This is a genomic window from Saccharopolyspora sp. NPDC049426 (genome assembly GCF_040676935.1).
GTDB lineage: Bacteria > Actinomycetota > Actinomycetes > Mycobacteriales > Pseudonocardiaceae > Saccharopolyspora.
This window is the reverse complement of the sequence record NZ_JBFAPZ010000008.1, coordinates 226565-283431: the sequence shown is the minus strand read 5'-3', so window position 1 is coordinate 283431 and position 56867 is coordinate 226565. Positions and strand designations below refer to the sequence as shown.

General features: G+C 69.4%; 52 protein-coding genes (1 of these 52 cut by a window edge). 22 read left to right on the top strand and 30 right to left on the bottom strand.

Features of this window, described 5'->3' with window-relative positions; translation table 11 throughout:
- Positions 1-29: 29 nt before the first annotated feature.
- Both AB0J78_RS19770 and AB0J78_RS19765 read right to left on the bottom strand, forming a co-directional pair.
- Positions 30-1478: an MFS transporter gene (locus AB0J78_RS19770; protein ID WP_363790970.1), complete on the bottom strand. Its 1449-nt coding sequence runs from the start codon at positions 1476-1478 to the stop codon at positions 30-32.
- A gap of 10 nt (positions 1479-1488) precedes the next feature.
- Positions 1489-2058: an NAD(P)H-dependent oxidoreductase gene (locus AB0J78_RS19765; protein WP_363790968.1), complete on the bottom strand. Its 570-nt coding sequence runs from the start codon at positions 2056-2058 to the stop codon at positions 1489-1491.
- A 102-nt stretch (positions 2059-2160) separates the two neighbouring features.
- Between AB0J78_RS19765 and AB0J78_RS19760 the strand changes: the two genes are divergently transcribed.
- The 3 genes from AB0J78_RS19760 (at position 2161) to AB0J78_RS19750 (ending at position 4812) form a co-directional block, all read left to right on the top strand.
- Positions 2161-2802 (top strand): TetR/AcrR family transcriptional regulator, encoded by a 642-nt coding sequence (locus AB0J78_RS19760; RefSeq protein WP_363790966.1) that lies wholly within the window; start codon positions 2161-2163, stop codon positions 2800-2802.
- Between the two features lie 125 nt (positions 2803-2927).
- Positions 2928-3707 (top strand): SDR family oxidoreductase, encoded by a 780-nt coding sequence (locus tag AB0J78_RS19755; protein ID WP_363790964.1) that lies wholly within the window; start codon positions 2928-2930, stop codon positions 3705-3707.
- A gap of 253 nt (positions 3708-3960) precedes the next feature.
- The gene (locus AB0J78_RS19750) at positions 3961-4812 is read left to right on the top strand and encodes an SAM-dependent methyltransferase (RefSeq protein ID WP_363790962.1); all 852 of its coding nucleotides are present in this window, start codon (positions 3961-3963) and stop codon (positions 4810-4812) included.
- Between the two features lie 112 nt (positions 4813-4924).
- On the opposite strand, the gene AB0J78_RS19745 is transcribed toward AB0J78_RS19750, so the two are convergent.
- Positions 4925-5686, bottom strand: a complete 762-nt coding sequence (locus AB0J78_RS19745; RefSeq protein ID WP_363790960.1) for an SGNH/GDSL hydrolase family protein — start codon at positions 5684-5686, stop codon at positions 4925-4927.
- 244 nt (positions 5687-5930) lie between these two features.
- Here AB0J78_RS19745 and AB0J78_RS19740 point away from each other — a divergent pair, with 244 nt between their 5' ends.
- On the top strand, positions 5931-6893 hold the full coding sequence (locus AB0J78_RS19740) for a hypothetical protein (RefSeq protein ID WP_363790958.1): 963 nt from the start codon (positions 5931-5933) through the stop codon (positions 6891-6893).
- 33 nt (positions 6894-6926) lie between these two features.
- Here AB0J78_RS19740 and AB0J78_RS19735 read toward each other — a convergent pair whose 3' ends face one another.
- Positions 6927-7733 carry an SAM-dependent methyltransferase gene (locus AB0J78_RS19735; RefSeq protein ID WP_363790955.1) on the bottom strand — a complete coding sequence of 269 codons (807 nt, stop codon included), beginning with the start codon at positions 7731-7733 and terminating at the stop codon, positions 6927-6929.
- Between the two features lie 326 nt (positions 7734-8059).
- On the opposite strand from AB0J78_RS19735, the gene AB0J78_RS19730 reads away from it, so the two are divergent.
- Positions 8060-8665, top strand: coding sequence for a glycoside hydrolase family 25 protein (locus AB0J78_RS19730; protein ID WP_363790953.1), 606 nt, complete (start codon positions 8060-8062; stop codon positions 8663-8665).
- Between the two features lie 86 nt (positions 8666-8751).
- On the opposite strand, the gene AB0J78_RS19725 is transcribed toward AB0J78_RS19730, so the two are convergent.
- Together AB0J78_RS19725 and AB0J78_RS19720 are read right to left on the bottom strand one after the other, a co-directional pair.
- Complete coding sequence (locus AB0J78_RS19725; RefSeq protein ID WP_363790951.1) at positions 8752-9816, bottom strand: hypothetical protein; 1065 nt, start codon at positions 9814-9816, stop codon at positions 8752-8754.
- A gap of 154 nt (positions 9817-9970) precedes the next feature.
- Entirely contained in the window at positions 9971-10636 is a 666-nt protein-coding gene (locus tag AB0J78_RS19720) for a C39 family peptidase (protein ID WP_363790949.1), read from the bottom strand.
- A gap of 1114 nt (positions 10637-11750) precedes the next feature.
- On the opposite strand from AB0J78_RS19720, the gene AB0J78_RS19715 reads away from it, so the two are divergent.
- Positions 11751-13097 carry an amino acid permease gene (locus AB0J78_RS19715; RefSeq protein WP_363791123.1) on the top strand — a complete coding sequence of 449 codons (1347 nt, stop codon included), beginning with the start codon at positions 11751-11753 and terminating at the stop codon, positions 13095-13097.
- 61 nt (positions 13098-13158) lie between these two features.
- On the opposite strand, the gene AB0J78_RS19710 is transcribed toward AB0J78_RS19715, so the two are convergent.
- Together AB0J78_RS19710 and AB0J78_RS19705 are read right to left on the bottom strand one after the other, a co-directional pair.
- On the bottom strand, positions 13159-13599 hold the full coding sequence (locus tag AB0J78_RS19710) for a nitroreductase family deazaflavin-dependent oxidoreductase (protein WP_363790947.1): 441 nt from the start codon (positions 13597-13599) through the stop codon (positions 13159-13161).
- A gap of 87 nt (positions 13600-13686) precedes the next feature.
- Positions 13687-14415 (bottom strand): LysR substrate-binding domain-containing protein, encoded by a 729-nt coding sequence (locus AB0J78_RS19705; RefSeq protein WP_363790945.1) that lies wholly within the window; start codon positions 14413-14415, stop codon positions 13687-13689.
- Positions 14416-14457: 42 nt separating this feature from the next.
- Between AB0J78_RS19705 and AB0J78_RS19700 the strand changes: the two genes are divergently transcribed.
- Together AB0J78_RS19700 and AB0J78_RS19695 are read left to right on the top strand one after the other, a co-directional pair.
- Positions 14458-14850, top strand: a complete 393-nt coding sequence (locus AB0J78_RS19700) for a DUF5997 family protein (RefSeq protein ID WP_363790943.1) — start codon at positions 14458-14460, stop codon at positions 14848-14850.
- A 102-nt stretch (positions 14851-14952) separates the two neighbouring features.
- Positions 14953-15843, top strand: a complete 891-nt coding sequence (locus tag AB0J78_RS19695; protein ID WP_363790941.1) for a diiron oxygenase — start codon at positions 14953-14955, stop codon at positions 15841-15843.
- Between the two features lie 198 nt (positions 15844-16041).
- On the opposite strand, the gene AB0J78_RS19690 is transcribed toward AB0J78_RS19695, so the two are convergent.
- The gene (locus tag AB0J78_RS19690) at positions 16042-16731 is read right to left on the bottom strand and encodes a TetR/AcrR family transcriptional regulator (RefSeq protein ID WP_363790939.1); all 690 of its coding nucleotides are present in this window, start codon (positions 16729-16731) and stop codon (positions 16042-16044) included.
- A gap of 103 nt (positions 16732-16834) precedes the next feature.
- Between AB0J78_RS19690 and AB0J78_RS19685 the strand changes: the two genes are divergently transcribed.
- Positions 16835-17737, top strand: coding sequence for a diiron oxygenase (locus AB0J78_RS19685; RefSeq protein WP_363790937.1), 903 nt, complete (start codon positions 16835-16837; stop codon positions 17735-17737).
- Between the two features lie 10 nt (positions 17738-17747).
- Positions 17748-19217 (top strand): FAD-dependent oxidoreductase, encoded by a 1470-nt coding sequence (locus AB0J78_RS19680; protein WP_363790935.1) that lies wholly within the window; start codon positions 17748-17750, stop codon positions 19215-19217.
- Positions 19218-19393: 176 nt separating this feature from the next.
- On the opposite strand, the gene AB0J78_RS19675 is transcribed toward AB0J78_RS19680, so the two are convergent.
- Positions 19394-20836: a DHA2 family efflux MFS transporter permease subunit gene (locus AB0J78_RS19675; protein ID WP_363790933.1), complete on the bottom strand. Its 1443-nt coding sequence runs from the start codon at positions 20834-20836 to the stop codon at positions 19394-19396.
- Positions 20837-21312: 476 nt separating this feature from the next.
- Positions 21313-22683 (bottom strand): PepSY domain-containing protein, encoded by a 1371-nt coding sequence (locus AB0J78_RS19670; protein WP_363790931.1) that lies wholly within the window; start codon positions 22681-22683, stop codon positions 21313-21315.
- A gap of 256 nt (positions 22684-22939) precedes the next feature.
- On the opposite strand from AB0J78_RS19670, the gene AB0J78_RS19665 reads away from it, so the two are divergent.
- Positions 22940-23737, top strand: coding sequence for a formylglycine-generating enzyme family protein (locus tag AB0J78_RS19665; protein WP_363790929.1), 798 nt, complete (start codon positions 22940-22942; stop codon positions 23735-23737).
- 72 nt (positions 23738-23809) lie between these two features.
- On the opposite strand, the gene AB0J78_RS19660 is transcribed toward AB0J78_RS19665, so the two are convergent.
- Positions 23810-24826: an LCP family protein gene (locus AB0J78_RS19660; RefSeq protein WP_363790927.1), complete on the bottom strand. Its 1017-nt coding sequence runs from the start codon at positions 24824-24826 to the stop codon at positions 23810-23812.
- 330 nt (positions 24827-25156) lie between these two features.
- Here AB0J78_RS19660 and AB0J78_RS19655 point away from each other — a divergent pair, with 330 nt between their 5' ends.
- Positions 25157-25594 (top strand): hypothetical protein, encoded by a 438-nt coding sequence (locus AB0J78_RS19655; protein WP_363790925.1) that lies wholly within the window; start codon positions 25157-25159, stop codon positions 25592-25594.
- Positions 25595-25724: 130 nt separating this feature from the next.
- Here the strand turns inward: AB0J78_RS19655 and AB0J78_RS19650 are convergent, their stop codons facing one another.
- Both AB0J78_RS19650 and AB0J78_RS19645 read right to left on the bottom strand, forming a co-directional pair.
- Positions 25725-26351: a TetR/AcrR family transcriptional regulator gene (locus AB0J78_RS19650; protein ID WP_363790923.1), complete on the bottom strand. Its 627-nt coding sequence runs from the start codon at positions 26349-26351 to the stop codon at positions 25725-25727.
- A gap of 33 nt (positions 26352-26384) precedes the next feature.
- Entirely contained in the window at positions 26385-27548 is a 1164-nt protein-coding gene (locus AB0J78_RS19645) for an LLM class flavin-dependent oxidoreductase (protein WP_363790921.1), read from the bottom strand.
- A gap of 419 nt (positions 27549-27967) precedes the next feature.
- Here AB0J78_RS19645 and AB0J78_RS19640 point away from each other — a divergent pair, with 419 nt between their 5' ends.
- Entirely contained in the window at positions 27968-29296 is a 1329-nt protein-coding gene (locus tag AB0J78_RS19640) for an MFS transporter (RefSeq protein ID WP_363790919.1), read from the top strand.
- 39 nt (positions 29297-29335) lie between these two features.
- A complete protein-coding gene (locus AB0J78_RS19635) occupies positions 29336-30181 on the top strand; it encodes a universal stress protein (RefSeq protein ID WP_363790917.1) in 846 nt (281 codons plus the stop codon).
- Position 30182: 1 nt separating this feature from the next.
- On the opposite strand, the gene AB0J78_RS19630 is transcribed toward AB0J78_RS19635, so the two are convergent.
- The 5 genes from AB0J78_RS19630 to AB0J78_RS19610 all read right to left on the bottom strand — a co-directional run bounded on the left by AB0J78_RS19630 (position 30183) and on the right by AB0J78_RS19610 (position 34891).
- Positions 30183-30461, bottom strand: coding sequence for an FHA domain-containing protein (locus AB0J78_RS19630; protein ID WP_363790915.1), 279 nt, complete (start codon positions 30459-30461; stop codon positions 30183-30185).
- Positions 30462-30797: 336 nt separating this feature from the next.
- Positions 30798-31619, bottom strand: coding sequence for a carbohydrate ABC transporter permease (locus tag AB0J78_RS19625; protein WP_363790913.1), 822 nt, complete (start codon positions 31617-31619; stop codon positions 30798-30800).
- A complete protein-coding gene (locus AB0J78_RS19620; RefSeq protein WP_363790911.1) occupies positions 31619-32542 on the bottom strand; it encodes a sugar ABC transporter permease in 924 nt (307 codons plus the stop codon). The genes AB0J78_RS19625 and AB0J78_RS19620 overlap by 1 nt, the downstream gene beginning before the upstream one ends.
- Positions 32539-33897 carry a sugar ABC transporter substrate-binding protein gene (locus AB0J78_RS19615; RefSeq protein ID WP_363790909.1) on the bottom strand — a complete coding sequence of 453 codons (1359 nt, stop codon included), beginning with the start codon at positions 33895-33897 and terminating at the stop codon, positions 32539-32541. The genes AB0J78_RS19620 and AB0J78_RS19615 overlap by 4 nt, the downstream gene beginning before the upstream one ends.
- Positions 33890-34891, bottom strand: coding sequence for a zinc-dependent alcohol dehydrogenase family protein (locus AB0J78_RS19610; protein ID WP_363790907.1), 1002 nt, complete (start codon positions 34889-34891; stop codon positions 33890-33892). Before AB0J78_RS19610 ends, AB0J78_RS19615 begins: the two co-directional genes overlap by 8 nt.
- Positions 34892-35021: 130 nt before the next feature.
- Between AB0J78_RS19610 and AB0J78_RS19605 the strand changes: the two genes are divergently transcribed.
- The 4 genes from AB0J78_RS19605 (at position 35022) to AB0J78_RS19590 (ending at position 39554) form a co-directional block, all read left to right on the top strand.
- Complete coding sequence (locus tag AB0J78_RS19605) at positions 35022-36002, top strand: sugar-binding domain-containing protein (RefSeq protein WP_363790905.1); 981 nt, start codon at positions 35022-35024, stop codon at positions 36000-36002.
- A 297-nt stretch (positions 36003-36299) separates the two neighbouring features.
- Positions 36300-36536, top strand: coding sequence for a hypothetical protein (locus AB0J78_RS19600; protein ID WP_363790903.1), 237 nt, complete (start codon positions 36300-36302; stop codon positions 36534-36536).
- Between the two features lie 192 nt (positions 36537-36728).
- Entirely contained in the window at positions 36729-39059 is a 2331-nt protein-coding gene (locus AB0J78_RS19595) for a molybdopterin cofactor-binding domain-containing protein (RefSeq protein WP_363790901.1), read from the top strand.
- Positions 39060-39077: 18 nt separating this feature from the next.
- Positions 39078-39554 (top strand): 2Fe-2S iron-sulfur cluster-binding protein, encoded by a 477-nt coding sequence (locus tag AB0J78_RS19590; RefSeq protein ID WP_363790899.1) that lies wholly within the window; start codon positions 39078-39080, stop codon positions 39552-39554.
- Positions 39555-39565: 11 nt separating this feature from the next.
- On the opposite strand, the gene AB0J78_RS19585 is transcribed toward AB0J78_RS19590, so the two are convergent.
- The gene (locus tag AB0J78_RS19585; RefSeq protein WP_363790897.1) at positions 39566-40522 is read right to left on the bottom strand and encodes an LCP family protein; all 957 of its coding nucleotides are present in this window, start codon (positions 40520-40522) and stop codon (positions 39566-39568) included.
- A gap of 144 nt (positions 40523-40666) precedes the next feature.
- On the opposite strand from AB0J78_RS19585, the gene AB0J78_RS19580 reads away from it, so the two are divergent.
- Together AB0J78_RS19580 and AB0J78_RS19575 are read left to right on the top strand one after the other, a co-directional pair.
- Entirely contained in the window at positions 40667-41011 is a 345-nt protein-coding gene (locus AB0J78_RS19580; RefSeq protein ID WP_363790895.1) for a hypothetical protein, read from the top strand.
- Between the two features lie 12 nt (positions 41012-41023).
- Complete coding sequence (locus tag AB0J78_RS19575) at positions 41024-43108, top strand: glycosyltransferase (RefSeq protein ID WP_363790893.1); 2085 nt, start codon at positions 41024-41026, stop codon at positions 43106-43108.
- A gap of 127 nt (positions 43109-43235) precedes the next feature.
- On the opposite strand, the gene AB0J78_RS19570 is transcribed toward AB0J78_RS19575, so the two are convergent.
- Together AB0J78_RS19570 and AB0J78_RS19565 are read right to left on the bottom strand one after the other, a co-directional pair.
- Positions 43236-44675: an Nramp family divalent metal transporter gene (locus tag AB0J78_RS19570; protein WP_363790891.1), complete on the bottom strand. Its 1440-nt coding sequence runs from the start codon at positions 44673-44675 to the stop codon at positions 43236-43238.
- Between the two features lie 246 nt (positions 44676-44921).
- On the bottom strand, positions 44922-45737 hold the full coding sequence (locus AB0J78_RS19565) for a hypothetical protein (RefSeq protein ID WP_363790889.1): 816 nt from the start codon (positions 45735-45737) through the stop codon (positions 44922-44924).
- Between the two features lie 79 nt (positions 45738-45816).
- On the opposite strand from AB0J78_RS19565, the gene AB0J78_RS19560 reads away from it, so the two are divergent.
- A complete protein-coding gene (locus AB0J78_RS19560; RefSeq protein WP_363790887.1) occupies positions 45817-45999 on the top strand; it encodes a PspC domain-containing protein in 183 nt (60 codons plus the stop codon).
- A gap of 52 nt (positions 46000-46051) precedes the next feature.
- Entirely contained in the window at positions 46052-47020 is a 969-nt protein-coding gene (locus tag AB0J78_RS19555; protein WP_363790885.1) for an LLM class flavin-dependent oxidoreductase, read from the top strand.
- 64 nt (positions 47021-47084) lie between these two features.
- Here the strand turns inward: AB0J78_RS19555 and AB0J78_RS19550 are convergent, their stop codons facing one another.
- The 8 genes from AB0J78_RS19550 to AB0J78_RS19515 all read right to left on the bottom strand — a co-directional run.
- Positions 47085-49064, bottom strand: a complete 1980-nt coding sequence (locus tag AB0J78_RS19550) for an APC family permease (protein ID WP_363790883.1) — start codon at positions 49062-49064, stop codon at positions 47085-47087.
- Positions 49065-49274: 210 nt separating this feature from the next.
- Positions 49275-50030 carry an ectoine/hydroxyectoine ABC transporter ATP-binding protein EhuA gene (gene ehuA / locus AB0J78_RS19545; RefSeq protein ID WP_363791121.1) on the bottom strand — a complete coding sequence of 252 codons (756 nt, stop codon included), beginning with the start codon at positions 50028-50030 and terminating at the stop codon, positions 49275-49277.
- A 4-nt stretch (positions 50031-50034) separates the two neighbouring features.
- A complete protein-coding gene (gene ehuD / locus AB0J78_RS19540; protein WP_363790881.1) occupies positions 50035-50691 on the bottom strand; it encodes an ectoine/hydroxyectoine ABC transporter permease subunit EhuD in 657 nt (218 codons plus the stop codon).
- Complete coding sequence (ehuC, locus tag AB0J78_RS19535) at positions 50688-51389, bottom strand: ectoine/hydroxyectoine ABC transporter permease subunit EhuC (protein WP_363790879.1); 702 nt, start codon at positions 51387-51389, stop codon at positions 50688-50690. The genes ehuD and ehuC overlap by 4 nt, the downstream gene beginning before the upstream one ends.
- A 7-nt stretch (positions 51390-51396) precedes the next feature.
- Positions 51397-52281, bottom strand: a complete 885-nt coding sequence (ehuB, locus tag AB0J78_RS19530; protein ID WP_363790877.1) for an ectoine/hydroxyectoine ABC transporter substrate-binding protein EhuB — start codon at positions 52279-52281, stop codon at positions 51397-51399.
- Between the two features lie 245 nt (positions 52282-52526).
- Positions 52527-53627, bottom strand: coding sequence for an acetate/propionate family kinase (locus AB0J78_RS19525; RefSeq protein ID WP_363790875.1), 1101 nt, complete (start codon positions 53625-53627; stop codon positions 52527-52529).
- Entirely contained in the window at positions 53612-55987 is a 2376-nt protein-coding gene (locus tag AB0J78_RS19520) for a phosphoketolase family protein (protein WP_363791119.1), read from the bottom strand. Before AB0J78_RS19520 ends, AB0J78_RS19525 begins: the two co-directional genes overlap by 16 nt.
- A gap of 294 nt (positions 55988-56281) precedes the next feature.
- Positions 56282-56867 carry the 3' portion of a Gfo/Idh/MocA family oxidoreductase gene (locus tag AB0J78_RS19515; RefSeq protein ID WP_363790873.1) on the bottom strand. Its footprint extends 476 nt past the window's final position, so the window shows 586 of its 1062 coding nt (coding positions 477-1062); its start codon lies off the right edge, out of view — the gene reads right to left on this strand; it ends in the stop codon at positions 56282-56284.

Below are 56867 nucleotides of genomic sequence, written 5' to 3'. Positions count from 1 at the left end.
CAGGAGACCCGCGCCCAGCGGCGATTCGTTCAGGCGGTCGCCGGGACCGCCGGGGAGGTCGGGACGGCATCGCGGGACGGGGTGAGCAGGGTGGCGACCGCCAGCGCCCCCAGTGCGGTCAGCGCAGCGATCCCCCAGAGCACGATCTGCCAGGCCTGCGTCAGCTGCGCGGCCTGCTCCGCTCCGGCGAGCTCGCCGGTGGCGATCCGGCCCGCCCGCTCCCCGCCGACCTGGCCGGTCAGCAGCGTGATCAGAACCGAGCCGAACAACGCCATCACCAGCGTTTGCGAGCCTCCTCGCACGGTGTTCAGCAGTCCGGCGGCCATCCCGGTGCGCGACCGGTCAACCTGGTTCATCGCCTGCGCGTCGATCAGGCCGGTGGCCAGACCGATGCCGAACCCGACGGTCAGCAGCGGGCCGAGCAGCTCCCAGCCGCCGATGCCGGGGTGCAGCCGGGTCAGCCAGGCGTTGCCCACCGCGATCAGCAGCAGACCACCGGTGATCAGCAACCTCGGGGAGACTCCCCGGTTGACCAGGCGGCTGGTGAGGATCGGCAGGGCCAGCGTCGGCGCCGTCGCCATGAGCATGACCAGGCCGGAGTCCCGCGCCGACATCGCGTTCGCGCCCTGCAGGTAGGTCGGCAGGTACGACATCATGCCGCCGAACCCGAGCACCATCACGACACCGGCCAGCAGCCAGCCCGCGAACCACCGGTTGCGCAGCAGCGCCAGGTCGAGCACCGGGTTCGGGCTGCGGCGCTCGGCGCGCGCGAAGACCAAGAGCAGCCCGGCCCCGGCGGCGAGCAGGCCCAGCACCAGCGGACTCGTCCATCCGGCGCGCGAGCTCTGGGTGATCGCGAACATGATCGAGGCGAGCCCGGCGATGAAGCTCACCGCGCCGGTCCAATCCACCCTCTCGCGGCGCTCGGCGCGGGACTCCCCCATCGCGAGAGTTCCTGCCAGCAGGAGCGCTCCGGTGGCGGCGAAGACCCCGAAGGTGGCCCGCCAGCCGAGGGCGCCGACCAGCCAGCCCGCCAGCGTCGGGCCGATCGCCATGCCCACGCCGGCGATGGTGCCCATCGCGGCGAAGGCCTTGGTCCGCTCGCTCCCGGTGAACGTGGAGGCCAAGATCGCGCCGCCGCCGGCCATCACCCCGGCCGCGCCGACGCCGGTGACCGTGCGCGCCACGTCCAGCAGCAGGACGCTCGGTGCGAGCGCGGCGACGAGGCCGCCGAGCGCGTACGTCGCCGCGCCGATGCGGTAGATCCGCCGCCTGCCGAACAGGTCGCCGGTCGACCCGGCGACCAGCATGAACGACGACGCGGTGAGGAAGTAGCCGGTCACCACCCACTGCAGGGGGCCGCCGGAGGCGTTCAGGGCGGCCCCGATCTGCGGCAGGGCGACCGTCGTACCGGACATCGACATCGGCAACGCCAGGTACCCGAGCAGCACGACGGTCAGCGTCAGCTTGTTCTTCACGGTTCGGCCCTCAGACGTCGTACGGTTCGGCGGTTTTGGCGTTGCGCAACGCGCGTGCCCACCAGGTGAGCTGGTGGAGCATCCCCTTGGCGGCGCCGTTGCAGGCCTCGTCGACCGGGCGGCCGCTGTCGTCGAAGCGGTCCCAGGCGTTGTGGAAGCTGACGCTGTCGCGAACGGTCGTCGCGTGCAGTTCGGCGAAGACCAGGCGCAGCTGCTCGACGGCGCGCAGGCCCCCGCCCATCCCGCCGTAGGAGACGAAGCCGACCGGCTTGGCCCGCCATTCCGCGCGGTAGAGGTCGATCGCGTTCTTCAGCGGAGCCGGGAAGCTGTGGTTGTACTCGGGCGTGACCACGACGTAGGCGTCGGCCGCATCCAGTCGGGAGCCCAGCTCGGCGACGTGCGGATCCGGCGCGGCGCCGAAGTCGAGGGCGGTGGGCAGCGGGATCGCGGCCAGGTCGACGACATCGACCTCCAGGCCGTCGAACTGCCGGGCCTGCTCGGCGAACCAGTCGGCCACGGTCGGCCCGAATCGACCTTCGCGGTTGCTCCCGATGATCAGGGCCAGGCGCAGTGCGGACATCTTCGCTCCTCGGAGTCGGTGTGCTGGAGACTGACAGATGGTAAAGTACAACGTGTAATGCACTTAGTGCAATGGTCGTTGTACTTATTTCAGGAGGGCGACTTGAGCAGGGAGAACGTCGCGTCACGCGGACCGGAGAAGCGCCGAGCGATCCTCGACGGAGCCCGCGAGGTGTTCGGCCGGGACGGTTACACCCGGGCGAGCATCGGCATGATCGCCAAGACCGCCGACGTGTCGACTCGCACGATCTACAACCACTTCCAGGACAAGGAGGAGCTGTTCCGCACGGTGATCCTGGAAAGCGCGGCGCAGGTCCGCGAGGTCCAGCTCGACGACCTCGACCGGAACCTGAGCAAGATCGTCGATCTGGAGTCGGACCTGATCGCGCTGGGACTCGCGTTCACCACGGTGATGCCCCGGTTCAGCGCGCACTTCGCGCTGGTACGGCAGATCCAGGCCGAAGTCGGGCACATCCCCACCGACGTCCTGCACGCCTGGCAGGAAGCCGGGCCCGAGCGCGTGCAGGAGGACCTCGCGCGCCGCTTGACCGGCCTGGCCGCCGAGGGCCTGCTCGAAATCGAGGACGCGCGCCGAGCCGCCCGGCACTTCGTCGCCCTGGCGGGGAGCGAGGTGCAGAGCCGGACCTACTACGGCGCGCTGACCATCGACGAAGCGGAACGCGAGGAGATCGTCACCGCCGGCGTCCAGGCGTTCCTCCGCGCCTACGCCCCTCCCCGCAGGTAGGCGCGCCACCTGGCCGAAGCGCTTGCCGATGAGGTCGATCAGGTCGAAGATCACCCGGAAGCGCAAGAGGACAGATGCGGCGCGGGCCGCCGGGTTCGCGCGGACGGTCCGAGGAGGACGTGCCGATGCCGGAGATCGCGGTGGTCACCGGGGCAGGGAGCGGTCTCGGCCGCGCGATCGCGCGGCGGCTGGGCGCGGCCGGGTTCGCCGTGGTGGCGACCGACATCGACCACGCGGCCGCGCGGGAGACGGCCGGATCGATACCGGGTTCCCGGTCGGCCGAGCACGATGTCCGCGAGGCCGAGCAGCATCGCCGGATCGCGCGGGAAGCGGCCGAACGCGGCCGGGTGCGGGTCTGGGTCAACAGCGCAGGCGTGCTCGCGCTCGGCCCGGCGTGGACCCATCCCGACGCGGAGATCGAACGGTGCGTCGAGACCAACGTGCTCGGAACCATGCACGGATCGCGTGCCGCGGTCGAAGTGATGCGCGATCAGCCCGCAGGTGGGTCGATCCTCAACATCGCGTCCTTCGCGGCCTTCGGCGCGGTCCCCCGCCTCGCCGTCTACGCCGGTTCGAAGCACGCCGTGCTGGGCTTCACGAAGTCGCTGAACGCCGACCTCCGCAACGCCGACTCGCGCATCCGTGCCACGGTGGCGTGCCTGGACGGCACCGACACGCCGATGGTCCGGCGGCACGCCGGGGATCCGAACGCAGGGGTGCTCTGGCACCGGGGGCGGCTGCTCGACCCCGACGACGTGGCGCACCGCCTCGTCAACGCGCTGAGCTCCCGGCGCCAGGTGGTCTGCGTGCCCACCGCGCGGGGCCTCGCGGCACAACTGCTGGGCCTCACCCCTGCGCTTTCGCTGCGGCTCACCAACGCTGCCGCGCGGCGCCACCGCGCCTGACGCGACGAGGAGACGTCAGGCCGAAGCGCGGAGACGCACCCCAGGAGTGATCACATCCGCGAAAAGGGTGACACGCGCCAAGTTATCTTGCCTTCAAGAAGATTCCATGTGAGGTTGTTCGCGTGCCGGACGAGAACGTCGCGGTCAGCGGAAGAGGACGAAGACCAGCCACTTCGCGCCGAATCCTGTTGTACCCGGGGGCATACCGTGCGGTAATTTCGAGATCGTGGCCACCGAGCAAGCAGGAGCAGGCATGTCCGAGACGCCTTCGACGGCACCGAGTTCCGCACCCGTCGGCGTGGACACGACCCAAGCCAGCATCGCCCGCGTCTACGACGCGGCGCTCAACGGCAAGGACAACTTCGAGATCGACCGCCAGGTGCTGCACGAGGTCGGCCAGGCGGCCCCGGAGGTCAAGGACCTGGCGTGGTCCAACCGCGCGTTCTTGAACCGGGCATGCCAGTACCTCGCCGCCCAGGCCGGCGTCCGGCAGTTCCTCGACTGCGGTTCGGGCCTGCCGACCGCGGAGAACACGCACCAGACCGTGCAGCGGGTGGATCCCGAGACCGAGGTCGTCTACGTCGACAACGACCCGGTGGTCATCGCGCACGGCAAGGCGCTACTCGAGGAGAACGACCACACCCACTTCGCCTCCGCCGACATCTTCAACCCCGGTGAGGTGCTCGCCCACGACACCGTCCGCAGGCACCTCGACTTCGCCGAGCCGATCGCGCTGCTGCAGGTCGGCACCCTCCACCACTACCTCGGCGACGACGGCCCGGAGCTGATGCGGACCTACATCGACGCGCTCGCCCCGGGCAGCTACGTCGTCATCGCGCACTTCTTCGACCCGCAGACCCCGGAGCACAGCGCGCTGGCCCGCAAGATGGAGGAGCTCTTCCTGCACAGCCCGATGGGTTCGGGCCGCTTCCGCACCCGCGACGAGATCCTCGCGCTGCTCCCCGGCCTGGAGATCCTGCCGCCCAGCCCGGACTCCCCAGCAGACATCGAGCTCTGCGACCTCTGGTGGCCGAACGGCCCCAAGTCGCGCCCGCTGAACCAGGCCGAGAGCTGCATCGCCGGCGTGGTGGGTCGCAAGAACTGAGAGCCGGTGGGCGGCGGACTCAGCCCGCACCGCCGAGCAAGGTGATCCCTCGCGGGAGCATCCGAGACGCCCGGTGCCGCTGAGTCCAGCTCGGACGTGCGTTCCGGGCGACTCAGCGCATCGGCAGCAGTCGCGGCCGCTTCGCGGTACGTCCGTCGCCCGAGGATCGCCCGGTGATCCGCCGCCACAGCCACGGTGCCAGGAACACAGCAGCCCAACGGATCTCGCCTGCGACCACCCGCAGGATTCCCGGTGCCCGGCGTTCCGGGAGCGGGTGGCTCCACGAATCGTCGCTTCCGGGAAGTTCCAGCGCGTGCGCGAAACCACCGGCCAGCAGCGCGTGGCCCGCAGGGTTGAGGTGCAGCCGGTCGTGGCTCCAGATCCTCCGGTCGGCGCACACCGGATGCCGGTCCGCCTCGACCACCGTGGCGCCGTGCTTCGCGGCGATCTCGCGCACCCCTGCGTTGAACTCCACCAGCCGCGGTTGCCAGCGGCGGGCGATCGGGGCGATCTCACCGATGTCGGGGTAGGTCACCGTCGCGACGTGCGCGCCCGCCTCGGTGAGCTCGCCGATCATCCGCTCCAGGTGAGCGAGGACCGCATCGCCGTCGTACTCGGTGCGGAGCACGTCGTTGAGACCCGCGACCACGGTGGCGAAGTCCGGCTCCATCTCGATCGCGAGCCGGAGCTGCTCGGCGTGCACCTCGCCGATGAGCTTGCCCCGAACGGCGAGGTTGGCGTAGCGGAACTCGGGGTTCAGCGCGGCCAGCTCCTCGGCGAGGCGGTCCGCCCAGCCGCGATGGCCGCGCTGATCATCACCGTCGCCCACGCCCTCGGTCTGGCTGTCCCCCACCGCGACGTACCTCGCGTACATGCTTCCCCTTCGCTCAGCCGAGTTGCGCGAGTGACCTTATGGGGGCGGCCCCGCGGAGACAAGATTCCGGGAAACCGCGCAGTTTCGAAATGATGCCCTCCGTGGGCCTTTCAGCCGAGCGCACCGGAGATCACTTGGCGCAAGTCGCATTCGGAGAGTGAGATCCCGCGACTGCCCGTAGTCATCTTGAGTTTTTGCTCATGCGCCCGACCGGAGCAACCGCTCATGTGTCATCGTCGGGCCCATGGGGACCGAGGTATGGGTGACGTGGATCCCGGCTGTCCTGGCTCTCGTGGCCGCCGGCGTCTGCGGCTGGCTGCTGTGGTCGGCCCGGAAGACCGCTGCGGAGGCCATCCGCCGCACCGAGGCCGTGCACCGACTGGCCGCGGCCGTCGAGGCCAATGCCGAGAAGACGGGGCGCGCCGCCACGACCGCCGCCGAGCAGGCCGAGCGCGCCTGGGAACAGGTGAAGCTGTCCCGGAGCCAGCTGGACGAAGCGCGCGAGGAGCGCCACGTCAGCACGCAGGCCGAGCAGTGGGAGTGGGCCTACGCGTTGACCACGGCCGCCCGCGAGCTGGTCAACAGCAGCCACGAGCTCATCCGCATGTCCCTGGACACGCAGGTCGCCCCGCACTACCGGACCGCCGCCGACCGGCACTACCGCCAGGCCGGGCAGCGCTGGCAGGACACCATGATCAAGGCGATCTCCCGCACCCAGCCGCCGCTGGAGATGCAGCAGCAGGTCGCCACGTTCGCCGAGGTGCACCAGCGCCTGCACGGTCAGCTGGGCGTGCTGCTGCGCGCCGTCGAGACCAACACGCTCACCGAGGGCGACACGCTGACCAAGCAGATCCACGGCATGCGCCACGAGCTCAACAACGCGCACCGCAACCTGCAGCGCATCGTCAGCTCGAACCTCTCGAGCACCTCGGCCCAGGCCGCCCAGGCCGCGCAGGCCAACTCCGCCCAGCAGACGCAGCTCAACCAAGCGGTCACCCCCGGGCCGTCGCACGCCGCGCAGCAGACCCAGCTCACCCCGGCCGCTGCCCCCAGCGCGTCGCAGGCGAGCGCCGCGCAGACGCAGCTCACCCCGGCGATCCCGCCGAGCACCTCGCAGAACGGCCGCCCGCAGCAGGCCCACGCCAACCCGCCCCAGCCGGTGGACCCCTCGACCCAGCAGATCGCCAACCGGCCGGCCCGCGCCTGACTCAGGCCGATTCCGCGCCCAGCCTCCCCCGGCTCAGGGCTTGCGGGCTATCGCGGCGTACATGGCGATGTCGGCTTCGGGGACGTCGAGGGATTCGAGGTCGTCGGGACGCCACTTGTGCATCTGGACCAGGCCGGGGTCGACGACGTCGAGGCCGTCGAAGAAGCGCTGCGCAGTGGTGCGCGAGCGGAACTTCAGGGTTTCTCCGTGCTCGCTGTAGGCGCGGCGGACCTCGGCCAGCAGCTCCGGCGCGTACTCGTCGGTGGCGATCGTGGCCGCCACGTAGCTGCCCGAGGGCAGCACGTCGACGATGCGGCGAACCACGTCCAGCGCCTCGTCGTCGTCCTCGATGAAGTGCACGACCGCGATCAGCATCAGGCCGATCGGACGGTTCGGATCCAGGGTCTCCTGGAACTCCCGCGAGTTCAGGATCGTGTCGGGGTCGCGCAGGTCGGCGTCGACGTAGGCGGTCCTGCCCTGCCCGTTCCGCGTCATCAGCGCGCGGGCGTGGGCGAGCACGATCGGATCGTTGTCGGTGTAGACGACGCGGGCTTCCGGCTTCACCTCCTGGACGACCTCGTGCAGGTTCGGCCTGGTCGGGATTCCGGTGCCGATGTCCAGGAACTGGTCGATGCCGCAGTCGGTGGCCAGGAATCGGCTTGCGCGGTGCATGAACTCGCGGTTGGCGCGCATGTGCACCGGCAGCGCGGGCCAGACCTGTTGGGACGCCTCCGCGGCGGCGCGGTCGACGGCGTAGTTGTCCTTGCCGCCCAAGATGTAGTCGTAGATCCGCGCGCCGTGCGCCACGTCCGTGCGCAGGTCCCCCACGCCGTCGCTCAATGCCGCTCCTCTCCGAAGGCCAACGGGCCCCGATGCTTCCAAAGATCGACACCGGCGGTCGACACCCCAGTGGACCACGAACATCGCACTCACCACAGGGAGATCGCCCGGTTCCGGACCACTGGGCCAGGTGCACCAATCGGCACTGCGTCGTGCGGGTGCTCCGAACGTGGGAATTCCAGTCATTCACCCCACAGGACGTTCCTTTCTTGGGACCGTGTGCGCAGCACGGGTTGATCACCGGCTCAGCTGAGCGTCCGGCTGGGGAACGCCGAGGCACCCTCAGCGAGCGTTGCGCGACCCGAGCACGACCAGATGGGGGCCCCATGGACTACGGAATCGACATCAGCCACCACAACGCCGTCGACGACTGGGCGGCTGTTCGCGGCAACAACATCACCTTCGCGAGCATGAAGCTGACCGAAGGCCGGACGTGGGTCGATGACGCGGCAGGCACCCACGTGGCCGGAGCGCGCGGCGCCGGCATCATGACCGGCGGCTACCACTTCGCCCGCCCCGGACCCATCGACCCGCAGGTGGGGCACTTCGCCTGGTGGATGGGCCAGCACGGGCTCAAGGAGCCGGGCAACATGTGGCCGATGCTCGACATGGAGGATCCCGAGATCCCCGACCCGAACGCCTTCATCGCCGAGTTCGTCCGGCTGCTGCGCATCGCGACCGGTGTCCGCGGAGTGCTGGTGTACGCGAGCCTGAACTGGTTCCAGAACATCATCGACCCCAACCTGTGGGCAGGCGACGACGTGCTGCTGTGGATCGCGCGCTACAACGGCGACCCCGGCAACCCCGGCTGGGGCCACCCGCGCCTGGCGCTGCACCAGCACAGCGACGCCGGGCAGGTCCCCGGCATCCCCGGCGGAGTCGACCGCAACGCCACCGTCGGCGGCTACACCCAGGCGGCCTTCACGCTCTGAGCAGCACCGGCAATCCCCTCGTCATCGAACCGGTGGCGAGGGGATTCCCGTTTCACGCGAGGGTGTTTCGGCCTGAGCCCGACCGGTCAGCCGTTGTGGTTCGAGGCGAACGGCGCCGTTTCGTAGCTCGGGCCGGTGGAACCGATGCCGACGAGGTGGCCGTCGGCCTCGGTTCCGGCGTGGACCGGGCCTTCGGGGCCGTCAACGGCCCGCCAGGTGGTGCCGTCGTAGCGGAGCGGGCCGGAATCGGCGAGGTTCCACAGCGCGCCCTCCGCGTGGACGAACTCACCGGGTGCGCCTGCGGCCGGGGCGGGAACTTCGCCCCAGGCCGTGCCGTTCCAGTGCAGCAGCACGGGTTTGGTCTGCTCCGGCCGGTCGTAGATGCGCGCGGCGGCCGAGATCCACACGTCGTCCGGGGCGTGGGCGGCCACGTCGTTCACCTCGAAGAGGGCTCCCTCGGGCATCTCGACCGGCGGCACCGGCACCTCGGTCCAGGTGGTTCCGTCCCAGTGCAGGGCCATCGCGGCGTCGTTCCGGGTGCCGGCGATCCACAGGTCGTCCGGGCCGCCCCCGATCGCGTCGAGCGTGCCCTCGTTCGCCGCCTCCGGCAGCGGCAGGTCCTGCCAGGCCGCGCCGTCCCAGCGCTTGGCGAAGGAGTGCTGCCGGGACTCCTGCCCGTCGTCGTAGCCCTTGCCGATCAGCCAGACCTCGTCACCGACCGCGACCACGTCGTCGGGGCGCACCCGGGTGGCACCGGGGACGACCACCGGGACCTCCGTCCACGCCGCGCCGTCCCAGTGCAACAGCGCTCCGGTGGTGTTCTTGTAGCCCCAGCCGATGGTCCACACGTCGTTCGGCCCGGCCACCGCCGAGGACACCAGGTGACCGATCGACGGGACCGGGACCTCCGCCCAAGTCCCGTCGGCTCCGCGGCGGTAGGCCTGCGAGGTCGACGAGGTGCCGCCTGCCTGCCCATAGGAGCCGAAGGCCCAGGTCTCGCCGCCACCGCTGGACGCGGTGGAGATCGTCGACGAGAGGTCCGGCCGCTGCGGGAACGGCTCCCCCGTCCACGTCTCCTGGGCGCTGGCCACGCCTCCCACCAGCGCCGCGGCCGCTACGAGCGCGGTGATGATCCCGGTCCGCTTCAGCACAGTCGTCCTCCTCCAGTCGGTCACGCCCTCACTCAGACGCGCCGAACCGGAAGGAGGTTGTCCGGACCCGACGAACGACTGCGGCGGTCCCCTTCGACAGGGGACCGCCGCAGTGGTCGTTCAACACCCGAGGTGCTGGAACTCGATTGTGCGATCAGGCGACGTAGCCGCGCGGCTGGACCAGGGAGGTCAGCTGGTCGAGGCTCAGCCAGTACTCCTTGTTGCCGCTGAAGTTCGCCGGGTCGGCGATCTTCACGTTCTTCTTGTCGGAGTCGTAACCGACGACCGACACGTAGTGGTAGATCGTCTGGCTCGACGGGTAGCCGGGCGGCTGGTTGCCGGGCGGCGCGACGATGTTGGCGACCATGGCCTTGCCGCTGTCGATGTTGCGAACCGTGTCGTCCCACAGCTCGTTGGTCATCTCCGGCGACACCTGGCGGCTGCTGAGGTCCTTGGCGACGTAGTGCGTGCCGGTCGGGGCCAGCAGCTTGTTCAGGCCGTCCGCGACCTGGCCGACGTGGTCGGTGCCGTTCTCCGTGGTGCGGAGCTCCTTGGCCAGCTCGGCCTGGGACGGCAGGTCGCCAGTCTTGGAGGACATGGCGATGCGGGTCGCGGCGGGCCCGCACCAGTAGCCGGTCAGCTGGGCCGCGTAGTTGACGGGGAGTTCCTTGGTGACCGGCTGCGGCTTGACGTCCGCAGACTTCTGCTCAGCCTTCGGGGCGGCCGGCGCTGCGGGGACAGCGGCGGGGGTCAGAGCAACGGGGGCGGGGGCTTCGGGGAGTGCGGGGGACAGGGCCGGGGCGGGGGCGGGGCTCTGCACACCGACCGGATGCGTGGCAGCGTCAACGCTGTGCGGGGTCGATGTTTCGGCGCTTGCCAATGCACCGAGGCCCAGGGCTGCGGCCAATCCGATCGGGACAACCGCAACTGCGAGCCGGGGCATCTAGGTCTCCGTTTCAAGGCGGGATCATTACAACTTCATATCCTTACGCCAAGCGACGATCCTTTAATGGGCCGAATGGAGCAATCTATTGAGGCCCGCACCACCATCTCACTCCGCGTCACGTGATCGTCCCCCCTGGTCACAGGCACGAATCACGATCATTAAGAAGCGATCGACTCCTCATTTCGAAAACTGTCCGTGAACAGTCGCGCACGCGTCGCAATAATTGCGATGCGAAATGCGAGCAACCGATTGACAGAGCGTGGCGGGCCGCTGAAGCCATTGAGTAATCGGTCGGGCACTATTTGTTGACACTGTAAGCAGGGTCACATTTCAACCCCTGCCGAAAGTCGGTTCCGAGGGCGTGCGAGCACGAATCGCAACGCCGCGGCGGTGACGCGCACCAGCCCTTCCCACCACGCGGCGTGTCCGCGGCGAACGCGCCGATGACGCAGCGTTCGCGCCGCTCCGCCACCGTCGCCCTCGCGCGCGGGACCGGCCGGCCGCGAAGGCGGAAGCGGAAGGAATCCCATCTAATCGCTTGGCTCCGCGCGGTTTCGTCCTGTTCTTCCCTTTCCGGATCGACGAGAACGCTCGGGAATTTCCCATTTGATGGACGTGCGATGACGACGAACGCCGATGTCGCGCGCACCTGGACGGCGTAGCCGGATCCCCACTGGATCAGCGGAGCGACCGTCCACCAGGGACTACGAGACGCGCACCACAGCAGAGGGGTTCTGGGAAAGATTCCTGAGAACCACGCGGAACTGACTCGCACGCAACGCGGACGCGAAATTCCGATGACTAGTATCGCCCCGCCGGATGACCTAGCACCGGCACGAAAAACGCCTGGACGTCGCTTTTCTCCGGCATGTCCTGGTCACGAAGGGACTTGGTTTTCGTGGATTCATCGTTGCGGTCGGGGCAGGATGCTGCGCCCACGACCGACGCCGACGGCTATTCGAAGTCACTCGGCAACCGCCAGGTGCAGATGATCGCCATCGGCGGAGCGATCGGCGTCGGGCTCTTCCTCGGTGCGGGAGGCAAGCTCGCCACGGTCGGCCCCTCGCTGGTGGTCGCGTACGCGCTGTGCGGCCTGGCGGCGTTCTTCGTCATGCGCGCCCTCGGTGAACTGGTGCTGTACCGCCCGGTCGCGGGCAGCTTCGTGGAGTACGCCCGCGAGTTCATCGGCCCCTGGGCGGGTTTCGCCTCCGGCTGGATGTACTGGCTGAACTGGGCGATGACCGGCATCGCCGAGATCACCGCGGTCGCGATCTACGTGCACCGCTGGCTGCCGGACCTGCCGCAGTGGATCACGGCGCTGATCGCGCTGGGCGTGCTGCTGGCGGTCAACCTGGTGTCGGTGAAGCTGTTCGGCGAGCTGGAGTTCTGGTTCTCGCTGGTGAAGGTGCTGGCGATCCTGGTGTTCCTGGTCGTGGGCCTGGGTCTGGTGTTCACCGCCACCGACATCGGCGGTGCGCCGGCGGGACCGGCCAACCTCACCTCGCACGGCGGCTTCTTCCCCAGCGGCTTCGGCATCACCCTGATGGCGTTGCAGTCGGTGGTCTTCGCCTACTCGGCGATCGAGATGGTCGGCATCACCGCGGGCGAGGCCAAGGAGCCGCACAAGGTGCTGCCCAAGGCCATCAACGGCGTGGTGTGGCGGATCGCCATCTTCTACGTCGGTTCGGTGCTGCTGCTGGCGATGCTGCTGCCGTGGACGGTCTTCAGCGCCGACGAGAGCCCGTTCGTCACCGTGTTCTCCCGCCTGGGGGTCCCGGGCGTCGGCGACGTGATGAACGCCGTGGTGCTCACCGCCGCGCTGTCGTCGTGCAACTCCGGTCTGTACTCGACCGGCCGCATCCTGCGGGCGCTGGCCAACGACGGCGAGGCGCCGAAGTTCGCCGCGAAGATGAACAAGCGCCGCGTCCCCTACGGCGGAATCCTCTTCACCGCAGCGGCTTTCGTTCTCGGCGTCATCCTCAACGGCATCGTTCCGGAGCAGGCGTTCGAGATCGCCACGGCGATCGCCTCGCTCGGCGTGGTCGCGACCTGGGCCACGCTGGTGATCTGCCAGATGCGGCTGCGGGCCAGGGCCATGCGCGGTGAGATCGAGCGGCCGAGCTACCGGATGCCCGGTGCGCCCTACACGAGCTGGGCAACGCTGGCGTTCCTCGTCCTGGTGATCGCCCTGATGGGCTTCTCCGACGGCGCCGAGCGGATCGCGTTCTTCTCGATCCCCGCCATCATCGCGGTGATCGCGCTGGGCTGGTGGCTGATCTCGCGCGGCCGCACCAGGCGCGCGAACGGCGAGCCGATGGCCACCATCGGTTCGTGACCGGCTGAGGGGAGAACGGCTTCCGGAAGCCGTTCTCCCCTCTCGCGAGCTCGGGGTCCGCTCAGGAAGCGACGGGCTCCAGCAGGACCACGGGGATCGTCCGATCGGTCTTCGTCTGGTACTCCGCGTAGTTCGGGAACGCCGCGACGGCGCGGTCCCACCACAGCTCGCGCTCCTCGCCGCTGAGCTCGCGCGCCTCGTAGTCCTTGCGCTGCGGTCCGTCCTGCAGCTCCACCCTCGGGTTGGCGCGAATGTTGTGGTACCAGACGGGGTTCTGCGGAGCCCCGCCCAGCGAGGCGACGACGGCGTAGCGCCCGTCGTGCTCGACGCGCATCACCGGCGCCTTGCGGATCTTGCCGGACTTGGCGCCCTTGGTGGTCAGCACGACGACCGGAAGCCCGTGCATCGTGGTGCCTTCGGTACCGCCGGAGCTCTCGTACTTCTCGACCTGATCGCGCACGAACTCGGTCGGGCTCGGCTCGTACTGGCCAGTCAACGGCATCTTCGTACCTCCATCGCAGAACCGGGTCGTGACCACGACAACATCAGAAGCCCCGTTCGAATTCCACGCGAGTCACCCGCCCGTGGGTCAGCGGCGACGCGGTTTGCGCCCCTTGCCCGAAGCCGGACCGCGGCGCGACGCCGGCTTGCGCACCTGGGTCCTGGCGGGCTTGGCGGGGGCCTTCTTGGTCTTGCCCGCGGGTTCGCCCTGCTGCTTGCCCCGCGTGCTGTTGACCGTGCGACCGCGGACGATCCCTATGAACTGCTCCATCAGGTCCGTGGTCTCGTCCTCGATCCAGGTCAGCGCGACGGTGGATTCGGGCGCGTCGGTGATCGGCCGGTAGGTGAGGTCCTTGCGGTGGTGCAGCCGCGCCAACGACTGCGGCACGACCAGCAGTCCGATCCCGGCGGCGACCAGCGCGATCGCGTCGGCGGTGGTGGCGGGGCGCTCGACCGCGGGAAGTCCCGGCGGGCGCTCCCAGTCGAGGGCGTCGTCGAGCGGGTGCAGCAGCACGTCCTCGGCGAGGTCCTCTGAGGTGATCTCGTCGGCGGCGGCGACCACGTGGTCCTTGGGCACCACGACCACGGTCTGCTCGGTGTAGAGCGGGATGGCGTGCAGCCCGGTGCGGTCGATCGGCAGCCGCAGCAGCGCCGCGTCGGCTTCACCCTCGCGGACCAGGCCGGGCGCTTCGGCGGCCGCGGTCTGGACGAGGTTGAGGGGAACGAGGGGTTCGCGCTCCTGCCACTTGCGCGCCCACTTGTCGGGCGTGATGCCGGGGACGTAGGCGAGGTCGAAGGACGGGGCCGACTCTGTCACCTGCCCAGACTACCGGCCGGAGTCGCCGGTTACGCTGGTCGGATGACGTCGCGCAAAACCGTCCAGACGATGAAGCCCGCCACGGCGGCCAAGAAGCTGGGTGTCCTGCTGGAGGCCACCCCCGCCGATTTCCAGGAGGGCGTCGTCTCGCGCGACGAGCTCAACGCGCTGCAGGCCGAACCGCCGGAGTGGCTGCGCGACCTGCGCCGCAACGGTCCGCACCCGCGCCCCGTCGTCGCGGCGAAACTGGGGATCTCGATCAGCGGACTGACCCGCAACGGCTACGCGGACCCGCTGACCACCGAGCAGATCAACGCGATCCGCAACGAGGACCCCGAGTGGCTCCAGCAGGAGCGCACCACGCGCGTCGAGGCGCGTCGCGAGGAGGAGCGGGCGCAGGCCCGCAAGGCGGCCAAGGCGCGCGACAAGTCCTGATCGGCTCAGTCGGCCTCCGGGGGAGTTCAGAAAAAACAATATATGGGGTACGTTCGTGTTCCTGTTACTTCGAGTACGACGTAGTGCGCGGAGGTGTTGAACATGACCGCCTTCCAGGACGTGGAGCGGGACTTCTCCAGTCGGTTGCTGGAGTCGTCGCAGATGCTGTCCTACGACCCGATGACCGAGATCGACTGGGACGCTCACCTGCCCGAGGACCAGTACGGGTTGAGCCCGGAGTGGAGCACGCTCTACGGGACCAAGCTGTGGGATGAGCTCACCGAGCAGCAGCGGATCACGCTGACCAGGCACGAAGTCTGCTCGATCATGAGCACCGGCATCTGGTTCGAGATGATCCTCCAGCAGATGATCCTCCGGGACCAGTACGTCAAGGACCCCGCGAACTCCGAGTTCCAGTTCGCCCTGACCGAGATCGCCGACGAGTGCCGGCACTCGATCATGTTCGCCCGCGCCTGCCAGAAGCTGGAGATCCCCGCCTACTTCCCGCACAAGGCGGTCGTCGAACTGGCACGGGTCTTCAAGAGCGTCGCCGGTGGTGAGGTCGCCTACGCGGGCACGCTCGTCGCCGAGGAAGTGCTCGACGTGATGCAGCGCGACTTCATGCGCGATGACCGCGTGCTCGACATCGTCCGCACGGGCTCCAAGATCCACGTGGTCGAGGAATCCCGGCACATGAAGTTCGCCCGCGAGGAGACCAAGGCGCACGTGCAGGGCATCGGACCGCTGCAGCGCCAGGCCAGCGCGCTGCTGGTCTCCGTGGTCTCCTACGCGATCATCACCAGCCTGGTCAGCCCGCACGTCTACAAGGCGGTCGGGATCCGGCCCCGGGACGGCGTGGCGGCAGCCGCGGCCAACGAGCACCGGAAGTCCATGCTGCGCAACGCGTGCGCGGGCCTGATGGCATTCCTCGACGAGGCGGGCCTGCTCACGCCGCCCGCGGTGGCCGTCTACAAGCGGGCGCACATGCTCTGAGGGACGCCCGATCAGTTGCGAGCGGCGCAGCCGCGAGCTCTCGCAGCTGGCACCGCCGGGGGTTCTCCAGCGGCGTCGTGGCGAGCACGCCGCGACGCCGTGTTGGACCACATCAGGAGCGGCGCGCGGAGCCGCTGCGCTTTCCCCTTCGGGGGTTTCCGCCACCCGCACCGCTGAGCAAGACGAGTTGCGGAGACGTCAGTCGTCGACTGGATCCGCTTCTGCCAGCGGCAGATTCGGGTCCAGCTCGAGTCCGTAGACCTGCAGCGACTGGTCGAGCAGCTGCCACGTCCAGTCGCAGAGCCAGTCGGTGAGCTCGTCGAGGGTGAGACCGTTCGGCTCCTGCAGCCAGCTGCCCGCGCTGGACTCGACGAGCCCGACGATGCCGAAGGCCAGCGGCTGCACGACCGGGATCTGGATGCCGAACTGGTCCAGGAAGTACTGGAACAGCCCGGTGACCTGGCGCGCGATGACCGTCTTGACGTCGGTGATCACGTTCTGCCCGGCCTCGCCGGTCACCGAGTTCATGCTCAGGTACCGGTAGAGGTTGCCGTGCTCGGCGAGCCAGTTGGTGTGCGCGCCGATCGCGGCGCGGATCATCTCCATGGGCGTGCCGCGCGGGTTGAACATCGGCGCGAGCTCGGCGGTGACCATCTCGGCGACGCGCTCGGCGATGGCGGCACCCAGGTCCGCGGTGTCGTTGAAGTACTTGTACAACCGGGGCCTGGCCACGCCGGCTTCTTCCGCCATCAGCTCGACCGAGACCTCCGGGCCGTGCTTGGCGATCGCCCTCAGCGCCGCATCGACCAGCTCTTTCCGCCGCTTCTCGCGATACCCGGCCCACCGGGCGCTCCGCCCGTCCACCTGCCCTGTAGTTGATGCGGTCACCCACGAAGTCTAGCCGCCGAAAAATGGGGACTCCGCAACCGCGCATTTATGGGGTACAGTCTGTTCCTGTTACTTCGAGTACGACGAACTGCGGAGGTGCGCAATGACCGCCGTCGGTGTTGCCGGCCAGAGCGCCGAGCAGGACTTCTCCAGCCGCCTGCTGGAGTCCTCACAGACGCTCTCCTACGATCCGAGCACGGAGATCGACTGGGAGAGCCCGCTCCCCGAGGACCAGTACGGCCTCAACCCCGAGTGGAGCACGCTCTACGGGACCAAGCTGTGGGATGAGCTCACCGAGCAGCAGCGGATCGCGCTCACCAGGCACGAAGTCTGCTCGATCATGAGCACCGGCATCTGGTTCGAGATGATCCTCCAGCAGATGATCCTGCGCGACCAGTACGTCAAGGACCCCGCGAACTCCGAGTTCCAGTTCGCCCTGACCGAGGTCGCCGACGAGTGCCGGCACTCGATCATGTTCGCCCGCATCTGCCAGAAGCTCGAAGTCCCCGCGTACTTCCCCAGCAGGTTCGTCATCGAGCTCGCACGGGGGCTCAAGAGCCTCGCGACGGGCGAGGTGGCCTACGGCGCCGGACTGGTCGCCGAAGAGGTGCTCGACGTGATGCAGCGCGACTGGATGCGCGGCGACAACGTCCTCGAGATCGTGCGCACCAGCTCCAAGATCCACGTGGTCGAGGAATCCCGGCACATGAAGTTCGCCCGGGAGGAGATCAAGGAGCACATGCAGAGCATCGGGCGCGTCAAGCGCCACGTCAGTGCCGCGATCATCAGCATCGCCGCCTACGTCATCGTCAACGCCCTGGTCAGCCCGAAGGTCTACGCCGCGGTCGGGATCGACACCAAGCGCGCGTTGGCGGAGGTCAAGTCCAACCAGCACCGCAAGTCGCTGATGCGCAACGCCAGCGCCGGGCTGATGGAGTTCCTCGACGACTCCGGCCTGCTCACCCGTACCTCCACCGCGCTCTACAAGCGCGTGCACATGATCTGAGCCCACGGCCATGACCTACGCGATCACGCAATCCTGTTGCGCCGACGCATCGTGCATCTCGGTGTGCCCGGTGAACTGCATCCACCCCACCCCGGACGAGCCCGATTTCGGCACCACCGACCGGCTCTACATCGACCCGCGCACCTGCATCGGCTGCGGCGCCTGCGCCGATGCGTGCCCGGTCGACGCGGTGTTCCCGATCGACAAGCTCACCGGTGACCTGTCCGTGCACGCCGACATCAACCGCGAGCGGTTCTCCGAGGTTCCGGCTGACTACCCCTGGGGAAAGCCCCAGTTCCCACGATCGCTGCCGACGCACGCCGCTGCGCCGAGCGTGGCGGTCGTGGGAACCGGGCCTGCCGCCGGCTACGCGGTGCAGTCGCTGCTGCGCTCCACCGACGCCGAGATCACGCTGATCGACCGGATGACCACCCCTGGGGGCCTGATCAAGTACGGGGTCGCACCGGACCACCCGAGCACCAAGCAGATCGAGCACACCTTCGCGACCAGCTACAAGCACCCCAGGGTCCGCATGCACCTGGGCGTGGAGGTCGGGCGGACCGTCAGCCACGCCGAGCTGACCGAGCACCACAACGCGGTGGTCTACGCCGTCGGCGCACCCGGTCACCGCACGCTGGGGCTGCCCGGCGAGGACCTGCCGGGCACGCTGGCCGCTCGCGAGTTCGTCGGTTGGTGCAACGGGCATCCGGACACCCCGGCCGACGCGGTCGAGCTGTCGTCGGAGCGGGTCGTGATCGTGGGCAACGGCAACGTGGCGCTGGACGCGGCGCGCCTGCTGCTCAGCGACACCGACGAGCTGGTCGGCACCCCGATCGCCGACCACGCGCTCTCCGCCCTGCGCAAGAGCAAGGTCCGTGAGGTCGTGCTGCTCGCGCGGCGGGGTCCCGAGCACGCGGCGTTCACGCGGTCGGAGTGGGTCGGCATCCAGCAGCGGCTGCAGGGCCGCATCGTGGTCGACGGCCACGGTGGCGCGGCGGAGTCGATCGCCTCGGCCGAGGAGGGAACGACGGCCGCGCTGCTGCGCGAGCTGCCGGTCGAGGACGTCGACTGGGATCGGGCTCCGGGTGAGGACCGCCGCCTGGTGCTGCGCTTCTCCTCCGCCCCGCAGGAGGTGGTCGGCGATCCGCAGGTCCGGGCTCTCCGCATCGGTGACGGCTCGGGCAACCGGGACGTGGCGACCGGGATGGTGCTGTGGTCGGTGGGCAGCCGCGGGGTGCAGATCCCGCAACTGCCGTTCGACGAGGGGACCGGGGTCATCCCGAACACCGGCGGCCGGGTCGAGCCCGGGACCTACGTGGTCGGCTGGGCCAAGCGCGGCGCGGCGGGCGGCATCGGCGCCAACCGCGCGTGCGCGTCGGAAACCATCGATTCGCTGATCGACGACGCCTCGGCGGGCAGGCTGCACAACGCGACCAAGGACGCCAAGGCCTTCAACAAGCTGCTGCGCTCCCGCAGGTGAGCACGCGCTGATTCGCCTTGAGAGCCGTTCGGCCTCAAGGCGAATCACGTCGTTCCGCAGCACTTCGGCTCCGAGGCGCTCGCCCGCGCCCTGCGCTCCGAGCAGCGCGCGCCAGGGCCTGGAACAGCGAGAGGGGCGCGCGGTCGAAACCACGCGCCCCTCCCCCCAGAACTCGCTCAGTGGGCCGCGACCGCCGCGGTGACGCCCTCGGTCTTGCGGATGAACAGCGCCGTGCCGAAGGCGACCAGGCCGATCACGCCGGCGACGACGAACGCGGTGCGCAGTCCCGCGGCGTCCGGGACGCCCGCCGGGTTGGCCGAGGCCAGCGACGACACCGTCACGAACACCGCCGTGCCGAACGCACCCGAGACCTGCTGCAACGTGCCCAGGATCGCGCTCCCGTGCGAGTACAGGTGATCCGGCAGCGCGCCCAGCGACGAGGTCATCAGCGGCGTCATCATCAGGCTCAGCCCGAGCATCAGCAGCAGGTGGAAGCCGATCACCATGCCCAGCGGCGACTCCGGGGTCAGCGTGGCGAACAGCCACAGCGACACCGCCATCGCGGCGGCGCCCGGGATCACCAGCGGACGCGGTCCGATCCGGTCGAACAGCCGCCCGACCGGACGTCCCATCAGACCCATCAGCAGACCGCCCGGCAGCACAGCCAGGCCGCTGACGAAGGTGGTCGTCTTGAGCACCGTCTGCAGGTACAGCGGCAGCAGGATCGCCGCCGCGCCCAGCAGGCACATGAACAGCAGCGCCGCCAGCACCAGCGACACGACGAACGGGCGGTGGGTGAACGGCCGCAGGTCCAGCAGCGCCCGGTCCTCGCGCTGCAACCGCAGCTGCCGGGCCACGAACACCACCAGCGACACGGCACCGACCACCAGCGGCACCCACGGCGGGACCGCGTGCGAGCCACCGGACTCGCCGATCGACGACAGACCGTAGAGCAGGCCGCCGAAACCGATCGCCGACAGCAGCACCGACAGCACGTCCAGCGGCACCGAACGGGTCTCGCTGTCCAGGCGCATCCACACCGCGCCGATCGCCAGCGCGATCAACGACAGCGGCAGCACGATCCAGAACATCCAGCGCCAGCCCAGCGAGGACAGCACCGCTCCCCCGATGGTCGGTCCCACCGCCGGGGCGACGGCGATGACGATGCTGATCGTGCCCATCGTGGCTCCGCGCTTCTCCACCGGCACCAGGCGCATCGCCGAGGTCATCAGCAGCGGCAGCATCACCGCCGTGCCGGACGCCTGCACGATCCGACCCACCAGCAGCATCCCGAAGCCGGGTGCCAGCCCGCTCAGCAGCGTGCCGAGGCTGAACAGGACCATCGCGGTCATGAACACCTGACGCGGGGTGAAGCGCTCCAGCAGGAACCCGGTGATCGGGATGACCACCGCCATCGTCAGCAGGAACCCGCTGGTCAGCCACTGCACGGTGGTGGTGGAAACGTGGAGGTCTACCGTGAGGTCGCGCAGCGCGACGCTCAGGATCGTCTCGTTGAGGATCATCACGAAGGCCGAGGCGACCAGCACGCTCAGCAGCACGTTTGCTCTCGGCGGTGTGGCCTGCCGGTCGGGCTCCGCGATCGCGGCCGTCTCGGTCATGGGTTGTCGTGCACCTCGCTCGTGTGGGGCCTTGGTCACGGCCGTTGTCCTCCCGGCCGGGGGTACCGGCCGGATTCGCCGACATCGCCGACGGCGTTGCGGCATGCAGTTCTGGCGCTCGGGCGGTGGAAGCCCGGATCACGTGTCGGGTCGACCCACGCGTCGGTGGGGTCCGCGACGGTTTCGGGCGCGGCCGGTGGCCGGCCGACGGTCAGATGATCCGGTGCCGGGGAGTCACGTGAACCGTCCCCTCACAAGCATGCTCGTCCCCCCAGAGCTCCGATCCAGCTTAACGCCCTGATCCGACAGGGCATTCCGTCGCGACGGGATGCGATGGCGCGAACACCCGGCACCAACGCACGCGATGTTTCCCATCATCCACGCTGGTCAAACGATTTTCGCGGGCGCGATCGCGAGAGGCCGGTCCACCTGCGGGAACGCTAAGCGGATGACGAACGTCACGTTAGGCGTGCGCCTCAGCTCCGCGCGCTCCGCCAGCGGCCCAGCGCGGCGTCCAGGACCAGGAACGCCACCAGCGAAACGCCCAGCAGCGGCAGGAAGAACGCCACCACCAGCGTCACCGCCCCCAGCGGCAGCAGCACGCGCAACGGCGCCTGCCGCCAGGCGCCGCGCGCGACCGGAGCGCCGAAGGCACCGGCCGGACGGCGCCGCCACCACATCCGGTAGCCGAGGACGATGGTGACCAGCAGCGCGACCATCAGCGCCGCCAGCACCAGTTGGTTGACCAGGCCGAACAGCAGGCCCATGTGCGCATCGACGCCCCAGCGCGCCAGCTTCGCCATCACCGGCCAGTCGGCGAAGCGCAGCGTCGCGGTGACCTGCCCGCTGGCGGCGTCGACGGCGACCGAGTCCTGCTGGGTCGGCCAGTGCCGCTGCACCTGCTGCACCACGTAGGCGCCGCCCGAGGTCGGCGGGGTCAGCTCGACCGGCCCGGTCACGCCCTGCGCCTCGGCAGCGCGCAGCACCCGTTCCGGACCGACGTCGCCGCCGGTGTGCGCGGTGTGCCCGTGGTGACCGTGGTGGCCCTGGTGCTCAGGAGCGACCACGTCGGTGGACACGGTCGGGGTCTCCCAGGCCAGCACCTCGCGGAGCTGGGTGACGTTCGCTCCGGCGTAGTTCGACCAGGTCAGCCCGGTGGCCGACAGGAACAGCAGGCCCAGCGCGATGCAGGTGCCGATCGTGCCGTGCCAGGACAGCAGCCGCTTGCGCCCGGTGGCGCCGGGCTCGGGGACCACGAGCCGCTTGCGGGAGGTCCGGCGGCGCCGGAACCACAGCAGCAGCCCGCCCAGCACCACCACCCACAGCCAGCTGGCCGCGAGTTCGCTGTAGAGCCTGCCGAATTCACCCAGGTGCAGGCCGCGGTGCAGGTTGTCGATCCACGCGCGCAGCGGCAGCGCCTGGCTGCTGCCGTAGGTCTCCAGGATTCCGCGCACTTCGGTGGTGTGCGGGTCGACGAACACGGTGCGCTGGAAGCTCTCCGGCAGGTCCGGGGCGTGGAAGATGACCTGCGTGGTGTCGGTCGGGGTGGGCGCCGGGCGGATGGACATCAGCGAGGCACCCGGGTGCGCGGCCTGCGCGGCGGCGAGCTGGTCGTCCACCGACGCGGTGCGCGGGCTCGCCGGCACGTGCAGTTCCCGGTCGTGGACCAGCTGTTCCAGCTGCGGGGTGAACACGTAGAGCAGCCCGGTGGAGGCGGCCACGAGCAGGAACGGGGCGATGAGCAGCCCGGCGTAGAAGTGCAGCCGCAGGACCAGCGGCCGCAGCGCCGCCCACGTTCCGGCGGGGCCGCCGCGCTGTTCGGCTGCCGGGGGCGCCTCGGTGCTCATCTCATCTCCATCCGCGCGTGGTGAGGTCGTGGGAGATGTCGGTTCCGGTCGACCGCTGGTTCCCGGGAGTTGCCGCCGTCACACCGGTGGCCGTCCTCGGCGGCCGGAACGGGTGCCGCGCGGGTAACGTCGCGCTGCGCGAAGCGTTCGACTGCGGGAGGTGTGGTTGGTGGCGGGCTGTTGTCCTCCGTCTCGTTCCGGTCCGGCGACCGGTTCTGAGCAGCAGGTCACCCGGGGCAGCGGGGATCTGGACGGCATGGTGGTGCTTCCCGGCGGCCTGTTCCGGATGGGCACCGAGGACCCCGACGGGTTCCCGGACGACGCCGAGGGACCGGTCCGCGAGGTCCGCGTGGCCTCGTTCGCCATCGACCCGCACGCGGTGTCCAACGCGCGCTTCGCGGAGTTCGTCGACGACACCGGTTTCGTCACCGAGGCCGAGCGGTTCGGCTGGACCTACGTGTTCGCCAAGTTCCTGCCAGGGCACCTGCGCAAGGAGTCCCCTCGCCCGGAGCAGACCCCGTGGTGGTGCGGTGTCAGCGGCGCCGACTGGCGGCACCCGGAGGGCCCTGGCAGCGATCTGGACCGCCGCTGGGACCACCCCGTCGTGCACGTCTCGTGGCACGACGCCGCGGCCTACTGCAAGTGGGCGGGCAAGCGGCTGCCGACCGAGGTCGAGTGGGAGTACGCGGCGCGCGGCGGCCTCGACCAGGCCCGCTACCCGTGGGGCGACGAGCTCACGCCCGGCGGTGAGCACCGCTGCAACATCTGGCAGGGCCGGTTCCCGGTGCGCAACACCGCCGAGGACGGTCACGTCGGCACCGCGCCGGTGGATTCCTTCGCACCCAACGGTTTCGGACTGCACAACGTGTCGGGGAACGTGTGGGAGTGGTGCGCGGACCGCTTCTCCGACGGTTCCGACAACCGGGCCATGCGCGGCGGTTCGTACCTGTGCCACGACTCCTACTGCAACCGCTACCGGGTCGCCGCGAGAACGTCCAACACACCGGACAGTTCGAGCGGGAATCTCGGTTTCCGGTGCGCCGCCGACGCCTGAGGAATTCCTTCCGGAAAAACAATCGGCGCCCAACCGGAACAATTGTTTCCGATCGGGCACCGAGCGTTCGACTCACATTCCCGTGACGATGACTTCCGCCGGGACTTCGGTGTCGTTGGCGAGAGCGCCGAAGAGCGTCTCCGCCTTGTCCTGGTCCCACTTGACCACCGACGCACCATCGCTGGTCTCGCCGAAGCCGGACATCGGGACGGTGGTGGTCACGCCCTGACCGGAGGCGATCCCGTTCATGGCGAACGCCAGACCCGCCAGGTGCCAGACGTGGTCCTCGGTGTCGACGAGGAACGCGCCGGAGGTGTCCAGGATCAGCGGGAACAGGCGCAGCGGGTTGAGGAAGACCTCCGGGGACGACGCCTTCTCGGTCAGCGCGGCGAGGAACTCGCGCTGCCGCTCGACGCGGTCGAGGTCGCCGCGCGAGGAGGCGCGGGTGCGCACGTAGCCCAGCGCCTGCGGGCCGTCGAGCTCCTGGCAGCCCGCCTGCACGTCGAGGTTGGCCTTGGGGTCCTTCATCGGTTCCTTGACGCAGATGTCCACGCCACCGATCGCGTCGGTCATGTCGGCGAACCCGCCGAGGCCGACCTCCGCGTAGTGGTCCACGCGCACGCCGGTCGACGCCTCGACGGTCTGGGTCAGCAGCGGCGGCCCGCCGTAGGCGAAGGCCGAGTTGAGCTTGTCCTTGCCGTGCCCGGGAATCGAGACGTAGGAGTCGCGCGGCAGGCTGACCATCGTGGGCTTCCCACCGGCCTGCGGGATGTGCACCAGCATCACCGTGTCGGTGCGCCGGCCCGCGGTGTCACCGGTTCCCAGCTCGGCCTGGCGGTCGGCGTCGAGCCCTTCGCGGCTGTCGGAACCGACCAGCAACCAGTTGGTGCCGGGGCCGTCGGCGGGACGCTCACCGGACGTGGGAAGCGCGGCCTCGCGCTTGAGCGAGAAGTCCACGTAGATCAGGAAACCGACCAGTGCCAGCACCAGAACCAGCAGAACGGCCAGGATCTTGCGGCCCGGGCGGCGTCGTTTGGGTCGGTGATGAGGTGGCCGTGCGTGCACCATCTGTTGCTGAGCGTAGTTCATCTGCCAATCCGAAGAAGTTGGTTGTCCTGCACGGATTTCGCGCACTCCCGAGCTGCTGCGGCGAGCGAGCATGGCAGCTGATCATGCCGTCCGAATAGGAGCAATCCCACAACTTCTGGCAACGATGCGGGAACTCCGGAATCACGCGCTGACAACTTTCTCTTGCCCGCGCAAAATTGTTTACCCGGAGCAACTTCACGAAATTCCAGGCCTCCGCAGGTTGCTGATGGTTCTTCACGTTGCGGGCCACATTTCGTGGCGATCATCTCCACGCTCCGCTATCAGCGCGGGGTTGTTTCCACCGCTCTCCCGCAACCACAATCCGGCCCCATGAATTACCCGTCGCCCCACGGACACGGCCCGTACCCGCCCCGAGGAAACGGCCCGTACCCGCCTCAGGGACAGGGTCTCTACCCGCCGCACGGTCACGGCCCGTACCCGCCGCACGGCCAGCCCCCGCACGACGATCGCTACGAGGAGCGCCGGCGCCGGGAGGAGAACTCCGACCGGATCGCGAACATCGTCCGCGTCGTGGTCAGCGTGGTCCTCACGATCTTCCTGCTCCACGTGCTGTTCGTGCTCTTCGACGCCAACCAGGGCAACGAGTTCGTCTCCGTGGTCTACGTCCTGGCCAAGACGCTGGTCCTGGGCCTCGGTGACGTGTTCACGCCGGACGACGCGGTGCTCGGTGTCGTCCTCAACTACGGCCTGGCCGCGCTCGTCTACGTCGTCATCGGCCAACTCGTCATCAAGTCCCTGCGGCACTGAGCCCTCGCGCCTGGGCCGTCGGGCGGAGTTCGTTGACGGTCGATGGCGAAGGCGATGGCCTCGGCGATCGCCTTCGCCGGAATGCCGAGCTCCGGCGTGAGGGGCCTTCGCGTGGTCGCCCACGGCGAGGTCAGCTCAACGCTGATCCGACCGAGGTGCGGGTCTGGCCCGGTTCGTCGCCGAGTCCGCGCAGCAGGTTGGCGGTCAGCGGCACCAGCACGTCCGCCAGCGGGTCGTCGTGGGCGAAGCGGCCAGCGAGTTCGAGGGTGACGAAGCCGTGCAGCGCGCTCCACAGCTGGGCCGCGACGTCACCCGGCTCGGCCCGGTCGAGCCGTTCGGCGGTGATGGCGCGTTCGATGGCGGCGACCAGCCTGCCGAACGCCACCGCGGGCCAGCCGGCCTCCCCGTCCGCGGGCTCGGGATGCCCTGCCGGAGCGGACAGGCCGAACATCAGGTCGTGGAGGTGCGGGTTCTCGCGGGCGAAACCCCGGTAGGCCAGCGCCTGGCGCAGCAGGTCGGCCACCGGGTCCTCCGTCGTCGCCACGGCGTCGAGACGGTCGGTCAGACGGCGGAAACCGTCATCGGCAACGCCGCGCAGCAGCTGCGGCACGCCGCCGAAGTAGTGGTACACCGACATCGTCGACGTGCCGATCTCACGGGCCAGCCGCCTGGCCTGCAGCGACTGCGGGCCCTCGTCGGCGAGCAGGCGCACCGCCGCGTCGATCAACCGCGCCCGCACCTGCTCGCCCTTGCCCATAACCACGTTCTAGCACGGTCGCGGGCGTGCGGCTCAGGACGTCGCGCTCGGGGCTCCCGCGAACGGGATGCTGGCCGGGACCGGTTCGGCTGCGGCCCGATCCGGGTGCCGCCAGAGGCCCTTGCGCTCGAGGATCGGCAGCACGCCTTCGCCGAACCAGTACGCCTCCTCCAGATGCGGGTGGCCGGAGAGCACGAACTCGTCGATGCCCAGCGCGTGGTACTCCTCGATGCGCTCGGCGACCTCGGCGTGACTGCCCACCAGAGCGGTTCCCGCTCCCCCGCGCACCAGACCGACTCCGGCCCACAGGTTCGGGTAGATCTCCAGCTCCGAGGTCGAGCCCTCGTGCAGCTCCAGCATCCGCTTCTGGCCCTCGGACTCGCTGCGACCCAGCCCCGCCTGCACCCGCTCGATGACCGACGGGTCCAGGGCGTCGAGCAACCGCTGCGCCTCGGCCCACGCCTGCTCGCTGGTGTCGCGGCTGATCACGTGCAGCCGGATGCCGAAGCGCGGCGCGCGGCCCTGGGCGGCGGCCAGTTGGCGGATCCACTGGATCTTCTCGGAGACCTTGGCCGGCGGTTCACCCCAGGTCAGGTACACGTCGGCGTGCTTGGCCGCGACATCACCCGCCGCCGGGGACGAACCCGCGAAGTACACCTGCGGCACCGGGTCGGGCACGCGCGTGAGCTCGGCGCCCTCGACGCGAACGTGCTCGCCCGCGAAGTCGACCCGCTCCCCTCGCCACAGACCGCGCACGACCTCCAGGAACTCGTCGCAACGCGCGTAGCGGGCGTCCTTGTCCAGGAAGTCGCCGTAGGCGCGCTGCTCGTGGCTCTCACCGCCGGTGACGACGTTGAGCAGCAGCCGCTGTCCGGAGTGCCGCTGGAACGTGGCGGCCATCTGCGCGCCGAGGGTCGGCGAGAGCAGCCCGGGCCGGAAGGCGACCAGGAACTTCAGCCGCTCGGTGACCTCGGCGAGCATCGCGGTCGACAGCCACGCGTCCTCGCACCACGCACCGGTCGGCGTCAGCGCGCCTTCGAAACCGAGCTGCTCGGCGCTGCGCGCGATCTGACCCAGGTAGGCCAACGTCGCCGGGCGGGCGCCGCCCGCGGTGTGCGTTGGCGTGCCGTGCCCGCCGCCGACGAGGTAGCGGCTGTCGCCGTAAGTGGGCAGGAACCAGTGGAACGTCAAGGACATCTGCTTCTCCATCAGTCCGATGTGGACTCGTGAACCGGGTTGAGCGGGTGGAGCAGTCAGCGGCGACACGCCTGCGTCACCACGCGCTGGAAGTCCACGTGGCGGCGTCGGGTCAGGGGTTCCACGAACGTCATCGTTCGGCAGCCGGAAGGACGATGTCAACGAACGGACCGCGCTTCCCAGCAAGTGGACGGCCTCGATTTCACTTGACCGCGCGGGCATCTGGCGGCGACGCTCTGACCCGTGCTGCCTCCCGCACTGCTGACCACGCGCCACCACGTCGCGCAGGTCCCCGATTTCAATGGAAATCAGGACCCGGAATTCAATGGAAATCGGGGGGCTGAATTCCGTTGAAATCGGGTCACGACCTACCTGATCAGGCGTGTTCCCCCTCCCCTGCACCTCGTCTGGAGGCAGTGATGACCGCGGGCCTGCAGCCTGCTCCTGACGTGCGCGCCGTGCCGCGCAAGGACGTTCGCACCGTGATCGTGTCGAGCCTGATGGGCACGACCGTCGAGTGGTACGACTTCTTCCTGTACAGCACCGCGGCCAGCCTGGTGTTCGACAAGCTGTTCTTCCCCACCGACGACCCGACCGTCTCGACGATGCTGGCGTTCGTGACGTTCTTCGTCGGGTTCGTCGCCCGCCCCCTCGGCGGTGTCCTCTTCGGACACATCGGCGACCGGATCGGCCGCAAGCGCACGCTCGTCAGCACGATGCTGCTGATGGGCCTGTCCACGGCGGCGATGGGCGCGCTGCCGACCTACGAGCAGGTGGGCCTGCTCGCCCCGCTGCTGCTGGTGCTGCTGCGCGTGGTCCAGGGCCTGGCGATCGGCGGTGAGTGGGCGGGCGCGGTGCTCATGGCCGTCGAGTACGCGCCGCCCGGCAAGCGAGCCTGGTACGGCGCGTGGCCTCAGGTCGGTCTCGCCCTCGGACTCGGCCTCGGCACCGGGCTGTTCGCCCTGCTGGGCAACGTCCTCGACGACGAGCAGTTCCTCGGTTACGGCTGGCGGATCGCGTTCGGCCTGAGCATCCTGCTGGTGCTCATCGGCCTGGTGATCCGGCTGCGAGTGGCCGAAACCCCGGCGTTCGAGCGGATGCGGCAGACCCAGGGCGCCGCGAAGGCCCCGCTGGTGGAGCTGTTCCGCGACCCGGTCACCCGCCGCAACACGCTGCTGGGCCTGCTGTCCCGCTGGGCTGAGGGCGCCGCGTTCAACACCTGGGCGGTGTTCTTCCTGTCCTACGCGACCTCCACCCTGCACCTGCCGCGCAACAGCGTGCTGGTGTCGGTGATGCTCGCCGCGGGCGTGCTGGCCGTGCTGCTGCCGGTGTTCGGACGACTCAGCGATCGCATCACGCCGCGCCGCGCCTACGCGCTCGGCGCCGGCCTGTTCGCCGCCTCGGTCTACCCGGCGTTCCTGGCCTTCCAGACCCGGGACGTGCTGCTGTGCGGGTTGATCATCGTCGGGGTGCTGGGCGTGGTGCACGCGCTGCTCTACGCGCCCCAGGGCACGCTCTACGCACAGCTGACGCCGGTGCGCTCCCGCTACACGGGGATGTCGTTCGTCTACCAGTTCTCCGGCATCTACGCCTCGGGGCTGACGCCGCTGATCATCACCGCCCTCATCGCCGCCGGCGGCGGTTCTCCGTGGCTGGCCTGCGGCTACCTGGTGCTCACCGGTCTCATCGGCCTCACCGCCACCATCGCGCTGCGTCCCGCCGACCTGGAGTCGGCGACTTCGAGCTGACCATGCCCTCCGGCGCTTCTCGTGGTGAGCTGGACGGCGATGAGAACGCAGGAGCACCACGCGGTTGCGGTCGGAGTGGACGACTCCGACGCCGGACGGCTCGCCATGCGCTGGGCCGCCCGCGAGGCGCTGTCCCGAACCGAGGCGTTGCTGCTGGTCCGCGCCGTCCCGGTTCCGCTGGAGGAGCTCACCCGCGTCCACCTGCCCAGCGAGCAGCCGGTGATGCGGCACGGCTGCGCTCAGCAGGAGCTCGCCGCGCTGGCCACCGAGTGCCGGCGGATGTTCCCGGAGTTGCTGGTGCGCACGGTGCTGCGCGAGGAGACCGACCAGATGGGGATTGTGGTGCTCGGCCCGCCGCCGCTGAGCCGCACCCGGCGGGTGCTGCTCGGGTCCACGGCGGGCGAGCTGGTGCGGAACGCGCACGTCCCGGTGGTGGTCGTGCGCGGCACCGAAGCCGACCGGCCGATCCGGCGGGTGGTGGTCGGTGTGGACGGTTCGCAGACCAGCGGGCAGGCGATCACCTTCGCCCACGACCTCGCGTACCGGCACTCGGCGACGCTCACCGCGCTGATGGCGGACGCCACCCGCGCACCCGACGCGCTGCCGCCGAACCGGGGGTGGCGCTACGAGTCCGACTTCGTCGAGGCCAACCAGCGGCTGCTCGCCGAGTGCGTCGCGGGCGTGGAGCAGGCCAACCCGGACGTCGAGATGCACCAGGAGGTCAGCCTCGAACCCCCGACCGAAGCGCTGCTCCAGGCCGCGGAGAAGGCCGACCTCCTGGTGATCGGTTCACGCGGACGCCACATCGTGCGCTCCACGACGCTGGGCTCCACGAGCCACGCCCTGGTGCACTACGCCGACTGCGCCGTGGCCGTCGTCCGCTGACTCACAGACCGGTTCGGTACGTGAAGCGGGCCTTGCCGATCCAGATCTCGTCGCCCTCGTGCAGCTCGGCGGAGTCGACCGGGAGCCGGTTGAGGTAGGTGCCGTTGAGCGAACCGCCGTCGACGAGCACGTAGGCGTCGCCCCGGCGCCGGATCTCGGCGTGCTGCTTGGACACCGTGATGTCGTCCACGACTATGTCGCACATGGTGTCTCGACCTATGGTGGTGCGGTCGTTCTGGAGCACGAAACCGCTCCCGGCGGCGTTGCCTCGGTTGATCATCAAGCGGGGGCGGCCGCTGAGCTCATCGGCGGAACGAGGTGCCGGGACATCATGAGGAGCAGACGCTGGGGCGGTATCGGCCTGTTTGGGGACCGCGTTCGTTGCCGAAGCGCCGATCCTGGTCTGTTCCATCGTCGTCTCCCTAGCCAACAAGCGTGCTACCTCCGATATGCATCTGCCCGTGACCGGGCGGACACACACAGCATGCCGAAGGTTTGACCGCTGCCGCTAGGACCAACGTCCTTAATTCATCGAACCGGGTCCTTACGTGTGATCCTCATCTCCGGTCCGAGTCCGCGGGGCCGCCGATCGCGGCGGCGGCCCCGCGGTCGGCGACTACTTCACCGCGCCCATCGACAGACCGCGCACCAGGTGGTTCTGCGCGACCCAGCCGATGACCATCACCGGCAGCGAGGCCAGCAGGGCCGCCGCCGACAGCTGCGCCCAGTACAGGCCCTCGCTGGTGATGAAGCCGACCAGGAAGACCGGCACCGTTCCCGCCTGCGCGGCGGTGAGGTTGACCGCGTAGAAGAACTCCGTCCAGGAGAAGATCACGCAGATCAGCGCCGTCGCCGCGATGCCCGGTGCCACGACCGGGAGGATCACCCGGAACAGCAGCACCGGCAGCGGTGCGCCGTCGACCCGCGCGGCCTCGACCATCTCCCCGGGGACTTCGAGGAAGAACGACCGCATCATCCACACCGCCAGCGGCAGGTTCATCGCGGTGTAGAGGATGACCAGCGCCCAGACGTTGTCCAGCAGACCGATGTTCTGCGAGATGACGTACAGCGGGATGATCGCCGCCACGATCGGGAGCATCTTGGTCGACAGGAAGAAGCCGAGCACGCCCTGGGTGCCGGGCACCGCCGCGATGGACAGCGAGTAGGCCGCCGGGACCGCCAGCAGCAGCACCAGCAACGTCGACACCACCGTCACGAACGCCGAGTTGCCCAGGTACGGCAGGAAGCCGCGTTCCAGGATGCCGGCGAACTGGGTCAGCGTCGGGGTGAACAGCAGCTTCGGCGGATCGGTGTAGGCGTCGGCCTCCTCCTTGAAGGAGGTCACCACCATCCACAGCAGCGGGAAGACGAACAGGATCGCCACGACCCAGGTGAACGCGGTCAGCGCCCACCGGCCGATCGGGTTCGCGGTATGCATCAGCGCACCTCGCTCAGGCCGAAGGTCCGGAACATCAAGCGCAGCGCGAAGTTCGCCACGATCAGCGTCAAGATGACCACCACGACGCCCATCGCCGAGGACTGGCCGATGTCGAAGCCCTCGAACGCTCGCTGGTAGATGTAGTACGGCAGGTTGGTGCTGGCGGTGCCCGGACCGCCCTGCGTCATCAGGAAGATCGCGTCGAAGCTGTTGACGATGTAGATCGCCCCCAGCAACCCGGCCAGCTGCAGGTACCGGGCCAGCTGCGGGAGCGTGATCGACACGAACGTCCGCCACCGGCCGGCGCCGTCGACCGACGCGGCCTCCAGCACCTCCTTGGACTGCGCCTGCAGGCCCGCCAGGATCAGCAGCATCATGAACGGCGTCCACTGCCAGATGACCTGGGTCATCACCGCGGCCAGCGGGTACTCGGCCAGCCAGTCGGTGTCACCGCCGAACACGAAGTTCAGCAACCCGTAGGTGGGGTCGAACATCGTGGTCTTCCACAGCAGCGCGCCCGCCGCGGGCAGGATCAGGAACGGCGTGATCAGCAGGGTGCGCACCACACCGCGCCCGAGGAACTTCCGGTCCAGCAGGATCGCCAGGCCCAGTCCCAGCAGCATCGAGATGAACACGCACACCACGGTCAGCACCACGGTGTTGAGCAGCGCGCCGCGGAACTGGCTGTCGGCGAACACGTCGACGTAGTTGCGCAGGCCCACGAAGTGCCGCGAGCCCGGCCGCACCAGGTTCCAGGACTGGAACGAGTAGAACACCGTCATCAGGAACGGGATCTGGGTCACCAGCACCGTGAACAGCAGCGCGGGCAGCAGCGGCGCGCGTCGCAGCCAGGTGCTCGACGCCGTGGTCTCCTTCTTGTTCACCACGGGCGCCTGAACTTCTTCGACCACCGTTTGGCTCATCGCGTCTCCCGGTAGGACTCGCCGACGGACTCGGCGTACTCCTGGGACTGCTCCAGGGCCTCGTCGACGGTGATCCGTCCGGCGATGGCCGCCGACAACTGCTGGCTGATCCGGGTTCCGAGGTCCTGGAACTCCGGGATGCCGACGAACTGGATCCCCGGGTACGGAACCGGGTTCACCATCGTGTTGGACTGCTGCGCCTTGTCGATGCCGTCGAGGGTCGGCTTGGCGTAGGCGGCAGCGGCCTGCTGGTACTCCGGGAGCTCGTAGGTCGACCTGCGCACGCCCGGCGGAACCCGGTTCCAGCCGAAGGTCGTGCCGACCTGCTTGACGAACTGCTTGGAGGTCATCCAGCTCATGAACTGCCAGGCCGCGTCCTTGTCCTTGGCGACCTTGGGCATCGCCAGCGACCAGGTGTAGAGCCAGCCGGCCTCGGCGGTGCGCTCGACGGGAGCGGCCACGTAGCCGTTCTTGCCGACCACCTTGCTCTCGGCCGGGTCCTCGTTGGTGCCGGCCATGACCGTCGCGTCGTACCACATCGCGGCCTGTCCCTGCGCGTAGTGCGTGCCGCACTCGGAGAAGCCCGCGCTGGAAGCACCGACCTCACCGTGCTCGCGGACCAGGTTGACGTAGAAGTTCGCCGCAGCCTTGAACTCCGGCGAGGTGATCTGGGCGTTCCAGTTCTCGTCGAAGTAGCGGGCGCCGAAGGTGTTGGCGACCGTGGAGAACGGCGCCAGGCTCTCGCCCCAGCCGGGCTTGCCGCGCAGGCAGATCCCGGAGACGCCGGTGGCGGGATTGTCCAGCTTCGCGGCGAAGTCGGCGATCTGCTGCCACGTCGGGTGCTCCGGCATGGTCAGCCCGGCCTGCTGGAAGAGGTCCTTGCGGTAGGTCAGGAACGACGACTCGCCGTAGAACGGAACCGCGTACATCGAGCCCTGGTGCGACAGCGAGTCCCGGATGCTGGGGATGAAGTCGTTCGCGTCGTAACCCGGGGTCTTCTCGATGTAGGGCTGCAGGTTCTCCAGCCAGCCGTTGGCCGCCCACTGCGGGGTCTCGTAGTTGCTGATCATCGCCACGTCGAACTCGCCGCCCTGGGTGGCGGTGGAGGCGGTGATCTTCGCGCGAGCCTGGTTCTCCGGCAGCTGCACGAACTTCAGCTTGATGCCGGGGTTGTCCTTCTCGAACTCGCTCTTGAGCGCGACCGCGTCCTCCATCTGCGGGTTGGACACGATCGCGATCACCAGGGTTCGTCCGCCGGAACCGATCGCACCGGCTCCGGCGCAGCTGGTCAGCAGCAGGCTGACCATCGCCAGCAGCGCGAGCCGTATTCGGCTGCGCCCTAAGCGCCTAGGCATCCGCACCTCCCGGCAGCACCTGGACCTTGAGGCCGGCACCGCTGCGCATGAGTTCGAGCGCCTTGCCGAACTCCTCCAGCGGCAGCGCGTCGGTCAGCAGCTCGTCGCTGTCGATCGCGCCCATCGCCATGAGGTCCAGCGCGGGACCGAAGCTGTGCAGCACCGCCATCGAGCCGACGATCTTGATCTCGTCGTTGTAGATGCGGAAGGGCGACAACGAGATTCGCGCCTCCGCCGGGGCGACGCCGAAGACCAGCAGTCGTCCGCCGCGGCGCAGCTTGTCGAACGCGGTCTCGATGGCCGGGGCCGCTCCGGTGCAGTCCACGGCGGCGTCGAAGTCGGAGTCCAGCTCGGTGGCGTCCTCCACGACGGCGACCGCGCCCAGCCGCCGCGCGCGCGGCAGCCGCGCCGCGTTGCGGTCGGCGACGGTGACCTGCGCGCCCGCGCGCTGGAGCAGCTGCTGCATCAGCAGGCCCATCGTGCCCGCGCCGATGACGAGGAACTTCTCGCCGGCCTCGACGCCGATCTGGCGGACGCCGTGCACCGCGCAGGAGACCGGCTCGACCAGGGCGCCCTGCTGCCAGTTCAGCGCCTCGGGCATCCGGTAGCAGTTGGCCGAGGGCACCGCGACGTACTCGGCGAACGCGCCGTCGACGGTGTCACCGGTGGCACCCCAGTTCGCGCACAGGTTTCCGTGCCCGTTGCGGCACGGGGTGCAGTAGCCGCAGAACAGCGACGGGTCGACCGCGACCCGGTCGCCCACCTTCCACTCGCCCGGCACGTCCGGGCCCACTTCGACGACCTCGCCTGCGAACTCGTGGCCCGGCACGATCGGGTAAGGCGTCGGCGGGAAGTGCCCGTCGGCGATGTGCACGTCGGTGCCGCAAATCCCGGTGGCCCCGACTTTCACCACCAACTGCCGCTCCCGCGGTACCGGATCCGGTACGTCACCGACCCGGATGGATCCGGGTTCGTCAATGATCGCGGCGCGCATCTAACCTCCGCCTCCAGAGCGCTCATATGAGCGAACTGCGCTGTACTCTGCCCTGAACTTGCCCCGCATTGAAGAGGTTCACTGGTGACTGCGTCAACCTCTGGTCAAGTTTTCACGTTATAGTGCTCATATGAGCACACCTCGGCCGCGAAGCGGGCTGATCGACACCATGACCGCGGCGTCCATCGCGCACCGGTTCTACGTGGCTGGGAGTTCGAAGCTGGAGATCGCCGAGGAGTTCGGGATCAGCCGCTTCAAGGTTGCCCGGATCCTGGCATCGGCCCAGGAGAACGGCTTGATCAGGATCTCGTTCGAGTTACCGTTCCCGGTCGACGTGGAGCAGTCCGAACGGCTCCGGACGGCCTACGGCCTGCGCCGGGTGCTGGTGCTCAACCGAGCGCAGTCGAAGGCCGAACGGCCGGAGCTGCGCCGCCGAGTGGGCGTGCTCGCCGCCCAGCTCCTCTCCGAGATCACGGTTCCGGGCGACGTCATCGGCCTGTCCTGGGCGCGATCGGTCAACGCCATGGCCGAGGCGATCCGCAGCCTGCCCAAGTGCCCGATCGTGCAGCTGTGCGGCGTCCAAGCGGGCATGGACATGCGGGACCGTTCGGTGGAAACGGTGGGCCGAGTGGCCGCGGCCAGCGGCGGCGATTCCTACCCCATCTACGGGCCGCTGGTGCTCCCCGACCGCCGCACCACCGAGATCCTGCGCAACCAGCCCGGCATCGCCGAGACCTTCGAGCAGTTCCAGCACCTGACCAAGGCCGTGGTCAGCATCGGCGCCTGGCAGGCCAACGAGTCCACCGTCTACGACGCGCTGAGCCCCGCCGAGCGCGAGTCGATCCGCCAGCGCGGCGCCGCCGCCGAGATCGCCGCCCGGCTCTTCGACGCCGACGGCAACGCGCTGTCCACCGGCCTGGCCCACCACGTCCTGGCGATCCCGCACGAGCAGCTACGGGCCGTGCCGGAGGTGATCGCCGTCGGCTACACCACCCCGAAGGCCCGCGCCATAGACGCGGTGCTGCGCTCCGGCATCGTCAACACCCTCATCACCGACGCCGAGGCCGCCGACCGCCTCGTGGAACTCGTCGCAGAACGCCCCCTGCAGTAGCCGAACGGGGGTAGACCTCGGCAAGCGGGACTTCGACCGGGCGCTACGGGAGCACTCCTGGGGCAACTACCCGAGCCGCACCTACCGCCAGTGGCGACCAGGTCATCAGGAGGGATCTGCCATCCCGCCGTCGCAGTTGATCGATCTGGCGCAGGGGTTGCAGAACCAGGACTTCGCCAACCCACGACCCGACGAGTTCGTGCGATGACCAAGGAGAACCGGACCCTCTACATCGGACTCGGGATCGCGGCCGCGATCCCGCTGTTCTTCGATTGACTGCTGGAATGGCCTGGGTGGGTGGTGGTTCCGCTGTTGGTAGCCGCCGGGTGGGGCGTGTTCAAGAAGCTGGCCGGTGGGTTGCCTACGCCGTCGGACCACGTGGGTATGCTGCTCGATCAACTCGGGTTGCACGGTGAGCGAAACAACGTGCGGAGGCTGACCGCGCACCGCTTCGCCAAGTACATCGAGGCGGCCGGGCACCCTCAGGTGGCCGAGGACGTTCGGCGGCGTTTCGACTCCCCCGGAGAGCCGTGAAACGGACGGCGAATTAGGCACTTTGCTCGCTTGACGTGATCGTGATCTTGATCCAGGGCCGAGCCGTTGACCTGTTCAACGTTCAACGTTACAGTTCCGCTGTTCGAACGGCTTGGGGTGTCGATTTTCCCAGGTCACGCCCACCATTCCGGCTGCCGGACCCGCGGATGCGTCCGGTGGAAGGGGAGCGAGATGACGACCGCAGACCGATCCTCACCGTCCCCTTCGCGGCCCGCAGAATCCCACGCCGTCGGACGGCGGGGTTTCCTCGGATACGTGCTGGCCGCGCCGACGCTGGTCGCCGCCGCCGATCTGAACCTGCGTGCCCCGGCGGCGGAAGCCCAAGGGCTGCCACCGGTTCCCTCCCCCGCCATCGCCGAGATCGCCGACCTCAGCGACATGCTGGAGTACTCGGCCGCGCCCACCGCGAACCTCATCACCGTCACGGTGAACACCGACGGCACCGTGTCCTTCGAGCTGCCGCGCGCCGAGGTCGGCCAGGGCATCACCACCTCCACCGCGATGATGATCGCCGAGGAGATGGATGTGCCGGTCGAGAACGTCCACGTCACCCTCGCCGACGCCCGGCCGGAGCTGGTGTTCAACCAGATCACCGGCGGTTCCGGCACCACGCTGTCGACCTACACGCCGATCCGCGTCGCCGCAGCCGTGGCGCGCGGGCGCCTGCTGCAGGCCGCCGCCGTCGAGCTGGAGCAGGCGGTGGCGACGCTGCGCCTCAAGCAGGGCATCATCACCGACCTGCTGGGCAACAGCATCGGCATCGGCGAGCTCGCCAAGAAGGCCGCGAGCATGCGCACCGAGGAAGTTCCGGTGCGGCTCAAGGCGAACGAGGACTTCTCGGTCATCGGGACCCCGCACAACCGCGTGGACGCGCTCGCCGCGGTGACCGGCCGGAAGAAGTTCGCGATGGACCTCAAGATCCCGGGCGCGCTGCCGACGATGGTGTGCAGGCCGCCGACGCTCAACGGCGAGGTCGGTTCGGTGCGCAACACCGACGCGGTGGCCACCATGCCGGGTGTCACCGACGTCGTCGCGATCTCGACCGGCGTCGCCGTGCGGGCGGAGACCTTCGGGCAGTGCATCGACGCCGTGCGCGCGCTGGAGGTCGACTGGGAACCCGGTACGGCCGAGGGCAAATCGGACGCATCGGTGCTCGACGAGTTGCGGGCGGCCGAGATCCCGCTGGCGGCGCCGAAGGGCGAGTCCAGCGTCGAGGGCGACTTCACCTTCTTCTTCCGCAGCAACAGCGCGTTGGAGACCAACTGCGCGATCGCCGACGTGCGGCGGGACCGGGCCGAGATCTGGTCGGCCCAGAAGAACCCGATCGTCACCAAGGAGACCATCGCCGCGCAGCACGGGATTCCGCTCGACGCGGTCAAGGTGCACGTCACCGAAGGCGGCGGATCGTTCGGGCGGAAGCTGTTCAACGACGGCGCCATGGAGGCCGCCGAGATCTCCCGCAAGATCGGCAAGCCGGTCAAGCTGATGTGGCACCGCGCCGACGACTCCCGCCAGGGCCGCACCCACCCGATGGCGACCTCGCGGGTGCGGGTGGGCGTCGCCGGTGACGGCGTGCTCAGCTACGAGCAGCGGCACACCAGCGTGTTCACCGATTTCAGCCACGGCTTCGGCGAGATCATCACCGCCAGCGCGGCGAAGCTGCCGGTCGCGGACGCGTCGTTCTCGCAGACCATCTTCACCTACACCCAGACCATGCCCTACGGCTTCGGGGCGACCACGCAGCTGCTCAACGAGACCGATCGCGGTTTCAACACCGGCAGCATGCGCAACATCTACTCCCCCGACGTCACCACCGCGCGGGAGCTGATCGTCGACCAGCTGGCCGCGAAGATGGGCGAGGACCCCTACCGGTTCCGGCAGCGGTACCTGCAGGAGGAGCGGCTCAAGGCCGTGCTGGACCAGGTCGCCGAGGCGGGCCGGTGGGGCCGGTCGATGCCGGAGAACACGGCGCAGGGCATCGCGGTGCACACCGAGTACCGGGCGACGATCGCGACGCTGGTGGAGATCGACTGCACGCCCGAGACGGTGAACCGGCCGATCCGCGACGCCGTCGCCGGCCCGCGCGTCACCAAGGCGGTCTGCGCGGTGGACGTCGGGCTCGCGGTCAACCCGCGCGGCCTGGAGGCCCAGATCATGGGCGGCATCAACGACGGCATCGCCAACGCGCTGACCTCCAGCCTGCACCTGACCGACGGGTACTTCCTGGAAGCCAGCTGGGACAACTACTTCTACACCCGGCAGTGGAACTCGCCGCCGGAGCTGGAGATCATCGTCATGCCGCCGACGACCGGCAAGCCCGGTGGCGCCGGTGAGCTCGGGGTCGCCTCGGCCATGGCGGCGGTGGCCTGCGCCTACGCCCGCGCGACCGGTTCGGTCCCGACGAGCTTCCCGATCAACCACGGCACGTTGTCGTTCGAGCCGAAGCCGAACGTGCCGCCGATCCCGGAGTCGCCCACCGACGGCCTGCGCTACGCGCAGTGAGGACCTGGAGGAATTCTCGTGCCTGAGCACACCTTTCGACTCAACGGTGAACAGGTCACCGTCGACGTCGCCGACGACGTGCGGGTGCTGTGGGTGCTGCGCGACCTGCTGGGCGTGACCGGGCCGAAGTACGGCTGCGGCATCAACGTCTGCAAGGCGTGCACCAGCCACATCAACGGCAAGGCGTTCAACCCGTGCTCGGTCTCGGTCGGCGACATCTCCGCCGAGGACGAGATCACCACGATCGAGGGCCTGCCCGACACCGCCGACGCCGAGCTGCACCCGATGCAGCAGGCGTGGCTGGATCAGGACGTCGCGCAGTGCGGCTACTGCCAGCCGGGCCAGATCATGGCGGCGGTGGCCCTGGTGCGGCGCGCTGCCGCCGGGGGACGCCAGATCACCGAGGCGGACCTCGACTCGATCCGCAACATCTGCCGCTGCGGCACGTACTTCCGCATCCGCGAGGCCATCAAGGAGGGCGCCGCGAAGATGTGACCGCCCGCGCGTCACGGCGGCAGCGGCCGGTCGTGGCGGAGGGCGTCGAACAGCGCGGCGGCTCGCGGTTCGTCCCATCGCAGCACCGACCCGACGCCGGGCACCTCGGCAGAGCCGCCGATCGGCACCGCGGCGGTGGTCAGCCCGGTGCCCACCAGGCTCGCCTGGTAACCGAGTTGCCCGAGGTCGTCGAGGTGGTCGGGATCACCGATGGTCACCGCGTCGGCAAGCCGCCAGGTCATCGGCACCGAGCTCAGCGGGTTCAGCAGGACCTCCCGGCTGGTGGCCTTGTCCACCAGCGCGGTGAGGAACTGGCGCTGGTGCTCGGCGCGCTGCAGGTCACCACCTGCGAAGTTCCGGGTGCGCACGAATCCCAGCGCCTGCGGCCCGGTCAGCTCGCGGCAACCGGCGGGCAGCGACAGCGAGATCTTGGGGTCCTCGATCGGCTGCGGCAGGCAGATCCGCACGCCGCCGATCGCGTCGACGACCCCGGCGAAACCTCCGAGCCCGATCTCCAGGTAGTGGTCGATGCGCAATCCGGTGCGCTCCTCCACGGTGCGCGAGAGCAGCGCGGGACCGCCGCTGGAGTAGGCCGCGTTGAGCTTGTCGGGACCGTGGCCGTGGATGTCGACCAGCGAGTCTCGCGGCAGGCTGACCAGCGTCGGAGCCCCTGAGCCTGCCGGGATGTGCAGCAGCATCACCGTGTCGGTGCGCGCACCGGCGGCATCGGCGGTGCCACCGGTGACCAGGTCCTGCTCCTCTTCCTGCGAGAGGCCCGCGCGGCTGTCGGAACCGACGAGCAGCCAGTTGGTGCCGCTGGCGGGCGCGAGGCGTCCGGCGTAGTCGGTGACCGCCGGGACTCGCGTCAGGGCGTGGTCGACGTAGCTCGTCCCGCCCAGCGCGATCAACGCGAGCACGACCAGGGCGCGCGTGAGCGACCTGATCGCCCGCCGCAAGAACTTCCTCACCGCGTGTGTTCACTCCTGTTGTCGGGTGACCTCGCGCACCACCCCGACAACCAGCGCGCCTTGGATCAAAGTGACCTTAACGTTATCGTACCGAGCTTGGATCACCAGAACGAGTGAACGACAACCCCGACATTCGGAGTACCGATGCCCTACCGAGACCACCGGACGTCCCGGCAAGGCTCGCAAACCCGGCACCGGCACCGGCGCCGCCCGGGCTCGGTCCTGGTGCGCACCGAGCGTGCCGATCCCGCGAGCTACCGAGGAGCGGAAACCGTCGGCCTGTCCCCCGACCGACAGCTCCAACGGCACTACCACCCGGCGGACCCGGTGTTCGTCGACCGCAGCGGCCGACGGCGCCGCGCGGTGCGGCGCTTCGTCGTGCTGACCAGCCTCGTGCTGGCCGGCCTCGCCCTGCTGCTGTCCGCCGCGATGCTCGACTCCCCCACCCCGGCTCCCCCGCTGCCCGCCGCCCCCGAAGCCATCCGCTGATTCGGAAACCCCTTGCCCCGAACCCCGAAACCCCGAACCCCTCGATCCCACTGGCTGCTGCTCGGCTTGGTGCTGCTCGCGATCTGCGGCCTGCTCGGCCTCGACGTGCTCCTCAGCCGCGCCGGAACCCCGAGCACGCCGAGCGGCAGCAGGCAGTTCGTCCCCCCAACGGCCTTCGACAACGGGTCGGTGATCGACCCGCGCGAACCCACCGTGCGGACGGTGCCACCGCGCGCGGTGGCGCTCACCTTCGCCGAAGGACCCGATCCGCAGTGGACACCGCAGGTCCTGGAAGCCCTCGCCCGGCACCAGGTCCACGCCACGTTCTTCGTCACCGGCGCGCAGGCGGCGCGCAATCCCGGACTGGTCCGGGAGATCGTCGAAGCCGGGCACGAGATCGGGAACCACACCCTCACCCGCACCGACCTGCGGCAGGCCGGCTCCCAGCGGATCCAGCTGGAGCTGCAGTCCACCGACCTCGCCCTCGCCGGAGCCGCCGGGATCACCACGACGCTCGCCCAACCGCCCTACCTGACCTCCGGTTCGCTCGACGGGGCGGCGTGGAACTCGTTGCTGCGCATCGGAAACCACGGACACCAGGTGGTGGTCCCCGACCGGGACTCGCAGGACTGGCGCGGCCAGGACACCGAGGCGGTGCTGGCCGCCGCCACGCCGCGCGACGATCGCGGCACGGTGCTGCTGATGCACGACACGGCAGGAGCCGACATGGTCGCAGCGCTCGACCGGCTGCTGCCCGAGCTGAAGAACACCGGACGGCAGGTGGACTCGGTCGGCGCGACCTTCGGCCTGCCCGTCACCGCCGTCCCGGCCGGTCTGCTCGACCGGGTCGCCGGTTCGCTGTTCGTCGGCGTGGTGGTGCTGTCGGCCTGGCTGGCCGACGCGCTGCGCGCGCTGCTGTGGGCAGCGGCGGCGCTGGGCATCCTGCGCACGGTGTTCGTGCTGGTCCTCGCCCCGATTCAACGGTGGCGGTCGCGCCGTTGGACACCTCCGTGGCAGATCAGCCAGCGGGTCGGCGTCATCGTTCCCGCCTACAACGAGCAGGCCGGGATCGCCTCCACCGTGCGCACGATCCTGGCCTCCGACCACCCGGTCGAGGTCATCGTCGTCGACGACGGTTCCACCGACCGCACCGCCGAGATCGTCGACCGGCTGCGCGGGCGGCACCCGCACCTCCGGCTGATCCGGCAGCGCAACGCCGGCAAGGCCGCCGCGCTCAACGCCGGACTGGCCGCCGCCCGCTCCGAGCTGGTGGTGGTCGTCGACGGCGACACGATCCTCGAACCGGACGCCGTGTCGCGGATGGTCGCGCACTTCACCAACCCGTCGGTGGGCGCGGTCTCCGGCAACGTCAAGGTCGGCAACCGCGGCAACATGCTGGGCCGCTGGCAGCACATCGAGTACGTGATCGGCTTCAACCTGGACCGCCGGGTCTACGAGATGCTGGGCTGCACACCCACCATCCCGGGCGCGCTCGGGGCGTTCCGGCGCTCGGCCGTGCTGGCCGTGGGCGGCGTCAGCGACGACACGCTGGCCGAGGACACCGACCTGACCATGGCCCTGGAGCGGGACGGCTGGCACATGGCCTACGAGGAGCACGCGATCTCGTGGACCGAGGCACCCGCCACCACCGGTCAGCTCTGGAAGCAGCGCTACCGCTGGTGCTACGGGACGCTGCAGGCCGCCTGGAAGCACCGGCGAGCGGTGCTGGAGCGCGGTCCGGGCGGCAGGCTCGGCCGCCTCGGCCTGCCCTACCTGCTGGTGTTCCAGGTGGTGCTGCAGGTCATCGCCCCGGTCGTGGACGTGGCCGCGTTCTTCGCGCTGTTCACCGCCGAGGCGTGGACCTTCGGCCTGACCTGGCTGGGATTCCTCGCGATGCAGCTGCTGCCGGGGATCATCGCGTTCCGGATGGACGGCGAACGGCTGCGCCCGCTGTGGGCCCTGCCGCTGCAGCAGGTCGTCTACCGGCAGCTGATGTACCTGGTGGTGGTGCAGTCGGTGATCACGGCGCTGGCGGGCGCCCGTCTGCCGTGGCAGAAGCTCGACCGCCGAGGACAACTCACCCCGGCTCGCAGATAGACGAACCCGCAGGTGAGCGCGTTATCCTGGAGGTGCCGGCGGGCGCTCCGCGCTGGCACGTGGAGCATTCGGGCCCCGCGCGGCGGAGCCTCCGGTCCGAGCGACCGGAGGCTTCCCGCCGGAGGGCTCAACCGCCGAGCAGCTTATCGATCTGCTGGTGGACGGTCAGGACCGCCATCACGCCGAAGAGGATGATCGACCAGACGAGCGCGCCGAGGCGGACGCCGGTGACGCGGATCGGCGCGGGCAGCATCTTGCGGTTGATGGCGATCAGCAGCCCGGAGTAGATGAACATCATGACGCCGTTGGTGCAGGCCGAGATGATGGCCAGCAGCAGCGGCTGCCCCATGCCGACGGCGATGACGACCATGCCGGTGGCGCACAGCGACCAGACCAGGATCGCGTAGACCTTGCTCTCGGAGGCGTCCGGGAAGTAGCTCGTCTTGAGCACGTCCGCGGCGAGTCGGCAGGTGTAGTCGACGATGCCCAAGGCCGCCGCGAACAGCGAGAACGCGCCCACGATCCAGAAGAAGTAGCCGAACCAGCCGCCGGCCATGGCCGACATCTTCTCGCCCTGGATGCGCAGGAACGACACGTCGTTCTCCAGCCCGGGGTGGCCGAACACGGTGCCGTAGGCCAGCAGCGACATGAACATGATGGACAGGAACGTGATGAGCACGAAGGTCATCAGCTGTTCCTTGTTGGCGAAGCGCCACCACGACTTCCAGCGGTCCATGTTCTCGTCCGTGGCCGGGAAGATGAACCCGGCCCGCCCACGAGCCTCGGTCTCTCCGGTCAGCGGGGAGACGATCTTCGGCACGTAGTGGCCCATTCCGAAGCCCTTGTCCCGGATCCAGTTGCTCTGCACGAGGTTCTGGCCACCACCGGCACCGGCGAACGCCAGAGCGCCCATCAGCACTGCGAAACCCAGCTCCGCGGCGGGGAATCCGGGCTGCGTGACCACGGTGGGCAGTGCCTGCCATGTCTCGGCGCCGATCACGAACAGCGCGCCGATCGCGATGAGCAGCACGATCGCCGCGACCTTGAGCATCTCCGCGCGCTCCAGCGCGGTGTAGACCGCGGGGGCCAGGGTGAGGATCAGCGCCACCAGCAGCAGGATCCCCACCGCCACCAGGGATTTGTCCCCGCCGATCGCGTAGGTGATCAGCGTCGCCGAACTCGTCGCCCACGCGGGCCACAGGTTGGCGAAGAGGGCCATGATCGCGAAGACCAGGCCCCAGTGCTTCCACAGCCGGCTGAAGCCGGTCACCGCGGTCTCACCGGTGGCCAGGGTGTACCGCTCGATCTCCATGTTCAGGAAGTACTGCGTGACCAGGCCCAGCAGCGCTGCCCACACGAAGGTCAGCCCGACCTGGGAGGTGATGTAGGGGAAGAGGATGAACTCACCGGTGGCCAGGCCGACACCCGCCGCGACGATGCCCGGGCCGATCAGCCGCCACTGGTTGCGCGGCGGCGCCGGCAGGTCGCGCACCTGCGGCTGCGGTATGTACTTGTCGGGGAACGCCTTCGCCGGGCTCACCGGGCTCGCCTCGTTGCGATCTGCCATCGTCGGCACCCTTGCTCGTCGTTGTGCTTGTCCTGAGGAAGAGCCAAGGTAAGCGCCCGAACAACAGCCACGCCGAAAAGTAATACTTCTGTCGCCTGCGGCCCCCGCAGGGACGGTTTCCGACCGATCACGGACCGCGCCGGCACCACCTGTCAGCCTGCCCGAACACCGCTCCGGAGAGTGCTTTTCAGGCGGTGGTCGGGGTTTTTCGCGCTGATCGGACGTGGGCCGGACGTTTCGATCCGGTCACCGATCGCCCAGGGCCTTCGAGGCGGAATCCTTCGCCTTCACCGCTCGCTCGTGCTCCTGGCGCGCGGCTTTGAGTTCGCGGCGCCGATCGCGCAGCTCGGAATCGGCGTCGGTCAGCTCCTCGCGGAGGCGTTCGCAGCGCTCCTGCGCCTCCTGGCACGCGGCTTCGGCGCGCTGGAGGGTTTCGTTCGCGGCGTCGAGGTGCTCCTCGGTGTCCCGCAACCGGCGCCGCAGTTCCAGCAGCTGCGCCTCGCCGGAGTCCTCGCTGTCCTTCGCGGATCGCTTCGCGCGGGGTTTCTGGCCGGTGGACTGCCGGCGGATGGCTGCTACGGCGAGGTCGTCGAGGCCGAACCCGCTGTACTCCAGGGGCTTGGTCAGCGTCGCCTCCTGGACCTCAGCGGCGGCCTCGGGGTCGGAGAGCGCGGCCGTGAGCGTTTGTGAGATCTGCTCGCGTCCGGCTTGGGCGAGCTCGTGCCCGCGTTCCGCGGCCAGCTCGACCGCTCGGCCGGTGAGGCGGTCGAGCAGCCGGGTGCGTTCGGCCGCCAGTTCGCGGAGCTCGTCGCCGCGCAGTTCGCGCTGGGCGTTGCGCAGCCGCTCGCCGAGGTCGTGCAGGGCGCGCAGCTCGCCCGGTTCGCGGTCGGCCAGCAGGTTCACCGCCCAGGCCGCCGTGGTGGGTTTGCGCAGCTTCTTGATCCGGTCGGCAAGCTCGGCGTCGCCGGACTCGCGGGCGCGCGCGGCCGCGGCGTCTCGGGCGGTGATGAATTCCACCGGGTCGCCGGTGCGCAGTTCGCGAGCCACTCGTCGCAGGTCCACAACCTCAACGTGCCACCGGTGGAGTTCGCGCGCGAGATTCGCGTTGGCGAGATCGTCCGCGCGCGGGCAGGCTGGAGCCATGACGGCATTGGAGCGTCCTCGCAACGGAAAGATGATCGCCGGCGTGTGCGCGGGCCTCGCCCACCGGTTCGGCCTGCCCGTGTTCCTGGTGCGGCTGGCCTTCGTGATCTCCTGCGTTCTGCCAGGCCCGCAGTTCATCCTCTACATCGTGCTGTGGATCCTGCTGCCGAAGGCCCGCTGAGGGTCACACGCGCCTTCCGGAATCTCTGCGCCCGGAAGGCGTTGTACCCGGGGTGAGTCCTCGTCTGTCAGTGCTGGACCGCTCGCACATCCCGGTCGACGGCAGCGCCCAGGAGGCCCTGCGGGAGACGGTGCGCTTCGCGCAGGAGGTCGAGCGGCTCGGCTACCACCGGTTCTGGGTCGCCGAGCACCACGGAGTGCCCGGCGTCGCCGGAGCCGCCCCGACCGTGCTGGCCTCGGCGGTCGCCGCCGCCACCAGCCGCATCAGGGTCGGAACCGGCGGCGTCATGCTGCCCAACCACCAGCCGCTGGTGGTCGCCGAGCAGTTCGGCGTGCTGGGATCGCTGTTCGGCGACCGCATCGACGTCGGGCTGGGGCGGTCGCTGGGGTTCACCGGCGGCATCCGCAAGGCGCTCGGTGCCGAGGACGCGAACCGCTTCACCGAGCAGCTCACCGAGCTGCTGGCCTACCTCGACGGCGGAGTCGCCGGCGTGCACGCGGTGCCCGCCCAAGGGCTCGACCTGCCGGTGTTCGTGCTGGCCACCCGCAACGCCACCAGCGCCGCCGAGCTCGGCCTGCCGCTGGTCATCGCCTCCCCGCTCGGCGAGCAGAGGATGCTGCGCACGATCGACGAGTACCGGCAGAACTTCCGCCCCTCCCGCCGCGCCGCCGAGCCCTGCGTGGTCGTCGCCCGCTCCATCGCGGTCGCCGACACCACCGAAGCCGCCCGCCGCCTGCTCGTGCCCGAAGCCTGGGCCAACGCCTGGTCGCGCACCAGGGGCGAGTTCCCGCCGCTGGACGACCCGGACCGCGTCCTCGCCCGCGACATGACCGACCGGGAACGCACCCACTTCACCCGGGCCATGCAGGGCCACACCTACGGCACGCCGGACGAGGTCGCGGTCGCCGTGAAGGAGCTCGTCGCCAAGACGGCCGCCGACGAGCTGCTGGTGACCACCACCGCCCACGACCCCGACGACCGCCTCGACTCCTACCGCCTCCTCGCGTCGCTCACCGGGTGACCGACGGCGCACGCTCAGCGGGAACACCTCTGGGCCGATGAGCCGCGGACCATCGAGGACCGCATCAGCTGAGGCCGCGTCGGACGTGGCCTGGGGGGTGGTGTTCGCGGTCGACGTCGCGGCGGTGACTGGAGTCGAGTTGCCAGGGGACGCTGACGACGGCCACGCCGGGCTCGAAGCGCAGCCGCCAGGTCAGCCGCAGGGCGCTCTGGTTGTGCAGCAGGCCTTCCCACCAGTGCCCGACGACGTAATCGGGGATGTAGACGCACACCAGGTCGCGCGGTCCGGAACGGCGCAGCTCCTTGATGCGGTGCACGATCGGTCGGGTGATCTCCCGGTACGGTGACTCCACGACTTCCAGCGGGAAGTCCACGCCGAGGCGTTCCCACTCGCTGCGCAGCAGGTGCGTGTCGGCCTCGTCGACTTCGACGGTCAGCGCGGTGAGCGTGTCCGGCCGGGTGGCGCGGGCGAAGGCCAGCGCGCGCAGCGTCGGCTTGTTCACCGTGGACACCAGGACGACGGCGTGCACCCGACTCGGCGAGGGCAGCTCACCGGACTCCGGTTCCAGCTCGCGGCGAACCTGCCGGTAGTGCCGGTGGATTCCGCGCATCAGCAGGAACAGCAGCGGAATCGCCAGCACCACGAGGTAGGCGCCGTGGGTGAACTTGGTGGCCAGCACGACGCACAGCACGGTGGCCGTGAGCACCGCGCCGACCGCGTTGATCAGCCTGCCTCGGTGGATCGCGGCCCGGTCGCCCGATCCGCGCAGCAGCTCCTGGTTCCAATGCCGAACCATGCCCATCTGGCACAACGTGAAAGACGCGAACACCCCGACGATGTAGAGCTGGATCAGCGCCGTCACCGACCCCCCGAAAGCCGCGATCAAGGCGATCGAGATCACGCCCAGCACGATGATGCCGTTGGAGTGCGCCAGCCGATCGCCGCGAGTGTGCAGCTGTCGCGGCAGGTAGCGGCGCTGGGCGAGCAGCGAGCCGAGCATCGGGAAGCCGTTGAACGCGGTGTTGGCCGCCAGCACCAGGATCAGCGCGGCCCCGGCCTGCACCACGTAGAACATCGCGCTGCCGTCGCCGAACACCGCGGCAGCCAGCTGGGCGATCACGGTTCGCTGACCGCTGCTGCGGCAGTCACCGGGGAACCCGATCAGGTCACACGGGTTCTCAGTCACCCGCACCCCGGCGATCACGGCGAGGGCGGTGACACCGCTGAACAACCCGATCGCCAGACCGCCCATGATGAGCATGGTGCGTCCGGCGTTGCGCTCCTTGGGGCGGCGGAAGGCCGGCACCCCGTTGGAGATCGCCTCGACACCGGTCAGCGCGGTGCAGCCGGAGGCGAACGCGCGCAGCAGCAAGAACACCAGTGCGAGGCCCGTGAGGTCGGTCTGTTCCGGCCGGATGCCCCACCCGGCGCTCTCAGCCACCGGCGGGTGACCGACAGCCGTCTGCACGAGCCCGACCAGCACGGTCGCCCCCATCGCCGTGACGAACAGGTAGGTCGGCAGGGCGAAGGCGCGGCCCGATTCACGGGTACCGCGCAGGTTCAGCGCGGCCAGCAGCGCGACCCCGCCCACCGCCAGCCAGACGCGCGACGGGTACAGCGCGGGCACCGCGGAGACCAGGTTGTCGACGCCCGCGGCGACCGAGACGGCCACCGTCATCACGTAGTCCACCATCAGCGCCGCGGCCACCACCAGGCTCGCGTTCCGCCCGAGGTTGCGGGCCACGACCTCGTAGGACCCGCCGCCGCTGGGATAGGCGTGCACCACCTGCCGGTAGGAGGCGACCACGACCGCCAGCAGAACCACGACTCCCAGCCCCACCCACGGCGCCAGGTGCAGCACCGCCAACCCGCCCAGGGACAGGATCAGCAGGATCTCCTGGGTGGCGTAAGTGACCGAGGACAGCGGGTCGCTGGCGAAGACCGGCAGCGCGAGCCGCTTGGGCAGCAGGGTCTGGCCCATCCGGTCGCTGCGCACCGGAGGTCCGAGCACGAGGCGCTTCAACACCTGCCGAAACGAGGCCATCGCCCCAGGCTAGGTTCGCCTCCGCAGCCCCACCGACGAACTACTCCGTGCGAGTGGTCTTCCGGATTTCAGTGGAAGTCAAGTCCCCGAGTTCCACTGAAACCGAGGTCCAGACTTCCACTGAAATCGGGTTCCGGACTTCCACTGAAATCGGGTTCCCGAGTTCCACTGAAATCTGGTCGTCTCGAGGTGGGGCGGGGTGTGGAGGGGTTATTTGCGTTCGAGGACGGCCTTGAGGAAGCGCTGGGTTCGTTCGTGCTGGGGGTTCTGGAGGATCTGGGACGGGGGCCCGGATTCGACCACCGCGCCGGAGTCGAACATCAGGACGCGGTCGGAGATCTCCTCCGCGAAGCGCATCTCGTGGGTGACCAGCAGCATCGTCATGGCCGTGGTGTGCGCGAGGTCGCGGATGACGGCCAGCACCTCGCCGATGAGCTCCGGGTCCAGCGCCGAGGTGACCTCGTCGAACAGCATCACCTTGGGGCGCATCGCCAGGGCGCGGGCGATGGCGACGCGCTGCTGCTGACCGCCGGAGAGCTGCCCCGGCTTGTGCGACATGTGCTTCTCGAGCCCCACCAGCTGCAGCAGTTCGACGGCGCGCTGCCCGGCCTCGTCGCGGCTCATGCCCAGCACCTGAACCGGCGAGAGGGTCACGTTGTCCAGCACGGTCATGTGCGGGAACAGGTTGAAGTGCTGGAACACCATGCCGATCGTGCGCCGCACCTCGGCCTGCTTCTTCGCATCGAGCCGGGCGCCTTCGCGGCAGTCCCACAGCGGCTGCCCGTCGACCTCGATCAACCCGGTGTCGGGGTTCTCCAGGGTCATCAGCAGCCGCAGGATGGTGGTCTTGCCGGAGCCGCTCGGTCCGATGATGGACACCTTCTCACCCGGCGCCACCGTCAGGTCGAGTTCGCGCAGCACGTGGTTGTCCCCGAAGGACTTCCCCACGCCGGAGAAGGAGATCATCGCCTCATCTGGGGTGGGCAAGACGCAGCTCCAATCGTTTGATCAGCCTCGCCGCGGGCAGGCTGACCGCCAGGAACAGCAGGGCGGCGATGGTCATCGGTTCCAGGTAGCGGTAGCTGCTGGAGCCGATGGCCGTCGCGTGGCCGAGCAGTTCGAACACCGTGATGGCGTGCAGGATCGCGGAATCCTTGAACATCTGCACCAGGTAGTTGCCCAGCGCCGGGATGACGTCGCGGATCGCCTGCGGCAGCACCACGAACCGCCAGCGCTGCCAGTTCGACAGGCTCAGCGCGGTGCACGCCTCCCACTGCCCGACGGCGACGCTCTGGATACCCGCGCGGTACACCTCAGCGGTGTAGGCGCTGTAGTTGAGGCCGATGACGACGATGCCGGTGATCATCGGCGAGAACTGCACCCCGATGCCGGGAAGCACGAAGAACGCGAAGTACGCCTGCACCAGCAGCGGCGTGCCCCGGACGAACAGCACGTAGAAGGTGAACAGCTTGCTGATCACCGGCACTTCGGAGTAGCGCACCACGGCCACGAACAGCCCGACGATCAGCGCGATCGCCATGCCGACGAGCGTGATCTGCACGGTGACCCACAGCCCTTGCAGCAGGAAGGGCACGATCTGCGCGGCGAACGACCAGTCCCAGATCACGACGTCACCCGCCGATCAGGCAGGACGCGCTGCCAGAAGCTCTGCGCCTGCGCCGGCCGGGTCGGGTCGACGCGCCGCTCCAGCCACGAGGAGCCGAGCGAGAGGACGTAGGCGACGACGAAGTAGAGCACCAGGATCGTCCCGAAGACCGCCGCCGTGGCGCCGGTGGTGTTGCGGACCATCTGGGCGGTGAAGGTCAGGTCGGCCACGGTCACCAGCGACACCAGGGAGGTGTTCTTGAGCAGGTCGACCATCACGTTGCCGAAGGGCGGGATCATCGCCGGAACCGCCTGCGGCAGGATGACGAACCGCATCCGCTGGTAGGGGCTCAGGCTCAGCGCGACGGCGCCTTCCCGCTGACCGCGCGGCAGGGCGGTGATCGCGCCGCGCACGATCTCCGCGCCGTAGGCGCCTTCGTTGAGGCCGAGCGCGAGGATCGCCGCGGCGAACGGGACCAGCTGGATCCCGAAGAACGGCAGTGCGAAGAACAGCCAGAACAGCTGCACCAGCATCGACGTCCCGCGGAAGACCTCGATGAACACCGACGCCGGCCAGCTCAGCCAGCGGCGGGGCGACATCCGGGCGATCCCGGCGGCGAAGGCGACCACCACCGCGAGCACCATGCCGGCGATGGTGAGCGCGATGGTGATCAGCAGACCTTCGCCGAGCAGCGGGAAGTAGGGCAGGATCTGCGACATTCGCGGCTCAGCCCGGGACGGCGCAGAGCTGTTCGCGGGTCACGGATCTCGCGGCCTCCCCGGAGAAGCCCCACTTGCCGAGGATCTGGTCGAACTCGGGCGTGGCCTTGAGCGCCTTGAGCTGCTCGTCGTAGGCGGCGACCAGGTCGGCGTCGGCCTGGCGGAAACCGGCGCCCGAGCCGGTCTGCTGCACGTCGGTGATGGCACCGGTGATCTCGATGCCCTCGGTCTTGAGCGCGTTGAGCGACAGGGTCGGCAGGAAGAACGCGTCGGCTCGGCCCGCCTGCACGGCTTCGATTCCGCTGCGGCCGTCGGGAATGTTGACGACCTGCGAGGCCGGGACCCCGGCGGTCTTGAGCGCACCGTCCTCGAAACCGCCCGGCAAGACCGCGATCTTCAGAGCGGGATCGGCCTTCACGGCCGCGATTCCGGTAAGGTTCTTCGGATTGCCCGCGGGCACCGCGAACGATTCGGTGGACACGATTTCCGGTTCGGAGTAGCGGATCTGGCCGCACCGCGACTGCTTCATGAACAGTCCGGCGGCGATGATGTCCCACCGGCTCGCGTTGAGCCCCGGAATCATCGACTCGTAGGGGGTGACGATGCCTTCGATCCGAGGCACGCCCATTCTCTTGAGGACCGCGGCGACCACGTCGGGCTCGGCTCCGGTGACGCTGCCGTCGGGGTTGATCTGGGTGTAGGGCGGCTCGTTGGCGATCGCGATTCGCGCGTAACCCTGCTGCTTGAGTCGGTCCAAGGTGGATCCGGTCGGTTGCCCTGTGCCTGGCTGGGTGAAGCTGCACCCGCCGAGGAAACCGGCGACCGGCACCGCGAGTGCTGCCGCTCCACCGGCGCGGAGCATGTGCCGTCGAGAAATTTCGGTCCTGCTCATCGGCCCCAGACCTCCCTGATACATCGCCCATTCGAGTGATGCGGTTGGGCAGACCGTAAGTCGCCCCTTTGACCCTGTCAACGCGAAAACACACCGTGACGTGTAACCGGCCTGTTTCCACCAATCACGCGAGAGTGCCGAATCGAGAAGCATTTCCAGCGCAAACACCGGACCCAGCACAGCGTGCCGATAACCGGAGGATGTTCTTTCGGATTAATTTAGACACGGACGGGTGAAGATCGAATTCACTCGTGCACCGCCACGGCGACGCGCGATTGCCGCGCGATCTCCAAGTCCTCCCGCGCGCGCACCACGACGCTGCGGGCCGCGGCACCGGCCGCGCTGATCTCGCCCTCCGTCGCGTGGATGTTGTGCGCCGGATCGATGGCCGCCCCGGCGAAGACCAGCGCCGAGCCCACCGCCGCGCGCACCGGCGGCTGGTGCTCGCCGATCCCGCCGGTGAACACCAGGAGGTCCAGCCCGCCGAGCACCGCCAGCATCGCTCCGGCGTGCCGCACCAGGCTGTGCCGGTAGACGTCGAAAGCCGTTGCGGCATCGTGGTCCCCGTTCTCCCGGGCGTCCAGCACGTCGCGGAGGTCGCCGCTCCCGCCCGCCAGACCCGCGACTCCGGACCTCCGCGCCAGGGTCTCGAAGACCTCTTTCGGCGCGATACTCCGGGATTCGATGAGCCAGCCGATGAGACCGGGATCGACGCTGCCGCTCCTGGTGTTCATCACCAGCCCCTCCTCCGGGGTGAATCCCATCGTGGTGTCCACGCAACGGCCGTTGAGCACCGCAGCCATCGACGCCCCGGCCCCGAGGTGGCAGCTCAGCACCTTCCCGCGCACGGGATCCAGACCGGTCAGCTCCGCCCCGCGCCGCACCGCGTAGGCGTGCGACAGCCCGTGAAAACCGTAGCGGCGCAGGGAATACCGCTCGTTCCACTCGCGCGGCAGCGCGTAGGTCGCGGCGGCGGCCGGGAGTCTCGCGTGGAAGGCGGTGTCCACGCACACCACCGACGGCACCCGCGGCGCGATCCGCCGCGCCACCCGGATCCCATCGATCGCGCGCGGCTGGTGCAGCGGCGCGAGGTCGGTGAGCGATTCCAGGTAGGCCTGCACCTCGTCGTCGACGAGCGTGGCTTCGGTGATGCGATCGCCCCCGTGCACCACCCGGTGCCCGATGACCTCGGCGCCGTGCTCGTCGAGGAATTCCTCGATCGGCTCCGGTTCGCCGCCCCAGCGCTCCACGTGCCGGTCGTCGACCAGCTCGTCGCCGTCGAGCAGGGCGAGCTTGAGGCTGCTGGAGCCGGCGTTGACCGTCAGCACCCTCACCGGCCCGGCCAAGACCACTCCCGGATCTCCGGCATGTCCTCGCCGTGCGTGGACACGTAGTGCCGGTGCTCGATCAGCTTGGTCTTCAACGCCTCCCGCGCGTAGGCGGCGCGCGGCCCGAGCCGGGGAACCCGGTCGATGACGTCGATGGCCAGGTTGAACCGGTCGATCTGGTTGAGCACGCACATGTCGAACGGCGTGGTGGTGGTGCCCTCCTCCTTGTACCCGCGCACGTGCAGGTTCTCGTGGTTGCTCCGGCGGTAGGTCAGCCGGTGGATCAGCCACGGGTAGCCGTGGAAGTTGAAGATCACCGGGCGGTCCCGGGTGAACAGGCTGTCGAACTCGGCGTCGGACAGCCCGTGCGGGTGCTCCCGCTCGCCCTGCAGCCGCATCAGGTCCACCACGTTGACCACCCGGATCCGCAGGTCCGGGAACTCGCGCAGCAGCAGGTCCACCGCGGCCAGGGTCTCCATCGTGGGCACGTCGCCCGCGCAGCCCATCACCACGTCGGGATCGCCGTCTTCGTCGCTGGAGGCCCAGTCCCAGATGCCGATCCCCTTGGTGCAGTGCACCACCGCCGACTCCATGTCCAGGTACTGCGGCGCGGGCTGCTTCCCGGCCACCACGACGTTGATGTAGTCGCGGCTGCGCAGGCAGTGGTCGACCACCGACAACAACGTGTTGGTGTCCGGCGGCAGGTAGACCCGCACCACCTCGGCCTTCTTGTTCACCACGTGGTCGATGAACCCCGGGTCCTGGTGGGAGAAGCCGTTGTGGTCCTGCCGCCACACGTGGGAGGTCAGCAGGTAGTTCAGCGAGGCGATCGGCTGCCGCCAGGCCAGCCGCCCGGTGACCTTCAGCCACTTGGCGTGCTGGTTGACCATCGAGTCCACGATGTGCGCGAAAGCCTCGTAGCAGGAGAAGAACCCGTGCCTGCCGGTGAGCAGGTAGCCCTCCAGCCAGCCCTGGCAGGTGTGCTCGGAGAGCACCTCCATCAATCTGCCGTCGCGCGCCAGCGAATCGTCGCCGGGCAGGGTCTCGGCGGCCCAGGTGCGCGCGGTCGCCGCCAGGATCGCGGCCAGCCGGTTGGAGTTGTTCTCGTCCGGCGAGAAGACCCGGAAGTTCCGCTCGTTCTCGTTCAGCCGCATCACGTCCCGGAGGAACCGGCCCAGGACGCGGGTCGCCTCACCGGAGCTCGCGCCCGGCTGCTCCACCTCGACCCCGTAGTCGCGGAACTCCGGCAGCCGCAGAGCGCGCAGCAGGTGCCCGCCGTTGGCGTGCGGGCTGGCGCTCATCCGGCGATCGCCGGTCGGGTTGTGCTCGCGGATCTTGCGCACCGGAGCTCCCGAGGACTCGAACAGTTCCCCGGGCTCGTAGCTGCGCAACCACGACTCCAGCTGCCACAGGTGCTCGGGGTTGCGCCGCGGATCGGAGATCGGCACCTGGTGCGCGCGCCAGGTGCCTGCCACGTACTTGCCGTCGACGGTGTCGGGCCCGGTCCAGCCCTTCGGGGTGCGCAGCACGATCATCGGCCACCGGGGTCGCTGCTGGACGCCTTCCCGCCGCGACCGGCGTTGGATCGCGGAGATCTCGTCGAGGCAGCGGTCCAGCGTCGCGGCGAACAGGTGGTGCATGGGCGCCGGTTCGTCCCCGGCGACGAGGTAGGGCTCGTAGCCGAAACCGCGCAGCATGCCGAGCAGTTCGTCGTCGGGGATGCGGGCCAGGACCGCCGGGCTGGCGATCTTGTAGCCGTTGAGGTGCAGGATCGGCAGCACCGCGCCGTCGGTGGCCGGGTTGAGGAACTTGTTGGAGTGCCAGCTGGTCGCCAGCGGACCCGTCTCGGCCTCGCCGTCGCCGATGACGCAGGGAACGATCAGGTCGGGGTTGTCGAACACCGCCCCGAACGCGTGCGAGAGCGCGTAGCCGAGCTCGCCGCCCTCGTGGATCGACCCCGGCGTCTCGGGCGCCACGTGGCTGGGGATCCCACCGGGGAACGAGAACTGGGTGACCAGCCGCTTCAGGCCGTCGTTGTCCTGGGCGACATCCGGGTAGATCTCGCTGTAGGTGCCTTCCAGCCAGGCCGCCGACACCAGGCCCGGACCGCCGTGACCTGGCCCGATCACGTACATCATGGCGAGGTCGCGCATCCGGATGACCCGGTTGAGGTGCGCGTAGATGAAGTTCAGGCCGGGCGTGGTCCCCCAGTGCCCGAGCAGCCGCGGCTTGATGTGCTCGGGGCGCAGCGGCTCGCGCAGCAGCGGGTTGTCCATCAGGTAGATCTGGCCCGCCGACAGGAAGTTGGCCGCGCGCCACCACAGCTGCAGCCCGTCCAGCTCCTGCGGCTCCAGGTGCTCGCTCACCGCTGGGGTCATCGTCCACCCCGCCTCGGACACCTGCGCATCACTGCTCATCCCCGACCCCCGAACGTCGACCACTCACACAGCCTGGTGCCCCACAGCGCAGGCGCAACTCGGCGCAACGGCGCCAGGTCGTCAGACCTGCGCAGCGGAGGGGCAGGGGCATCGGGGAACGTTGGGCACTGGCGGTTTTGGTCCGAACCGAGCGGGCAAAACGGACTCGATCACGGGTCGGTTTCGGACCAAAACCACCCTGGGACACCGCCGTCGGCGTCACGCGGAGGCCGCGCAACGCCGGGGTGGTGCACGTCAGAGGATGCGTTCGACCGTCTGGTTCTCCGCAGAGCGCTGGGCCGCGGCGATGATGTCCAGGGCCGTGACCGCGTCGGCGGGGTCCACCGGGGCCGGGCCGTGGACCGTGAGGGCTTCGACGACCTCGTCGTAGAAGGCCTGGTAGGCGCCGGGTTCGCTCGGGACCTTCCGCGCGGTCTCGCCGTTGCCGAGCTCGCCCCAGATGTCCTCGGGCTCGCGGCCCCAGGTCTCGTCCACGGGCCGCTTGCCCGCGCGGAGGTCGGCTTCCTGCGGGTCGGTGCCGTGCTTGGTGAACGTGCCCTGGTCGCCGAGCACGCGCAGGCGCGGGCCGGAGACCGCCGCGAGCTTGCTCATCCACAGGTGCGAGCGGACGCCGTTGGCGTGGGTCAGCGAGACGAACGAATCGTCGTCGGCGCGCACGCCCGGCCTGCGGCGGTCGATCTCGGCGTAGACCGAGGTGACCGGGCCGAACAGCTGCAACGACTGGTCGATGAGATGACTGCCCAGGTCGTAGAGCAGACCCGCGACGTCCTCGGCGCCACCGGAGTCGCGCCAGGTGCGCTTCGGCTGCGGCGCCCAGCGG

Bases quoted from the DNA above. Each gene is read 5' to 3' on its own strand.
- AB0J78_RS19730 (WP_363790953.1), top strand. From the start codon at position 8,060: ATGGACTACGGAATCGACATCAGCCACCACAACGCCGTCGACGACTGG.
- AB0J78_RS19710 (WP_363790947.1), bottom strand. From the start codon at position 13,599: ATGCCGTTGACTGGCCAGTACGAGCCGAGCCCGACCGAGTTCGTGCGC.
- AB0J78_RS19625 (WP_363790913.1), bottom strand. From the start codon at position 31,619: ATGCATACCGCGAACCCGATCGGCCGGTGGGCGCTGACCGCGTTCACC.
- AB0J78_RS19560 (WP_363790887.1), top strand. From the start codon at position 45,817: ATGACGGCATTGGAGCGTCCTCGCAACGGAAAGATGATCGCCGGCGTG.
- AB0J78_RS19675 (WP_363790933.1), bottom strand. From the start codon at position 20,836: ATGACCGAGACGGCCGCGATCGCGGAGCCCGACCGGCAGGCCACACCG.
- AB0J78_RS19550 (WP_363790883.1), bottom strand. From the start codon at position 49,064: ATGGCCTCGTTTCGGCAGGTGTTGAAGCGCCTCGTGCTCGGACCTCCG.
- AB0J78_RS19700 (WP_363790943.1), top strand. From the start codon at position 14,458: ATGACGTCGCGCAAAACCGTCCAGACGATGAAGCCCGCCACGGCGGCC.
- AB0J78_RS19615 (WP_363790909.1), bottom strand. From the start codon at position 33,897: ATGCCTAGGCGCTTAGGGCGCAGCCGAATACGGCTCGCGCTGCTGGCG.
- AB0J78_RS19610 (WP_363790907.1), bottom strand. From the start codon at position 34,891: ATGCGCGCCGCGATCATTGACGAACCCGGATCCATCCGGGTCGGTGAC.
- AB0J78_RS19670 (WP_363790931.1), bottom strand. From the start codon at position 22,683: ATGAGCACCGAGGCGCCCCCGGCAGCCGAACAGCGCGGCGGCCCCGCC.
- ehuB (WP_363790877.1), bottom strand. From the start codon at position 52,281: ATGAGCAGGACCGAAATTTCTCGACGGCACATGCTCCGCGCCGGTGGA.
- ehuA (WP_363791121.1), bottom strand. From the start codon at position 50,030: ATGATCTCCTTCTCCGGCGTGGGGAAGTCCTTCGGGGACAACCACGTG.
- AB0J78_RS19680 (WP_363790935.1), top strand. From the start codon at position 17,748: ATGACCTACGCGATCACGCAATCCTGTTGCGCCGACGCATCGTGCATC.
- AB0J78_RS19620 (WP_363790911.1), bottom strand. From the start codon at position 32,542: ATGAGCCAAACGGTGGTCGAAGAAGTTCAGGCGCCCGTGGTGAACAAG.
- AB0J78_RS19755 (WP_363790964.1), top strand. From the start codon at position 2,928: ATGCCGGAGATCGCGGTGGTCACCGGGGCAGGGAGCGGTCTCGGCCGC.
- AB0J78_RS19765 (WP_363790968.1), bottom strand. From the start codon at position 2,058: ATGTCCGCACTGCGCCTGGCCCTGATCATCGGGAGCAACCGCGAAGGT.
- AB0J78_RS19640 (WP_363790919.1), top strand. From the start codon at position 27,968: ATGACCGCGGGCCTGCAGCCTGCTCCTGACGTGCGCGCCGTGCCGCGC.
- AB0J78_RS19665 (WP_363790929.1), top strand. From the start codon at position 22,940: ATGGTGGTGCTTCCCGGCGGCCTGTTCCGGATGGGCACCGAGGACCCC.
- AB0J78_RS19715 (WP_363791123.1), top strand. From the start codon at position 11,751: ATGATCGCCATCGGCGGAGCGATCGGCGTCGGGCTCTTCCTCGGTGCG.
- AB0J78_RS19695 (WP_363790941.1), top strand. From the start codon at position 14,953: ATGACCGCCTTCCAGGACGTGGAGCGGGACTTCTCCAGTCGGTTGCTG.
- AB0J78_RS19645 (WP_363790921.1), bottom strand. From the start codon at position 27,548: ATGTCCTTGACGTTCCACTGGTTCCTGCCCACTTACGGCGACAGCCGC.
- AB0J78_RS19745 (WP_363790960.1), bottom strand. From the start codon at position 5,686: ATGTACGCGAGGTACGTCGCGGTGGGGGACAGCCAGACCGAGGGCGTG.
- AB0J78_RS19650 (WP_363790923.1), bottom strand. From the start codon at position 26,351: ATGGGCAAGGGCGAGCAGGTGCGGGCGCGGTTGATCGACGCGGCGGTG.
- AB0J78_RS19660 (WP_363790927.1), bottom strand. From the start codon at position 24,826: ATGAACTACGCTCAGCAACAGATGGTGCACGCACGGCCACCTCATCAC.
- ehuC (WP_363790879.1), bottom strand. From the start codon at position 51,389: ATGTCGCAGATCCTGCCCTACTTCCCGCTGCTCGGCGAAGGTCTGCTG.
- AB0J78_RS19655 (WP_363790925.1), top strand. From the start codon at position 25,157: ATGAATTACCCGTCGCCCCACGGACACGGCCCGTACCCGCCCCGAGGA.
- AB0J78_RS19580 (WP_363790895.1), top strand. From the start codon at position 40,667: ATGCCCTACCGAGACCACCGGACGTCCCGGCAAGGCTCGCAAACCCGG.
- AB0J78_RS19740 (WP_363790958.1), top strand. From the start codon at position 5,931: ATGGGGACCGAGGTATGGGTGACGTGGATCCCGGCTGTCCTGGCTCTC.
- AB0J78_RS19750 (WP_363790962.1), top strand. From the start codon at position 3,961: ATGTCCGAGACGCCTTCGACGGCACCGAGTTCCGCACCCGTCGGCGTG.
- AB0J78_RS19630 (WP_363790915.1), bottom strand. From the start codon at position 30,461: ATGATCAACCGAGGCAACGCCGCCGGGAGCGGTTTCGTGCTCCAGAAC.
- AB0J78_RS19685 (WP_363790937.1), top strand. From the start codon at position 16,835: ATGACCGCCGTCGGTGTTGCCGGCCAGAGCGCCGAGCAGGACTTCTCC.
- AB0J78_RS19520 (WP_363791119.1), bottom strand. From the start codon at position 55,987: ATGACCCCAGCGGTGAGCGAGCACCTGGAGCCGCAGGAGCTGGACGGG.
- AB0J78_RS19595 (WP_363790901.1), top strand. From the start codon at position 36,729: ATGACGACCGCAGACCGATCCTCACCGTCCCCTTCGCGGCCCGCAGAA.
- AB0J78_RS19605 (WP_363790905.1), top strand. From the start codon at position 35,022: ATGAGCACACCTCGGCCGCGAAGCGGGCTGATCGACACCATGACCGCG.
- AB0J78_RS19570 (WP_363790891.1), bottom strand. From the start codon at position 44,675: ATGGCAGATCGCAACGAGGCGAGCCCGGTGAGCCCGGCGAAGGCGTTC.
- AB0J78_RS19635 (WP_363790917.1), top strand. From the start codon at position 29,336: ATGAGAACGCAGGAGCACCACGCGGTTGCGGTCGGAGTGGACGACTCC.